The 57,671-nt window shown below is 43.2% G+C and carries 44 protein-coding genes (1 of these 44 running past the window's edge); 30 read left to right on the top strand and 14 right to left on the bottom strand.

Translation table 11 applies throughout. The features are described from left to right. A protein-coding gene (nirB, locus tag HUJ21_RS06800; RefSeq protein WP_291368192.1) for a nitrite reductase large subunit NirB crosses the window boundary here: on the bottom strand, positions 1-1,700 show its 5' portion. Its footprint begins 799 nt before the window's first position; only the first 1,700 of its 2,499 coding nucleotides appear in the window; its start codon is at positions 1,698-1,700; the stop codon falls past the left edge of the window. Between the two features lie 161 nt (positions 1,701-1,861). On the opposite strand from nirB, the gene cobA reads away from it, so the two are divergent. Then, on the top strand, positions 1,862-2,626 hold the full coding sequence (gene cobA, locus HUJ21_RS06795; protein ID WP_291368191.1) for a uroporphyrinogen-III C-methyltransferase: 765 nt from the start codon (positions 1,862-1,864) through the stop codon (positions 2,624-2,626). 22 nt (positions 2,627-2,648) lie between these two features. Here cobA and HUJ21_RS06790 read toward each other — a convergent pair whose 3' ends face one another. From HUJ21_RS06790 to HUJ21_RS06775, 4 genes are all read right to left on the bottom strand, one after another. Next, positions 2,649-3,041, bottom strand: a complete 393-nt coding sequence (locus HUJ21_RS06790) for a hypothetical protein (protein ID WP_291368190.1) — start codon at positions 3,039-3,041, stop codon at positions 2,649-2,651. A gap of 11 nt (positions 3,042-3,052) precedes the next feature. Next, a complete protein-coding gene (locus tag HUJ21_RS06785) occupies positions 3,053-4,483 on the bottom strand; it encodes a rubredoxin (protein WP_291368189.1) in 1,431 nt (476 codons plus the stop codon). Positions 4,484-4,638: 155 nt separating this feature from the next. Further along, positions 4,639-8,151 carry a nitrate reductase gene (locus HUJ21_RS06780; RefSeq protein ID WP_291368188.1) on the bottom strand — a complete coding sequence of 1,171 codons (3,513 nt, stop codon included), beginning with the start codon at positions 8,149-8,151 and terminating at the stop codon, positions 4,639-4,641. 26 nt (positions 8,152-8,177) lie between these two features. After that, a complete protein-coding gene (locus HUJ21_RS06775; protein ID WP_291368187.1) occupies positions 8,178-9,536 on the bottom strand; it encodes a NarK family nitrate/nitrite MFS transporter in 1,359 nt (452 codons plus the stop codon). 529 nt (positions 9,537-10,065) lie between these two features. Here HUJ21_RS06775 and HUJ21_RS06770 point away from each other — a divergent pair. The 16 genes from HUJ21_RS06770 (at position 10,066) to HUJ21_RS06695 (ending at position 29,372) form a co-directional block, all read left to right on the top strand. Next, positions 10,066-10,809: a DUF6503 family protein gene (locus HUJ21_RS06770; protein ID WP_291368186.1), complete on the top strand. Its 744-nt coding sequence runs from the start codon at positions 10,066-10,068 to the stop codon at positions 10,807-10,809. Between the two features lie 20 nt (positions 10,810-10,829). Next, positions 10,830-11,762 carry a patatin-like phospholipase family protein gene (locus tag HUJ21_RS06765; RefSeq protein ID WP_291368185.1) on the top strand — a complete coding sequence of 311 codons (933 nt, stop codon included), beginning with the start codon at positions 10,830-10,832 and terminating at the stop codon, positions 11,760-11,762. A gap of 3 nt (positions 11,763-11,765) precedes the next feature. Further along, the gene (locus tag HUJ21_RS06760; protein WP_291368184.1) at positions 11,766-12,458 is read left to right on the top strand and encodes an SGNH/GDSL hydrolase family protein; all 693 of its coding nucleotides are present in this window, start codon (positions 11,766-11,768) and stop codon (positions 12,456-12,458) included. 676 nt (positions 12,459-13,134) lie between these two features. Then, a complete protein-coding gene (locus HUJ21_RS06755) occupies positions 13,135-13,656 on the top strand; it encodes a plastocyanin/azurin family copper-binding protein (RefSeq protein ID WP_291368183.1) in 522 nt (173 codons plus the stop codon). A 189-nt stretch (positions 13,657-13,845) separates the two neighbouring features. Continuing rightward, positions 13,846-16,146: a DUF6797 domain-containing protein gene (locus tag HUJ21_RS06750; protein WP_291368182.1), complete on the top strand. Its 2,301-nt coding sequence runs from the start codon at positions 13,846-13,848 to the stop codon at positions 16,144-16,146. A 163-nt stretch (positions 16,147-16,309) separates the two neighbouring features. Further along, positions 16,310-18,283 (top strand): DUF5060 domain-containing protein, encoded by a 1,974-nt coding sequence (locus tag HUJ21_RS06745; protein WP_291368181.1) that lies wholly within the window; start codon positions 16,310-16,312, stop codon positions 18,281-18,283. Between the two features lie 98 nt (positions 18,284-18,381). Beyond that, positions 18,382-19,485, top strand: a complete 1,104-nt coding sequence (locus HUJ21_RS06740; protein WP_291368180.1) for a hypothetical protein — start codon at positions 18,382-18,384, stop codon at positions 19,483-19,485. Positions 19,486-19,638: 153 nt separating this feature from the next. Next, positions 19,639-20,697: an isocitrate/isopropylmalate family dehydrogenase gene (locus tag HUJ21_RS06735; protein WP_291368179.1), complete on the top strand. Its 1,059-nt coding sequence runs from the start codon at positions 19,639-19,641 to the stop codon at positions 20,695-20,697. Between the two features lie 2 nt (positions 20,698-20,699). Beyond that, complete coding sequence (locus HUJ21_RS06730; protein ID WP_291368178.1) at positions 20,700-21,344, top strand: cyclase family protein; 645 nt, start codon at positions 20,700-20,702, stop codon at positions 21,342-21,344. A 3-nt stretch (positions 21,345-21,347) separates the two neighbouring features. Continuing rightward, positions 21,348-22,736, top strand: a complete 1,389-nt coding sequence (locus HUJ21_RS06725; RefSeq protein WP_291368177.1) for a four-carbon acid sugar kinase family protein — start codon at positions 21,348-21,350, stop codon at positions 22,734-22,736. Beyond that, the gene (locus HUJ21_RS06720; RefSeq protein ID WP_291368176.1) at positions 22,736-23,773 is read left to right on the top strand and encodes a Gfo/Idh/MocA family oxidoreductase; all 1,038 of its coding nucleotides are present in this window, start codon (positions 22,736-22,738) and stop codon (positions 23,771-23,773) included. Before HUJ21_RS06725 ends, HUJ21_RS06720 begins: the two co-directional genes overlap by 1 nt. Before the next feature lie 73 nt (positions 23,774-23,846). Then, entirely contained in the window at positions 23,847-24,491 is a 645-nt protein-coding gene (locus HUJ21_RS06715; RefSeq protein WP_291368175.1) for a GntR family transcriptional regulator, read from the top strand. A gap of 84 nt (positions 24,492-24,575) precedes the next feature. Continuing rightward, the gene (locus tag HUJ21_RS06710) at positions 24,576-25,865 is read left to right on the top strand and encodes an MFS transporter (RefSeq protein ID WP_291368174.1); all 1,290 of its coding nucleotides are present in this window, start codon (positions 24,576-24,578) and stop codon (positions 25,863-25,865) included. Positions 25,866-26,353: 488 nt separating this feature from the next. After that, positions 26,354-27,898: a SulP family inorganic anion transporter gene (locus HUJ21_RS06705; RefSeq protein WP_291368173.1), complete on the top strand. Its 1,545-nt coding sequence runs from the start codon at positions 26,354-26,356 to the stop codon at positions 27,896-27,898. A 175-nt stretch (positions 27,899-28,073) separates the two neighbouring features. Further along, positions 28,074-28,307, top strand: coding sequence for an ATP-binding protein (locus HUJ21_RS06700; protein ID WP_291368172.1), 234 nt, complete (start codon positions 28,074-28,076; stop codon positions 28,305-28,307). Between the two features lie 72 nt (positions 28,308-28,379). Next, the gene (locus HUJ21_RS06695; RefSeq protein WP_291368171.1) at positions 28,380-29,372 is read left to right on the top strand and encodes an aldo/keto reductase; all 993 of its coding nucleotides are present in this window, start codon (positions 28,380-28,382) and stop codon (positions 29,370-29,372) included. Between the two features lie 29 nt (positions 29,373-29,401). Here the strand turns inward: HUJ21_RS06695 and HUJ21_RS06690 are convergent, their stop codons facing one another. Together HUJ21_RS06690 and HUJ21_RS06685 are read right to left on the bottom strand one after the other, a co-directional pair. Then, positions 29,402-29,761, bottom strand: a complete 360-nt coding sequence (locus HUJ21_RS06690) for a nucleotidyltransferase domain-containing protein (RefSeq protein WP_291368170.1) — start codon at positions 29,759-29,761, stop codon at positions 29,402-29,404. Beyond that, positions 29,758-30,192, bottom strand: coding sequence for a nucleotidyltransferase substrate binding protein (locus HUJ21_RS06685; protein WP_291368169.1), 435 nt, complete (start codon positions 30,190-30,192; stop codon positions 29,758-29,760). The genes HUJ21_RS06690 and HUJ21_RS06685 overlap by 4 nt, the downstream gene beginning before the upstream one ends. Before the next feature lie 266 nt (positions 30,193-30,458). On the opposite strand from HUJ21_RS06685, the gene HUJ21_RS06680 reads away from it, so the two are divergent. Next, positions 30,459-30,851 carry a hypothetical protein gene (locus HUJ21_RS06680; RefSeq protein WP_291368168.1) on the top strand — a complete coding sequence of 131 codons (393 nt, stop codon included), beginning with the start codon at positions 30,459-30,461 and terminating at the stop codon, positions 30,849-30,851. Between the two features lie 24 nt (positions 30,852-30,875). Here the strand turns inward: HUJ21_RS06680 and HUJ21_RS06675 are convergent, their stop codons facing one another. Then, on the bottom strand, positions 30,876-31,745 hold the full coding sequence (locus tag HUJ21_RS06675; RefSeq protein WP_291368167.1) for a ChaN family lipoprotein: 870 nt from the start codon (positions 31,743-31,745) through the stop codon (positions 30,876-30,878). A gap of 102 nt (positions 31,746-31,847) precedes the next feature. Here HUJ21_RS06675 and HUJ21_RS06670 point away from each other — a divergent pair, with 102 nt between their 5' ends. Beyond that, positions 31,848-32,732, top strand: coding sequence for an oxygenase MpaB family protein (locus tag HUJ21_RS06670; RefSeq protein ID WP_291368166.1), 885 nt, complete (start codon positions 31,848-31,850; stop codon positions 32,730-32,732). A gap of 6 nt (positions 32,733-32,738) precedes the next feature. On the opposite strand, the gene HUJ21_RS06665 is transcribed toward HUJ21_RS06670, so the two are convergent. Continuing rightward, positions 32,739-32,912: a DUF5522 domain-containing protein gene (locus tag HUJ21_RS06665; protein WP_291368165.1), complete on the bottom strand. Its 174-nt coding sequence runs from the start codon at positions 32,910-32,912 to the stop codon at positions 32,739-32,741. A gap of 2 nt (positions 32,913-32,914) precedes the next feature. Then, positions 32,915-33,646 carry an SIMPL domain-containing protein gene (locus tag HUJ21_RS06660; RefSeq protein ID WP_291368164.1) on the bottom strand — a complete coding sequence of 244 codons (732 nt, stop codon included), beginning with the start codon at positions 33,644-33,646 and terminating at the stop codon, positions 32,915-32,917. A gap of 191 nt (positions 33,647-33,837) precedes the next feature. Here HUJ21_RS06660 and HUJ21_RS06655 point away from each other — a divergent pair, with 191 nt between their 5' ends. The 9 genes from HUJ21_RS06655 to HUJ21_RS06615 all read left to right on the top strand — a co-directional run bounded on the left by HUJ21_RS06655 (position 33,838) and on the right by HUJ21_RS06615 (position 43,058). Continuing rightward, positions 33,838-34,467 (top strand): hypothetical protein, encoded by a 630-nt coding sequence (locus tag HUJ21_RS06655; RefSeq protein ID WP_291368163.1) that lies wholly within the window; start codon positions 33,838-33,840, stop codon positions 34,465-34,467. A 63-nt stretch (positions 34,468-34,530) separates the two neighbouring features. Further along, on the top strand, positions 34,531-36,984 hold the full coding sequence (locus HUJ21_RS06650) for a heavy metal translocating P-type ATPase metal-binding domain-containing protein (RefSeq protein WP_291368162.1): 2,454 nt from the start codon (positions 34,531-34,533) through the stop codon (positions 36,982-36,984). Beyond that, complete coding sequence (ccoS, locus tag HUJ21_RS06645; protein ID WP_166143744.1) at positions 36,975-37,157, top strand: cbb3-type cytochrome oxidase assembly protein CcoS; 183 nt, start codon at positions 36,975-36,977, stop codon at positions 37,155-37,157. Before HUJ21_RS06650 ends, ccoS begins: the two co-directional genes overlap by 10 nt. A gap of 1 nt (position 37,158) precedes the next feature. Beyond that, a complete protein-coding gene (gene ccoN / locus HUJ21_RS06640) occupies positions 37,159-39,288 on the top strand; it encodes a cytochrome-c oxidase, cbb3-type subunit I (RefSeq protein WP_291368161.1) in 2,130 nt (709 codons plus the stop codon). A 12-nt stretch (positions 39,289-39,300) separates the two neighbouring features. Continuing rightward, positions 39,301-39,492 (top strand): cbb3-type cytochrome c oxidase subunit 3, encoded by a 192-nt coding sequence (locus HUJ21_RS06635; RefSeq protein WP_291368160.1) that lies wholly within the window; start codon positions 39,301-39,303, stop codon positions 39,490-39,492. Then, positions 39,479-40,405 carry a cbb3-type cytochrome c oxidase N-terminal domain-containing protein gene (locus HUJ21_RS06630; protein ID WP_291368159.1) on the top strand — a complete coding sequence of 309 codons (927 nt, stop codon included), beginning with the start codon at positions 39,479-39,481 and terminating at the stop codon, positions 40,403-40,405. The genes HUJ21_RS06635 and HUJ21_RS06630 overlap by 14 nt, the downstream gene beginning before the upstream one ends. Before the next feature lie 75 nt (positions 40,406-40,480). Further along, positions 40,481-41,896, top strand: a complete 1,416-nt coding sequence (ccoG, locus tag HUJ21_RS06625) for a cytochrome c oxidase accessory protein CcoG (RefSeq protein WP_291368158.1) — start codon at positions 40,481-40,483, stop codon at positions 41,894-41,896. Between the two features lie 21 nt (positions 41,897-41,917). After that, the gene (locus HUJ21_RS06620; RefSeq protein ID WP_291368157.1) at positions 41,918-42,343 is read left to right on the top strand and encodes a FixH family protein; all 426 of its coding nucleotides are present in this window, start codon (positions 41,918-41,920) and stop codon (positions 42,341-42,343) included. Between the two features lies 1 nt (position 42,344). Then, positions 42,345-43,058, top strand: a complete 714-nt coding sequence (locus HUJ21_RS06615) for a sulfite exporter TauE/SafE family protein (RefSeq protein WP_291368156.1) — start codon at positions 42,345-42,347, stop codon at positions 43,056-43,058. Positions 43,059-43,069: 11 nt separating this feature from the next. Here HUJ21_RS06615 and HUJ21_RS06610 read toward each other — a convergent pair whose 3' ends face one another. The 4 genes from HUJ21_RS06610 to HUJ21_RS06595 all read right to left on the bottom strand — a co-directional run bounded on the left by HUJ21_RS06610 (position 43,070) and on the right by HUJ21_RS06595 (position 53,340). After that, entirely contained in the window at positions 43,070-44,041 is a 972-nt protein-coding gene (locus tag HUJ21_RS06610) for a type IX secretion system membrane protein PorP/SprF (RefSeq protein WP_291368155.1), read from the bottom strand. 11 nt (positions 44,042-44,052) lie between these two features. Further along, the gene (locus HUJ21_RS06605) at positions 44,053-50,421 is read right to left on the bottom strand and encodes an MBG domain-containing protein (protein ID WP_291368154.1); all 6,369 of its coding nucleotides are present in this window, start codon (positions 50,419-50,421) and stop codon (positions 44,053-44,055) included. Between the two features lie 71 nt (positions 50,422-50,492). Further along, positions 50,493-51,035, bottom strand: a complete 543-nt coding sequence (locus HUJ21_RS06600; protein ID WP_291368153.1) for a tail fiber protein — start codon at positions 51,033-51,035, stop codon at positions 50,493-50,495. 1,522 nt (positions 51,036-52,557) lie between these two features. After that, positions 52,558-53,340, bottom strand: coding sequence for a glucose 1-dehydrogenase (locus HUJ21_RS06595; protein ID WP_291368152.1), 783 nt, complete (start codon positions 53,338-53,340; stop codon positions 52,558-52,560). Between the two features lie 426 nt (positions 53,341-53,766). Here HUJ21_RS06595 and HUJ21_RS06590 point away from each other — a divergent pair, with 426 nt between their 5' ends. After that, positions 53,767-55,599 carry a DUF1080 domain-containing protein gene (locus tag HUJ21_RS06590; RefSeq protein WP_291368151.1) on the top strand — a complete coding sequence of 611 codons (1,833 nt, stop codon included), beginning with the start codon at positions 53,767-53,769 and terminating at the stop codon, positions 55,597-55,599. A gap of 41 nt (positions 55,600-55,640) precedes the next feature. Further along, positions 55,641-57,572, top strand: coding sequence for a c-type cytochrome (locus HUJ21_RS06585; RefSeq protein ID WP_291368241.1), 1,932 nt, complete (start codon positions 55,641-55,643; stop codon positions 57,570-57,572). The last annotated feature ends 99 nt before the right edge of the window (positions 57,573-57,671 follow it).

The following is a 57,671-nucleotide window of genomic DNA, read 5'->3' as shown; positions in this document are numbered from 1 at the left end:
CTGGGAACAACAGAATAGGTGCCGCCTTTTTGAATATTGGCCAGGAATCGGTCATTGGTGTCTTGTATGGTGTCCTGTTTGGTGACCAGTTCGTTCCAGGTGCTGGCAAGAATTGATGCCACTGCGGGTTTACAAATTTCACAGCCATCCCCTTTTCCAAATTGGTCCAGGAGTTCATCATAGCTTCGGATGCCTTTTATCTTTACCAAATCCAGAAGTTCCTGCCGGGAATAATCAAAATGTTCGCACAAACTGTTTTTCACCTGCTTTCCCATTGCCTTAAGTTGGCTCTTTAGCAGATCATGTAACATGGGAGCACAACCACCACAGCCCGTTCCGGCTTTGGTGCAGCCCTTGATTTCATCTATACTGTACACTCCCTCCTTTTCGATGAGCTGACAAATATCCCCTTTGGTCACATTTTCACAAGAGCATATTTGTGCCCCCGAAGGAAGGCTTTCCAGGCCTGCACTTTCAGCTGCTTTTCCACCTCTGTTTCCCAGTATCAGGTCTTCCGGATTGGGGGGCAGGGGCATCTTGTTTTGCGTCATCTGTAGCAGCATCCCATACGCTGAGGCATCCCCAACCAACACGCCGCCCAACAGACGTTTACCATCTTTTGAGACATTGATTCTTTTGTATACTCCGGAATTTTTGTTTTCGTAAACGATGTTTTCTGAAGGTTCCAATTCACCAAAAGGATCACCAAAACTGGCCACATCCACACCAATCAGTTTCAGCTTGGTAGACATGTCAAAGCCCAGAAATGGATTGGATGCTTTTCCACATAGTTGGTTTACTACCTGACTGGCCATTTCATAACCGGGGGCTACCAGTCCATAGATCATGCTTTGATAAGAAGCCACTTCTCCAATGGCGAAAATGTCTTTGTCCTCTTTGGTTTGAAGGAATTCATTGACAACCACTCCCCCTCGGTCAGCGGTGGAAATTCCACAAGTTTTGGCCAGCTCATCCCGGGGTTTGATTCCTGCTGATATGACCAGCATGTCTACGGATAATCCGGATCCGTCTGCAAAATCCAGCCCGGTTAGCTTTCCGTTGCCATTGATTTGCCGTGTGTTTTTGCTCAGGTGAATGGTTATGCCCAAATCTTCCAGTTTTGACTTCAGAATTCCGGCCCCGGCATCATCCAATTGCCTGGGCATTAATCTGGGGGCAAATTCTATCACATGGGTTTCCAAGCCCATGTCCATTACCGCTTTGGCTGCTTCCAAACCCAACAGACCCCCACCGATTACCGCCGCAGATTTGGCTTTTTTCCCAAAATCCATAATGGCATCCAGGTCCTCAATGGTCCTGTATACAAACACCCCTTTCTTTTCTACCCCATTGATGGCCGGGACAAATGCAGCCGAACCGGTGGCCAGTACCAGTTTGTCATAGTCCATAACTGTTCCTGTATGACTGATCACTCTTTTTTGTTCCCTATCGATTTCAATGATAAGTTCATTGGTACGCAGGTCAATATCCTTTTCCTGATACCAGGAACGGGGAGCCATACTCAGGTCATCCACTTTGGACCCGGAAAAATAGGCACTTAAATGAACCCTGTCATAGGCAGGCCATGGCTCTTCTCCAAACACGGTGATTTGGAAGTCTTCCTTTGAGGAGGCAGCTCTCAGTTTTTCACAAAACTTGTAACCTACCATTCCGTTTCCGATCACTATTATCCTTGTCATGCTAATTGTTTTATCGAATGAATGGGTTATTGCTTTTCTAAGTAAGACAACTGAATCTTTCTGTTTAATTCAAAGGCTAAGGTAAATATATTTTTAATAAATACGTAAAAATACGTAAAAAAATACTTAATTTTGTTTCAGTAAATAAGTAAATAGTCCGAATGAAAAATTCAGAAGCAAGATTATCACTGGTAGGGGCCGGGCCCGGGGATCCGGATTTGATCACTTTAAAGGCAGTAAAAGTCCTGGAGAATGCAGATGTCATTCTGTATGATGCATTGGCCAATGAGGCCTTATTGGGATATGCTCCAGAAACGGCACTGAAGATTTTTGTAGGTAAAAGTGCAGGTTTGCATTATAGGCAGCAAAAGGAAATTAACCGAATGATCGTAAATTATGCTGTCTCCTGTGGCCATGTAGTCAGGCTAAAAGGAGGAGATCCTTACGTCTTTGGTCGTGGTCATGAAGAGTTGGAGTATGCCGAAAAGCATGGGATACCTACTACGTATATTCCGGGTATCAGTAGTGCGATGGCTGTACCTGGCCTGCAGGGTATACCTTTAACCAAAAGAGGAGTGAATGAGAGTTTTTGGGTAGTGACCGGCACATTGAAAGACCACAGTACGGCCAGGGATTTGTATTTTGCAGCTCAGTCATCCGCTACGGTAGTGATCCTCATGGGAGTAAAAAAACTGCCTGAAATCGTAAGTTTATTCAAAGAGTACCGGGGGGAAGATGAACCCATTTGCATGATTCAAAATGGAAGTAAGTCCAATGAACGTTCTGTAACAGGAGCATTGCGCAATATCCTTTCCCTGCAGGAGGAGGCAAAGCTGGCTGCACCAGCCATTATTGTCATTGGCCAGGTAGTCAGGGAAAAATTACTGGCCGAAATACAACAAAAGGAACTGGTGTGGGTGACATAAAAGTGGAAATTGGAGTAATTTCCTATTCGTCTTTTTGATAGTCTTCCAGAGATTTGGGGTTTGGAAAATTGTCCCTTTCATCTTCATCAGGTCTTTGGTGAAGGCATTGAAAATCCTTTTCAATCAGCAGCATACATTCGAAATCCTTGCCTTCATTTTGGACATGTCTTATACTGATTTCATCTGTTTTTGCCCAGTCTTCTCCCAGTTTGGCAGGCAGGTAAACTTCCAATTTCTGGTTCAAAAAACGTGCTTCCGGCATTTTGCCAAAGTCTCCGGGAATCAAACTATAAATAAGGACCTGTTCTTTTCCAAGTTTTAATTCCTGATGTAAAGGCAGCCCCTGTCCAATGCTGCTTACCTCTGATTGACTTAACCTGAGCCGGATGGAATTATCATTGATTCTGAGTTTCATGCCAAAATAATTTAATGAACGATTAATTTAAAGGCCGATTTTGGACTTTCACATACAGGACAAGAATAGCTGTCCGGAAGTTTCATAAAGGAGGTGCCTGCAAGTATATTTGATTCTGGGTCACCGTATTTTTCATCATATACAGTCAGGCATTCGGAGCATTGGTATTTCTTGAGAGGTTTTTTGTTGGTACTGTCCTTACTGTCTTGAGAATCGGATGATTTTGGAATTTTTAATTGGTCATAATATTTATAGCTGAGTTCAATCAACAAAGGAGGCAATGTTTCAATGGGTACATTTTTAACGAAGTAAAAATACTCAGAAAGGTTGGGATTGAAGTCTTTTGAGTAGAGAATATTGAAGGTTTCGGGATCATTATCACTTGTTTTTTTCGCTTTCTCTATGGCCACTGAGGTAAATAAAACCATGTGTCTTGTCTTCACCGAAAAACTCAGGCCATAAGTGCTGATATCCTGCTTGTCAAGGGCCCGTACCAGGTAATTTTTAATGGCTAGTGCTTCATCATCCATTACAGGTAAATGCCAATTGAGTTCCAGGGAGCTATGTCGGATGTTGATGCCAAATTTCCCTAGTAGTTTTTCCCAACTTAACCGGTCCTTTTCTGCAATACCTTTGATAATGATAGATTTCCAGGGTGTCAGGCAAATCTTCCCAATATTGGTGGCCATGCAAAGCTGGCAAAGTGCCTTAAGGAAATTAATTGCGAACCGGTTGTTTCGCCAATAAAGCCCCAACCAATACTTACCGCCTACAATACGGTTCATGCCTTCATAGTAAGGGGAGTTAGATTCCGGATAGTCCAGTTCATGCGCTGCTTTTTGACTATTAGGTATTTGGGTTTCTATTACGCTTTGATATATTTCCTCGTATTTCAATCCGCTTTTTACCGGATTAATTTCTTCTATTGCTTTGGCAATTTTGGCCAGATCATATCCGTAAATCAGGTCTGGGGCAGCCCAGGGTTTTTGATCAATTTCTGAAAACCGCAGGTACAGGTACCAATAGTTGTCAACAGCGGAGGCTACAAAATTAATATTCCCTGTAAAAAGAGGCACCAGATTTTGGACCGGATCGGTGATATTGATTTTTAGTTTGGGCCTGTAGTCAAAGGTGTCCAGGATATAGTGATATGTATGGGATGCCAGCCAATGCGTTGTGGGCATGACATCAAGGGCAGGGTAGGAGGAAACGATATTTTGAAATTCTTCCCCGTCTGTATCGTAAGCTGTGTCGATAGCTTCGAAAGTTTGGGAAAGGGTATCCAGGTTTTTATTTTTCAAAGGGAAAAGCACATCCTGCCTGGAGCCAAGGTGAATGTAGGTAGCGCCCAATTCATTGGCTGTCTGGATCATTTTTAGAAAATCACCCGGAGAAATGATTCCTCCTTTGACAAATACCCTGACTAAATCTTCTTTTTGCATGTTGCTATATTTTGCTCCCTAAAAAGGAAGCCATTCTTTCGGTTTACCCGGGTAAGTAAATGTATTCGGTTTTATTTATATTTTCACCCATTCAGTGGGTCATATTCGGGCAAACTTTTCCAGGTAAAATGCTTTTCCCAACCAGAATTTTCACCCTAAGCGTCGATAAGTGAATGGAGCTCTTCATCCAAAATCCCCTTGACTTCCGGTTTACAACTTCCACATCCCATTCCTGCGCCCGTTTGTTGGCAAAGTTGTCGGAAATCCCTGTATCCCGATTGGATGGCTTGGCTAATATTTCCTTTGCCGACATTGCTGCAGGAACAAACCATTTCTCCGATCATTTCGGCTTTGGTAGATTTGCCTCGCAATAGTTCCTGGCGTTTCGTGGAAAGTTCTGTCTTTTCCTCAATAAGGTTTTTAAATTCTGCAAATTCAGACTTGTCACCCATCAGAATAGCACCTACCAGTTTATCCTGGTACACAATACATTTTTTATAATAGGTCTGTGAGCTATCGATCAGCAAAATTTCCTCATACCCTTCTGAATTGACAGGTATCTCCGGGGTGCCAATAGAACAAAGGTCCAGGTCCGCAAATTTAAGGATATTCATTGGGATACTACCTTTGTATAGACTCAGCAAATCTCCAGTAATAAAGCGGGCAGCAACATCTGCCTGCATTTCGGCAGCTGCAGTAATCCCATTGAGTTTTCCCTTGTGTTCAGCGATTTCACCCATGGCAAATATGTCCGGATCGCTGGTTTGCAGGTAGTCGTTGACCTGTATCCCCCGGCCACAAACCAAACCGGTCGATTTACCCAACTCTATATTAGGCCGGGTGCCTATGGCATACACCACTGCATTGCAGGAAACAGTTTGACCTCCTTTTAAGCTGGCTGAAATATTTTTGTTTTCACCGTGGGAATCCAGATGTGACAATTGGTTATTCATGAAAAGCTGTACACCCATCTCCTCAAGTCTTTCACGAAGCAGAGAGCTGGCCATGGGATCCAGTTGCCTTTCCATTAGCCGCGAACCCAATTGGACAATGGTTACCTTCATGTTGATTTCCCGAAGTGCGGCAGCCAATTCCAATCCAAGTAAGCCACCACCAACAATCAGCACATGTCCCTTAAAATCTAAATATTCTTTTAATTCGTCAGCATTTTCTCTGTTACGCATGGTAAATACACCGGGTAAATGCATGGGTGCATCAGCCGGGATAAAAGCCCTGCTTCCCGTGGCCAGGATAAGGATGCCATAATGGTGTACCCTTCCTTTTTCATCAGTTACCGTTTTACTGCTGCGATCAATGGATTCAATACCGTTTTCTACATACAGCTGGATGTTCAGTTTATCCATATCCGTTGAAGATTTGAATTTCAACAAATCTTCCCAGGCTTTGTGGCGGTTAACATAATCCGGAAGCAAAACCCTGTTGTAGAATGGATGCTTTTCTTTGGAGAACACATGTATTTCATCTTCCTGGTTGAATTCCCGGTAAGAATTGATGAAGCGGAAGGCAGCAGCTCCTGCCCCTATAATTACAATTTTCTGCTTTGATTTTTTATACAGGCTTACCTGCACTGCGGAATATTTAAAATCAGGTTGTTTGGAGACAGGGTCGATCGCATTTCCGGTCAGGTTGTTGGCCCTGGCAAAATCGTTCTGAAGGATTTTGCCCCAATGCATGGGAAGAAAAACCACTCCCTTTTTAATTTTATCCGTGATTTGGGCATGTAGCCTGACTTCCCCTCTTTTGCCTGAAACCAATACCGTGCTGCCTTGACCGATGCCCCTTTCGCTTGCATTTTCGGGGTGGATTTCCAGGAATGGTTTGGGCAGGTGTTTGTTGAGTTTGTTTACCTTTCCGGTACGGGTCATGGTATGCCACTGGTCTCTAATCCTGCCGGTGGTCAGAACAAGTGGAAATTCAGGAGATGGTTTTTCGAAGGCGTTCTTTGGACCGGATACCTGGATTTGTGCACGGCCATTGGGGGTAGGGAATTTTTTATTGGTGAAAAGGCGCCTGGTTTCTCCCTGAGTTTTGTTGGGAAAGGGCCACTGTACCGTGCCTTTCTTTTTCAGATGATCATAATCTAACCCTGAAATGTCTATATTGGTACCTTTGGTCATCGCGCAATATTCTGCGTAGACTTCGGCCATGTTGCTGAAGTCAAATCCATGAAATCCCATTTTTTTGGCAAAACGCAAGAGGATCTCCGCATCAGGTAGGGCTTCCCCGGGAGCTGAAGCAAATTGACTCAGGTGGCTGATCCTTCTTTCCGAATTGGTCATGGTGCCTTCTTTTTCCCCCCAACCCGCTGCGGGAAGGACCAGATCGGCATAGGGAATCGCCTCGTTTTTATTGGATATATCCTGAACCACTACAAACCTGGCTTTTTTCAACGCGGCTTCTATTTTTCTGGCATCTGGCATGCTTACCAGGGGATTGGTGCAAATGATCCATATGGCTTTGATAGATCCGTCTTCGGCACCCTCAAATATTTGGGTAGCGGTTTTCCCTGGTTTTTCAGAGATATTTTCTACCTCCCAGAATTTGGCTACCTCATTCCTGTGTTCGGGATTGCTGAGGGTTCGGTGGGAGGCCAGTAAGGTGGCCATTCCACCCACCTCCCGGCCCCCCATGGCATTGGGTTGCCCGGTAAGGCTGAATGGTCCGGACCCGGGTTTACCAATATGACCGGTGATCAGGTTTAGGTCTATCAGTGCGAGGTTTTTATTGACCCCATCTGCACTTTGATTGAGGCCCATGGTCCAAAGGGTAAGGAATCCCCTGGCGTTGCCGATAAAGGATGCGGCCATTTGAATGTCTTTAATGGAGACACCACAAATCTGTGCTGCATCTTCTAAGGTGGTTTGCAATACCTGCTCTTTATAAGCATCAAACCCATCGGTGTGCTTTGAGATGAATTCCAGGTCGATGTCTCCCTGCTCGATCAGACATCTTCCCAAAGCATGAAACAGGACTTCATCCGTTCCGGGATGGACCTGCAAATGAATATCGGCAATCGAACAACTTTGCGTGACACGAGGATCTACTACAATGATTTTGACATCGGGATGCTTTTCCTTTTGTTTTTCAATTCTTCTCCAAATAATGGGATGACACCAGGCTGGATTGGCTCCAGCTACAAGAAAACAGTCGGCTTGTTCAATATCCTCATAGGCGATGGGTACACTGTCTTCACCAAGTGTTTTGATATAGGCCATGACTGCGGAACTCATGCAAAGCCTTGAGTTGGTGTCCACATTATTGGTTTTCAGAAAACCTTTGGTCAGTTTATTGACCAGATAGTACTCTTCAGTAAGGCATTGGCCGGAGACATAAAATGCCACGGAATCCGGTCCATGGGTTTTAATGATGGATTTAAAAACCGCACTGGCCCTGTCCAGGGCAGTATTCCAATTTACCTGTTCCAATGGGTGGGATTTTCCCCAACGCATTTGGGGTTGTAGCAACCGGTCCGATTTGTCTTCCACTACATAATGAAGGTTCATGCCTTTGGAACACAACATTCCCTTGTTGACAGGGTGTTCAGGGTCTCCTTGTATGGAAATCTTTCCTTTTTTATCTTTTAAGACATTGATCCCACAGCCTACGCCACAGTAAGAACAGGTGCTTTTATAGTTGACCATTGACATACCTGGATTGAGTTAGCGTAATAAGATTAACTGTTGACCATTTCCGGTTGCAGGTCAGCCTTTTGGGCCAATGATTCCTCCAACTCTTCCTGGGCAATTTTTTCATCCGCCTTTGAAAACCTTATCAATAGCGAGCAGGTACTGATGGTGGCCACGACGATTCCCAGTATGGAAAGGGCCTCTCCATAGCTTAAACCTTCCATTTTTAGAAGAAAACCGGCCATTACTGCTCCTACATTGCCCCCGGCACCTACGATTCCGGAAATCATACCGATGGCTTTTTTATTGATAAAAGGTACCACGGAAAAGGTGGCCCCTTCCGCCATCTGAACGAAAAGACTAAATAGGATCATGGTACCTATGGCCAGCGGCAGCAAAGTCATTTGGGAAAATACCACAAGAGCAATGCCTTCTACCAGCAAAACAATTCCCAAAAACCCTACCCGGCCTTTGAGGCCCCATTTGATACCGGCCTTATCCCCAAAAAAACCACCCAGGGTTCTGGCAAAGAGGTTCATCAGTCCGAATAATCCGGCAATCAATCCTGCCGTTTTCAGGTCCAGGTTGAAAAAATCATGATAGTAGATGGCGGCAATATTGTTGATGGTGAGTTCTATACCGAAACAGGCACCGTAAATCAAAAACAATGCCCAAACCCGACGGTCCGACACAGCTGCTTTCAGGGCACCTTTACCATCCGCTTTTTTCTTTCTTTTGTATTCCAGGTCTTTTTTGCTGAGGTCCCTGATGTTTCCCTCCGGAAAATCGGTGGTCCACTTGTAATAGGCAAAAGCGGTAAGGATCATGGCAAAACCCGGCACCATCATGGCATATCTCCAGGCTTCCGCTTCCAGAAATCCCAAAGAAATAAAGAGCGCAAAAATAACAGGCATGATCATTTGGGTGACACCACCACCCATATTTCCCCATCCTGCAGAAGTGGCATTGGCTGTTCCGACCACATTGGGGGCAAACATCACCGATGTGTGGTACTGGGTGATCACAAAAGAGGCCCCGATAATCCCTATGGCCAATCTGAATAAGAGAAAACTTTCATAACTATCGCTTAGCCCGATCAGGATAACGGGGATCGCTCCCAACACCAGGAGATAGGTATAGGTGATCCTTGGGCCTATACGGTCTACCAACCAGCCGATAAACAACCTGCCCAGGACAGTTACTGCTACTGATGCAATGATGATATTGCCTATCTGGGCTTTGGTCAAATCCAGCTCTTCCCGGACAACGGCCATTAAAGGAGCTATGCCAAACCAGCCGAAGAAACAAAGAAAAAACGCAAACCAGGAAAGATGAAATGCCCGCATCTGCCGGGACTTGAAATCAAAAAGATTGATGGATGTAGCTTTTTTGTTTAGAGCTTGCATGTTGAATTGATTTTTGGTTGCAAATGTGGACGAAGGCAGGGTTTATTGCTTGTTTCAATTTTAGATGTAATTTGTGAGGGCTAAGATAAGGCAAGTTTTTATAAATAAGTAAAAATACGTAAAAAAATTACGTAATATTGAAAAAATACGTAGAATTAAAACAAGGTAACGAAACCTATTGGTCCAAAACCTCAAATATTCACTTAGATCCGCCGATCAGGAATATCCTGCCACTCCTCCAGTTAGTTTTAATGAAAATTAATGGATAGTAGGTGAAGAATATGTATTATTGTTCCTGACAGTCCGGGATCACGGTGAAAGTTCAACAGGGCTCATGATGGAGGGGATTTTACAGTGGTGAAAAAAGGCCAATTGTCAGTATTGATTTAATTTTAAGTCTTTGATGATGTACGCGGAATATTTCTGATTTCATGAAATCGACACGATTAAAATCTTCATTAAACACAGGACAGAGATGATTTTAAACATCAAAGAACCGAACTGACCACAAAAAAATGATAATAAATACATGAAAGAGGTTAAATACTTGTTACTGCTAGGGACCATTTTTTGTCTTTGCGCCTGTAGCTCAAATAATGAAGCCCAAAAAATCATTGACCAATCCATTGCCGCGCATGGAGGGGAATTGTTTCAAAATGCTAAAATCAGCTTTGATTTCAGGGACAGGCATTACGAGATATTCAAATCTCCGAATCGATTCAGGTATGTCAGGTCTTTTTCAGATGAATCTGGGAAGGTTGAGGATGTATTGGACAATGATGGTTTTGAAAGGAAGGTCAATGGCAATCCTGTAGTACTGACAGAAAAGGACGAAAACGCTTATTCCAACTCGGTGAATTCAGTGGCTTATTTCGCCTACCTGCCTTATGGGCTCAATGATGCAGCCGTGATGAAGCAATATTTGGGTGAAACCAAACTTGAGGGCAAAGATTACCACCTGATTAAAGTGACATTCAGACAAGAGGGTGGGGGAGAAGATCATGAGGATGAATTTTTGTATTGGATCAACAAGCAGGACTACAAAATGGATTATCTGGCTTACACCTACCACACAGATGGAGGTGGTATCAGGTTTAGAAAAGCGATCAATACCCATGATGTTTCGGGCATCCTGCTGCAGGATTATGAAAATTACAAACCCGAGGATGAGCGTTTGCCGGTGGAATCCATTCAGGAATTATTCGAATCCGGAGAGCTTGAACTCTTGTCTAAAATCCTCCTGGAGAATGTTGAAGTTGAATTGATTCAATAAAATATACCTAGCGATTAAAAATGCAACATAAGAGAGCGTTGGTTATTTCAGGAGGAGGGAGCAAAGGGGCCTTTGGGGGTGGAATTGCGGAATACCTTATTCGGGATTGCAATTATAAATATGACATTTTCGTGGGAACCTCTACCGGAAGTTTGTTGGTACCCTTACTTTCCATAGATGAAATTGAAAAAATAAAAGCCATTTATACCTCTGTGACCCAGGATTGTATATTCAGTACCAATCCCTTTATCATCTCCAAAAAAAACGGGGTATTCAAAACCAGGATCAACCACTTTAGTACCATAAAAATGTTTTTGAAGGGCAAAAAGACCTTTGGAGAAAGCAAAGCTCTTTTTAAGCTCATCAAAAAAATCATTACCCCTGGAGATTTTGAGAGAATGCAGCAAAATACGGCAGAAATTTATATCACTGTTTCCAACCTAAGTAACAATACTGTAGAGTACAAGCGCTTAAAAGATTGTGAATACCATGATTTTTGCGAATGGATTTGGGCTTCTTCCAACATGATACCATTTATGAGTTTGATGGAGAAAGATGGCTGTGAGTATGCGGATGGTGGTTTTGCCGATCTGGTACCTATATCAGAGGCCATTTATCGCGGCGCTACCGAAATAGATGTGATTGTATTAAAAGCCAGGGCGGGCAGGGAAATGAAACGTCCTGTAAGGAATGCCCTGGAATTGACCACGAGGGCATTCGATTTCATGTTGGATCAAATTTCAAGTGATGATATTAAAATCGGGGAATTACTGAGCAAAAGGAAAAGAGTAACCCTTAATTTTTATTATCCTCCTGCGGTATTGACAGAAAACAGCCTGATCTTTGATCCCTATCAAATGAAAAAATGGTGGAGGCAGGGAAAAAGATTTGCAAAGGAACAGAACCCGGTGTGTAAATGCATAGAAGTCGGGATGTTGGAAGAAAACAAATGATGTATGAGAAGCATAAAACTTTCCGGGTTTTTATTTATTGTTTTTTTGTTAACCGGTATGATTGATCCGGTATTACCAAAAGTATTTGTTATCGGGGATAGCATCTCCATGCAATACGGCCCCTACCTGGAGCAATACCTGAAAGGAAGCTGGGTTTATGACCGCAAGAGAGATGATGGAATTAATTCAACCAATCTGGACAATCCAGCCGGCGCCAACGGAGGAGATTCCGGAATGGTATTGAATTATCTCAGACAGAAATTAAAGGACCCTGCTTTCAGTCCGGATTTGATGCTGATCAATTGCGGACTACATGATATCAAAACCGGTGTCAATACAGGAGAACGGCAAGTCAATTTGGATCAATACCGGAAAAATCTGGAGGATATTCACGGCTTGCTGGAGGAAAGAGGCATTCCTATGGTTTGGATCCGCACTACTCCCGTGGATGATGAACAACACAATGCCAATCAAAGATCCTTTTACAGGTACGCAGCAGACCTTGCCATTTACAATGCAGTAGCTGATGAAGTTTTTTCTTCCAGAGATGTTCCGATGATTGACTTGCACCGTTTTACCCTGAACCTGGGTGAAAACCTGTACATAGACCATGTCCATTTCAATGAAGAAACCAGGGCCAGGCAGGCAGCTTTTATTGCGGGATTTTTAAACTTTTACTTTATTCAATTATTATAAATTTGCTTTTTTTAAATAAAAAGTTTTCGAATCAAACAATATATTTTTTATTATTTTAATAAATAATATATTGTTTTTTATTTAGGTATATATTTTTAACCTAATATTAATTGATTTGCACATCCATTACCCAACTAGGTCCTCCCTAGCCATTAAATTTATTCATTGTAAAATTACTTCTTCCCAAAATATTACATAGATTTACTTTTGAAAATGTATACAGTATTCAGAAAAATTTACGGTTTCCAGCATTCTTAATCAAAGGATAGGACTGGGATAATTCAGATGAAGGTAGTGACAATTACAGTTGATCAGATGGGATCAAAAAGAACCAAAGAATTAACTTAAGACGTTCATAGATCGGGAAATATCCCTCGACAAAGCACTGTAGTGGATTTTCTGGCTAACCAAAAGCTTAATTTTTGGTTGATCAATTTATCAGTAAAATTCAGGACAATAGAAATTGTGCCTGAAACAAGGAAGAACTGTTCTTGGCAGGTTTAATTCGGGATATGGAAACAATCCTATCCCAAATGGTAAATTACAAATATGGATATAGAATTTGTGCATTAAAAATTCCAGTTGGGGCAAGGTCTGATCTTTCAACATATAGGAATCTTAGCATCACAAAGGTTATGGAAACTCACAAAATTCATTTATTAACACATTTTATTCTATGAAAAGTATTGCTACAGCATGTCTGGTCCTATTCGTCGTTTCCTCTTTTTTAATTCCACCTAAAGGAGGTATCCCTGTTATGAGTAGTGTTTTTAGTTCAACAATGGAAAGCGAATCAACCAAGATCCAGGGATATTACAAGTCGAATGCTGATACCACGGTGGTAGAAATCAAAACTGAAGGGATTGACCTGAGTTATTCGGTGCCGGAGATCAAAGCTAAAGCCGGTGATATCTTACGCATTCAATATATCAATGAAAGTGATATGAACCACAATATTGTATTGGTCAAAGGGGAGGAGGACATCCGTCCGGTAGGGGTTGCCGCTTTGCAGGCTATTACGAATGACTGGATTCCGGAAAAAGAAATGGATCGCATTATCGCTTACAGTGCCTTGGCTCATGCAGGTGATACGGTATCGTTTTCTTTCAAGGTGCCGCCACCTGGTATCTATCCCTACATCTGTACCTATTCGGCCCATTGGACGCAAATGCAAGGCCGGTTGATTTCAACAGAATAAATAGCTGGTATAGGTATAGTTTATATCGAATAGATGAAGAATTAAAACTATTTTGATTGTTAGAAAAAGATCTCCACAGGCCAAATGAAAAATTCAATAGTTCAACTACGTTTAATCCCAGCCTTGTTTGTAATTACAGGCTTTTGCATAGCTATACCCCTTCAAGCCCAGTTTCAACCTTCAGACAATATGAATCCAATGGACCATGGGCCATTTGTAACCACTACAATTGCCCATGATCCACTCACGACAAGTAGCATTTTCGTGAACAAAGGAATCGCAGTCAAGGTGGGCACCGATCCTCAGGCAGTGATGACTTTTGATACGGATTTATTGCGGGTTGCCAGTGCCTGGACGGGTGGGTTTCTGCATTGGTATTTAGGACGTGATGGATTGGAGGATTGGCCCAGTCCTGATGGGATCACTCATTTCGAAACCAGCAAAACCCCGGGATGGTCACTTGATGGAGATTTTGATGACCCCAGGACCTGGCCTTATGGACCAATTCCAAAAAAGCAAGGGCATTACAAGGGGCTTTATATCAATGGCGATAAGGTTCTTTTTTCCTATTCCATTGATAATAGCGATGTACTGGAATTACCTGGTTTCGAGTTGGTTGATGGTCATCCTGTATTTACCAGGACCCTTAATTTGAGTCCTACTGAGGAAACGCTTTCCTTGCGGGTACTGCAGGTACCGGAAAATGCAGCAATGGAGATCGTTTCGGTTGCTGATTCAAAGGAACATATCAGCTTAAAGGTAGGCAACAATACCCGTGTCGTAGGTTTGCAAGGAGTTTTTGAGGTTAAACCAACATGGAGGGTAGCCAATCGTCACCTTATTTTGGATCTTCCAGTGTTACAACAAGCCGTAAAATTCAAGCTTGCAATCGGCCCGGTACTTTCCGGCCAGGGATCGACTTATATGGCCTCCTTTCTGGATCAGGTCGGTAATGTTCCCGATTTGTCCGATTTTCAATCCCCTGGGCCTGATCAGTGGGAACCCGTACAAACGGAAGCAATGATGGGAGAGGAGAAAGGACCATTTAGGGTAGATCAGCTCACCATTCCGTCAGATAATCCCTGGAAATCTTTTATCCGGTTGATGGACGTAGATTTTCTTTCGGATGGGCGTGCCGTAGTGGTTTCACTGAGTGGAGATGTATGGTTGGTTGACGGAATAAAAGAAGAGTTAGGCACATTAGCATGGCATCGGTTTGCGACTGGCTTGTTTCAGCCCAGCGGGGTAAAGGTTGTGGATGGGCAGATTTACGTGACCGGTCGTGATCAAATTACCAGGCTTCATGATGTAAATGATGATGGGTTTGCAGATTATTATGAGAATTTTAATAATGAGCTCATGGCTTCCACCAATTTTCATGCTTTTACCTTGAATTTGGAAACGGACGCTGAAGGAAATTTTTATTTTGCCAAATCAACTCCCTGGCCACCCTTCCTCAGGGGAGAAGGACCCGCTAAAAATGCAGAAATAACGCCCCATCACGGCGTGCTTTTTAAATTATCTCCGGATGGAGAGCAACTGGAAAATATTGCAAGAGGACTTCGTAATCCCAATGGAATGGATGTGGGCCCTGATGGTGAGCTGATTTACGCAGATAATGAAGGCAATTGGGTACCTACAAGCAAGGTGCACCGGATTAAACAAGGGGGCTTCCACGGATTTGTACCATCCGCCCATCAGACTGAAACTCCTGATTCCTTTGAGCCCCCTGTTGTTTGGACGCCCCATTATATGGACAATTCTCCAGCAAAACCCATGTTTATCACAAGCGACAAATGGCCGGAAGAACTCAGCGATGACCTCTTATTGGCTTCCTATGGTCGTGGAAACCTCTCCCTGATTCTAAAGGAAGAGGTGGATGGTGTGTGGCAGGGGGCCCATTTAAACCTACCGCTACTATTTAAGTCCGGCCTCGAACGTGGCCGCTTTCACGAAGATGGGCACCTGTATTTAGCTGGAATGACCAGCTGGCAGTCGATAGGAGAAGATTGGGGCTCTTTTCATCGGGTAAGGTATACAGGACAACCCTTGAATGTTCCTATAGCTGTTCATACTAAAGCAGGAGGGATTGAACTGCACTTTGCCCAAAGCCTGGATCCTCAGGAAGCAACAAATACCGGGAATTACCAATTGCAAAAATGGACCTATCCCTGGACAAGTCAATATGGTACGCGGGGAAAGCAATATTCTGTAGACAATCCCGGAGAAACCAAACCCGACCAGGTACAAGTTGAAGTTGTTCGCTTATCCGATGATGGGAAATCAGTATTTATTGAAATCCCCGCTTTGAAACCGGGGGCAGTAAATACCTCGCTAGGTACACTTGATGCCTTGCCCGATATGATTGAGGCTTCATTGGGATTGGTCATGTCTATAAGCTATCAGATTACTACTGCAAATGGGGAGGAGTTAAATCACATGATTCACAAAACCATTCACAAGGTACCTGCTGAGGGATTTGAAAAATAGGTTAAAGAGGCACTAATTCAACAATTTTGACCCTTTTATTCCTTGATTCATGAAACCTGGTAAGATAAAAGCCTCACAAAGGGGGATGATTATCATGGGGAGGTTCCGTCTGACCTTTGAAAATCGAAAATTAAACAGATGAAATAACATAAACCCAAAAACCATGAAGAAATTAACATTGGTAATAATTTTAATACTTACACTTTTGACCAGTACCAATGTACTATTTGCACAGTCAAATGTTGCTGTAGATGGAGAGTTAAAAAAATGGCACCCGGTCACACTCACTTTCGATGGACCGGAGGCCAGCGAAACCGATGAATACAATCCCTTCAGTGGCTACAGGTTAACTGTTACCTTCAGGCATGAAGATGGAAAGGATGCTTTGGTCGTACCGGGGTACTTTGCCGCAGACGGAAATGCCGCAGAAACAAGTGCTACTTCCGGAAACAAATGGAGAGTGCATTTTACCCCACCTAAAACCGGTCAATGGACTTACACGGCATCCTTCAGAATGGGAGAAAATATTGCAGTGAGTACCAGTTCCAGTGCGGGAGAACCCGTTTCTTTTAATGGAGCAAGTGGAACAATCTCTATTTCCGACACGGACAAAAGCGGGGCAGACCACAGGGCAAAAGGAATGCTTAGGTACGTTGGTGAGCATTATCTGAGGTTTGATAATGGGGAATGGTTTATGAAAGGCGGAGCCGATGCTCCGGAAACGTTATTGGGGTATGCGGATTTTGATGGCACTTATACCCATTCCGGGCTTACAAAAGACTATGGCAACAATTTGATTTGGGGAAGTACTCAGCATAAAGATGGCCGTGGAGCCACTCCATTGAAAAAGTATGAAGCACATATTCAGGATTGGAAAGCGGGAGATCCAACATGGAAAGACAACAAGGGGAAGGGGCTTATTGGTGCCCTGAATTACCTGCATGCCAAAGGGATGAATGCTTTTTCATTTTTGACTTTATCGGCAGGGGGAGATGGTAAAAATATTTGGCCCTGGATCAATCATCAGGAGGTGGACCGCTATGATGTCTCGAAGTTGGCCCAATGGGAAATGGTCTTTACCCATGGAGATCACTTGGGCATGTTCCTTCATTTTAAAACCCATGAAAATGAAAATGACCAGTTGCTAAATGGCGGGAAATTGGGACCTGAGAGAAAACTTTATTACCGGGAACTGATTGCCAGATTTTCCCACCATCATGCCCTAAACTGGAACCTGGGAGAGGAACACGATCTTTGGGAAGAATTGAATGACCCGGATCAGTTGAATGCCAAGTCAGATGCCCAGTATATTCATAGCCTGGACCCCTACGATCACCCTGTAGTTACACATACTTTCCCAGGCCAATATCAACAGGCCTATACTCCATTATTAGGATTTGAATATTTTGAAGGCCCCTCCATCCAGACCAATAGCATGCGTCCCTGGCATAATTTTGATGTGATTTCTTATTGGGTCAATGCCTCCCGTCGTGCAGGAAGAAAGTGGAATGTGTCTATGGATGAAGCCGGTACCGGAGGTCTTGGTGTGACTACAGATGACTATGATGATAACTATAATCAAGATGAGGCCAGAGCCACTTATTGGGCCACCATCGCTGCCGGAGGAGATGGGGTGGAATGGTATTTTGGTTATTCCGAAGAACAAAATGACCTGAATATGGAAGATTGGCGGAGCAGGGATGCCCTGTGGGACTATACCCGTCATGCCATGAATTTTTACAAAAACAACAATATTCCCTTTTGGGAGATGGAAAACGCCAACGGTCTGACCCGCAGTGAAAAAGATTTCGTGTTCACCGACAATGGTGAACTGTATGTCATTTATCTCCCCGCAGGAGGAGGGGCATCACTTAACCTGCAGGGCAGTGACGGTACCTATACGGTGGACTGGTACAATCCCAGAACAGGGGGTGAACTTCAAAAAGGAAAGGAAATGATAATCGAAGAAACCTATTCCCGTGAACCGGCTTCGGTGCTTTCAGCACTGCCTAATATCAAAAAGCCAAGGATACAGGGAGGCAATGTCAGGGAGGTCACCGGTCCCGGATGGGTAAACCTGGGCATGCCGCCAGAAGACGTGAAGGAAGATTGGGTGATTTTGGTACGAAAAAAGTAAAGAATTGGAATTGTAAAATTTCATAAAAATCCCTGATAGCAAAGGGAATACGTAAAAATAATGCTATTGAAGTTCCTTATCCCTTTAAATTAAATATTATGAAAACACCACATTATTTCACACTGACGCTAATTATCACCTGTTTGACTGGGTTTTTGGCCACACAATCCATCGCACAAAATACGGTTGTTACGATAAAGGGAGAGGCCTTTTACGTGAATGGAAAGCCTACCTACGAAGGCCGGACCTGGAAAGGCAACAAAATAGAGGGGCTACTGATGAATTCCCGCATGGTGCAGGGGATTTTTGATGACCTGAATCCGGAAACCAGAAAACTTTTTGGTTATCCGGATACAGGAGAATGGGACCCGGATAGAAATACGGCCGAGTTCGTTTCTGCCATGGACGAGTGGAAATCATATGGAATGAATGCATTTACCATCAATATGCAAGGGGGAAGTCCTACCGGTTATGGCAATAAGGAATGGTACAATTCACCTTTCCATCCGGACGGTGAATTGAGACCGGCCTATATGGACCGGTTAAAGCGCGTCCTGGACAAAGCCGATGACCTGGAAATGGTGGTCATGTTGGGTATTTACTATTTTGGGCAGGACCAAAATCTTGAAAATGAACAAGCAGTGATCAATGCGGTAAAAAATACGGTAAACTGGGTTTTAAAGGAGGGATACAGAAACGTGTTGATAGAGGTTAACAATGAGTGCAATGTCAAAGCATATGTGCACGAAATTCTCATGCCGGACAGGGTACATGAGCTCATTGAACTGGTAAAAACCATGGAGAGCAATGGGTATCGGCTTCTTGTAAGTACCAGTTATGGAGGAAATACTGTGCCTAAACCCAATGTTGTCAAGTCCTCAGACTATATTTTGATCCATGGGAATGGAGTTAATACCACGGAAAAAATGGAAACCCTTATAAAGAATACAAGGAACGTGGAAGGTTACCGGCCCATGCCTGTGGTGATCAATGAAGACGATCATTATGATTTTGACAAAGACAGGAATAATTTCACCGTTGCAGTGGAAAACTATGTTTCCTGGGGGTTTTTCGACTACCGAAGGGATGGGGAACCTTATGTAGAAGGATACCAAAGTGTGCCTGTGGACTGGGGCATCAATTCCGAGCGTAAACAAGGTTTTTTTGATCTGGTAAAAGAAATAACAGGTGTTAAATATTGATCCAGGTGGAGTTCCATCCCCATGCCAATGGAAAGTTGCCCGAGGGTGATGGCTTTGGTTTTGCACGGGGGAGGTGGAAAAACCATATAGGGTTTATAATCCAAAATGGTAATTAAAAAAAGAATTAAATCAGTAATACAATAAATTCATTTTATGAAAACGTATCGATTAGCAATAGTCCCGGGTGATGGCATTGGCCATGAGATTATTCCGGCAGCACTTAAGGTTTTGGAGGCTGCTGCCAAAAAATTTGATTTTAAACTGGATTACACATTTTATGACTGGGGCGCAGGAAGGCATCTCAAAGAAGGTGCATTTATGCCGGAGGATGGTCTGGACACCCTAAAAGCATTCGACGCTGTTTTTTTTGGGGCCGTCGGCCTTACAGAGGTGGATGATACTTTGCCGGCAAAGTTGTACACCTTTAAAGTGAGGACAGCATTTCAACAATATGTAAACTTCAGGCCGGTCAAACTTTTTAAAGGATTGGAGAGTCCGTTGAGAAACAAAACTTCCAAAGAGATTGATTTTGTCGTCATCAGGGAAAACAACGAGGGGGAATTTGTACAGTCAGGAGCCTTTTTTAGACCTGAAAGCCCCGAAGGGCTGGCTACGGATACCAGTATCTTTACCCGTAAGGGAATTGAGCGGGTAGCCCATTTTGCATTCAAACTGGCCCAAAAAAGAAGAAAAAAGGTCACCAATGTCACCAAATCAAATACATTGATACATAGCCTGAAATATTGGGATTCGGTGATCAGCGAGGTAGGAGAGCAATACCCGGATGTAAAATTGGAAAAAATGTATATCGATAACGCCAGTGCCAATTTTATCCTTCACCCTGAATATTTTGATGTCATCCTCACCACCAACCTGTTTGGAGACATACTGAGTGACCTGGGAGGCGGAATAATGGGAAGTCTCGGTTTGGGCGGCAGTGGCAATATCAATCCGGAAAAGGAATATCCCTCCATGTTTGAGCCCATTCATGGCTCTGCGCCGGATATTGCAGGAAAAGGGATTGCCAACCCGGTGGGTACCATTTGGTCAGGAGCCATCTTGCTGGAACACCTTGGTGAAACAGCGGCAGCAGGCCAAATAGTGGATGCTATTGAAACTGTATTTCAGCAGGGAGTTAAAACAATAGATCTTGGAGGTACTGCCAGGACGGAGGACTTTGCTGCTGGAGTGATTAAAGCACTGAATGCATAAACATGGATTGGATAGACCTTACACAGACCATTGATGCCTCCATGCCCGGGGTTCAGATCCGGGAAGCCAAAAATCTTGAGAAGGACGGTTGGAATGCGGTTAGTATTGACATGTATAGTCATTCCGGGACCCATATGGATGCTCCAATACATTTTGGGGTAGAAGGTCCAACCATTGACTTAATGCCTTTGAGCAGATTTATTTGTAAGGCCGCCATATTGGATTTGACAGGGATACAGCCTTCCTACCAAATTGATGTCCATGATTTGGGCAATTTAAAGGATGATTGGTTTAAGGGCGAGGGTTTAATCATTAAAACCGGTTGGAGTAAATTTTCAATTTCCGATCCCCAAAAATACAGGGATCAGTTGCCCCGGATCAGCGAAAACCTGGCCCGATGGCTGGTGGACAAGGGCCTTAACATATTGGCCGTAGAACCGCCCTCTGTAGCCAATGTCAATGATTTGGAGGAGGTGACCCTGATCCACCGCATCCTGTTTTCTGGCCAGGTCATTATAGTGGAAGGGATTTGCAATTTAGAAGAAATTAAAACAAAAAAAGTGGAATTAATGGCATTGCCGCTGAAAATTGGGGGTGGAGATGGTGCTCCAGCCAGGGTTTTGGCAAGACCATTGAAAAAAGCATAACGCATGACGGATAGCAAGAATCCCCTGGACAGACCTTATGAAAAGGAGATAAGGAAGCTGTTTTATGAGCAGCATTTAACATTGGTAATCGTGGATGACGACCCTACAGGTACACAAACGGCGCATGATGTGCCGGTGCTGGGTCATTGGACAGAAGTTGCTTTTATCGATGAATTTACCAATAAAACGCCATTGTTTTTTGTTCTGGCCAATACCAGGAGCCTTCCCAAAGCTAAGGCCACTGAAAGGGCCAGGGAAATCGGGCAAAACCTGCTGAACGCTGCTGAGAAAACGGGCCGTCGCTTTATGGTTATTAGCAGGAGTGATTCCACCCTCAGAGGTTATTACCCATCTGAAGTGGAGGCTTTGAGCCATGGCGCAGGATTGGGCAATTTACCCACCCTGCTGATCCCGGCTTTTTTTGAAGGGGGAAGGATCACCGAGGACAATGTCCACTACATCATGGAAGGGGGTAGAAAGATACCCGTTTCAGAAACAGTTTTCGCCAGGGATAAAAGTTTCGGTTATACCCATTCAGATCTGACCAAATGGGTGGAAGAAAAAACAGCTGGTAGCATTAAACGTGAAGCGGTAAAATCCCTGTCGATAAAAGACATAGCCTTGGGGGAAGAGGTGATTTTTGAAAGATTGAGTGCGCTAAGTGCGCAAGATGTGATGGTGGTCAATAATACTACCTATAAAGAATTGGAAAAAACGTGCCTGGTTCTTCACAGATTGATAAAAAAAGGCAAGGGGTTTAATTTTAGGACGGCCGCTTCATTTGTTTCCGCCTTTTCGGGCATGGGACCTTTGACCTGGATACCTCAAAATAAAGTTTCGTCTTCCCCTTTGGGCGGTTTGGTCATTGTTGGTTCCTATGTGAAAAAATCTACCTCTCAGCTTGAACAGCTCTTGGAAAAAGAAGGGATTAAAGCCATTCCCCTCTCGGTGCAGAAAATTATTGATGCTGAAATTTCAAATGATAGCTTTCTGATAGAAATGCTGGAAAATATTGAAAGTAGTATGGCTTCCGGAATACATGCCGTGGTGTACACTTCCCGGAATCTGATTTCGGGAGGTAGCCCGGAAGAAAGTCTGGCCATTGGGGAAAAGGTGACTGGATTTTTGGTCAGTTTGGTTAAAAAAATTAAAACCCAACCTGCATTCTTTATAGCCAAAGGAGGCATTACCTCCAACGATATTGCTGTGAAGGGATTGAAGATGAAAAAAGCCAGAGTCCTGGGGCAAATTATTCCGGGAGTGCCTGTGTGGGAGATGGGAGATGAAACCAGGTTTCCCGGAATGCCTTATGTGGTTTACCCCGGTAACGTAGGAGATGCCGATAGTCTTGCCACCGTCTTTGATTTGTTCACCGTTAACGCTTCAAACTAATGAAAAAATTGAAAGGGGTGATTGTTGGTGCTGGATATTTCAGTCAGTTTCATGGAGATGCCTGGTCCAGAATGGAGAAGGTTGAACTAATGGCAATATGTGACAAGGACATTCAAAAGGCCAGGTTATATGCAAAAAACTTCAAGATTCCGGGGGTTTATGCTGATTTGGAAACCATGCTGGACAAGGAAAAGCCAGATTTTATCGACATTGTAACCCCTCCGGTGACTCATAAAGCCATCATTGAAATTGCGTTATCCAAAGGAATTCACATCATATGCCAAAAACCCCTGGCAGATACCTACAAAGAAGCCAGGGAAATCAGGAATCTGGTAAAGAATGCAGAAGTCCGCTTTATGGTACATGAAAACTGGCGGTTTCAGCCCTGGTACCGGGAAATCAAATCTCTGATCGATGAAGGAAAAATTGGAAAAAAAATATTTCAGTATACCTTCAAAATGAGGCTTGGAGATGGCTGGGGGGAAAATGCCTATCTGGACAGGCAACCCTATTTCAGGACCATGCCCAGGTTACTGATTCATGAGACAGGGGTACATTTTGTGGATACCTTTCGTTTTCTTGAAGGAGAAGTGAGCGAGGTTTTCGCCAACCTGAAAACCCTCAATCCCATCATTCAGGGAGAAGATACCGGAATGGTTTTTTTCCGTTTTAAATCAGGTTGCACAGCCCTTTTTGATGCCAACCGATACAATGAGCCCTTACACGATAATGCCAGATTTACCTTTGGAGAAATGCTGGTGGAAGGGGATCAGGGAAGCATCATCCTGCACCCCAATGGTGAAATATCCATCAAACCTCTGGGACTGCAGGTGCATAAACTCTCTTTTAAGCCTACTGAGACTGGATTTTCCGGAGACAGTGTGTATTCCTGTCAGGAACATTTTATCAATGGAATTATTAACAATACACCCTTTGAAACGGGAATTGAGGATTATCTCAAAACCCTGAAGGTGGTTGAAGCCATCTACCAGTCAAACCGTACAAAAACTAATTTTCCGGTAAGCCAGATAAAATGAGCATAAATGCCTATTTTAGTATTTTGTATACTGTATACTAAAAACATTTATAGCTTATCAAAACCTTAAGAAAATGCTGAAAAACGATGAATTGGGCATTCAAGCCTACCGGGAGCTTCGAAAAATGATTATAAACGGGAAGCTGGCTCCCGGTCAGAAAATTATTCAGGAAAAACTGGCTGCGCAAATGGGCATCAGTAGGACACCGCTTCGCGTCGCCCTGCACATGCTTGAATCCGAAAACCTCATTGAACCCAAAAATAAGACTGGATTTAAAGTCAAAACCATAGACAACAAAGAAATACTCGAAATTTTTGATTGCAGGATCGCATTGGAATCCACGGCTGCCGGCATTCTGGCAAAAAACATTACCCCTGCCGATGCCCAAAAGCTCAGACATTTTTTTCAACCCTATGAAAACAGCAAAGAGGGAGAATATGAAAGTTACAAAAAGACCGATACCCAGTTTCATGATTTCATTGTCGAAAAGTGCCGGAACAGGTACTTGTACAAACTGTTCAAGCAAGGCAACCTCATTACCTATATTGAAAGGATAGGCCTGATACGCCCCCCTGAACATACCCTACAGGACCATTTGGATATTGTAGCTGCTATTTTGGATAGGAATCCCGAAGCAGCGGAAAAGGCCATGAAATCCCATCTGATAAAATCAAAAGAAGTCATTGAAAAAAAATTGAAGGAGGAGTTGCAAAAATGAGGGACTAACCATTAAAAATATCAGGATGCTACGTGCTGCTATTTAAACGCAGTACAGTCATTTAACAAAAAACCCAAAATCAAAGTGAGCAATCTAAAACAAAAACCAATCATCCCAAGCAGGTATTTTATGGTGGGGGGAACATTTCTGTTATCCATGTTGGTCTACGTTGACCGGATTGGCATCTCGGTGGCCAAAGAACCCATCACAGCTGATTTGCAATTAAGTGATAAACAATTTGGTTGGGTATTGTCCATGTTTGCAATGGGATACGCTCTTTTTCAAACCCCTTTGGGCATTTTATCCGACAGATTTGGTCCCAGGAGGGCATTGGCTGCTGTGGTTAGTTTATGGTCTCTTTTTACCGCATTGACGGGTGCAGTCACTAATTTTATCAGCTTGTTTTTTATCCGGTTTTTCTTTGGTGTAGGGGAGGCCGGAGCTTATCCCGGCATATCCAAGGCGGTTTATCATTGGATACCTATCAGCGAAAGGGGCATTGTCAATGGGATCAATTTTTCCGGGGGAAGGTTTGGTGCTGCATTTGCTCTGCCTTTGATAGCCATTGTTATTGATTCGCTCGGATGGAGGAACACTTTTTTTACGCTGGGGCTTCTGGGCATAGTATGGGCACTTGCCTGGTATTTTCTGTTCAGGGACAATCCCGAAGACCATCCCATGGTATCTGAATATGAAAAGGAGGAAATTGTACTGGAGGGGTCCAGGCAGCAAAAGGAAGAAATTTCCGCATTCTCAGTCCTATCCCTGGTCAGGTCCAGGAATTTGCGGCTGGCCATGGGACAATATTTTGCCAGTAATTTCACGTTTTTCTTTTGCCTTACCTGGTTGTTTCCTCATGTCAAGAATCAATTTATGCTGGACAATATCGAGGCCGGCCTCTATTCTTCTTTGCCCCTGGTGGCAGGAGCTTTTGGCAACATGTTTTCCGGATGGCTGGTAGACAGCATTTACAAAAGTGGCCGGTTTAAATGGTCCAGAACCATCCCGGCAGTTATAGGATTCGGTCTGGCTGCATTTGGGCTGTTGGCCAGCTTGTATTCCGGCAACATCATGTCTTCTATCTTCTTTTTGTCCGTTGCTATTTTTGGAGCAGACATGACCATCAGTCCATCCTGGACCTTATGCAATGATATTGGAAAATCACATTCCGGGGCCGTTTCTGGCACCATGAACATGGCTGGTAATATTGGTTCTTTTATCACCGCATTGGCCTTTCCCTATCTTAGGGATTGGACCGGATCCGTAACTCCATTTTTTATCATTGGAGCCCTGTTAAACATCATGGCCATTTTCATGTGGTTGAAGATTAATCCTGATAAAACCATAGTTTTTAAGCCTTTAAGAAGCAATTGACACCAAGGTTTTAAAGGAAATTACTGCTAAAGCAGGCATTTTCATGGCGAGGCTTGTCTGGCGGGTTCCAATGTAGAACAGATGGATTGTTTACAAACATTTAAGCCGGATAGCATTTAATTCGATTTTTGAGTTAATTCAATGATGATTAAATGTTAATTTCAATTTAATAAAAATATATCCTGGCATCTAATTCTAAATAGTTCTACTAAAAATAAGCGTACTTTGCTAAAAATCAGATAAATAGTGGTTTATTTAGAATAAAGTTTTGTTTATAGGTTAATTTTTGTTTTAGGTAAAATTTTGTATCGCTATAAATTGTTTTTACTTTTGCAGAGCAAAATGAAAGGTTACAGTTTAGAAAAATACAGACCCACTCCGCCTTAACCAAAGGTAATTTGCTGCGTTTTTTATTTTATCGCCCGAGATATCCTTTTACGATCTTTCCCCTTATTTACGATTTATTCACCAAAAAATCAGCGTAGCTTATGACGCAAATGTTTTACCGTTTATTTCGGCCCAAGCAATACAATTTAAAAGATGAAGTATTATCCGGATTGACCGTTGCACTGGCCTTGGTGCCAGAAGCGGTTGCGTTTTCAATCATTGCGGGCGTTAGTCCTCTGGTAGGCTTGTATACTGCTTTTATAATTGGTCTTGTTACATCAATTTTAGGGGGCAGGCCGGGCATGATTTCAGGCGCTACTGGTGCAGTTGCAGTGATTGTTGTGGCTTTGGTAATTAATCATGGGGTAGAGTATCTTTTTGCGGCTGCCGTTTTGATGGGTTTGATCCAGATAGTGGTGGGTTTGCTCAAACTGGGCAAGCTCATTCGCCTGGTGCCTCACCCTGTGATATTTGGATTTGTTAATGGTCTTGCCATTATCATATTCATGTCCCAATTCAGTCAGTTTAAGGAAATCAATGCATCGGGAACACTGGTATGGATCAGTGGAAGCAAGTTGTATGTAATGCTTGGACTGGTATTGCTGACCATGTTCATCATCAAGTTTTTGCCAAAGCTGACCAAAGCTGTACCATCATCCCTTACGGCAATTTTGGTAATCTCGGTCATTGTTATTTTTGGCGGAGTAGATACAAAGACCGTAGGCGATATTGCCTCCATCAAAGGAAGCTTGCCGCAGTTCCATATCCCAATGATTCCTTTTACCTGGGAGACTTTACTGATTATATTTCCCTACTCTGCCATCATGGCCGGAGTAGGGTTGATTGAATCCCTGCTTTCCCTCACTTTAATTGATGAGATAACAGAGACCCGGGGCCATGGCAACAAAGAATGTATAGCCCAGGGCATCGGTAATGTTGCGACCGGATTCTTTGGCGGTATGGGAGGCTGTGCCATGCTGGGACAAAGTCTGATCAATGTAAACGCCGGGGGGAGAAGCAGGATTTCGAGCGGGTTGGCCGCAGTAACCTTATTGTTGTTTATCCTCTTTTTTTCCGAATACATAGAGATGGTACCCATGGCCGCTTTGGTGGGATTGATGTTTATGGTGGCCATCAGTACATTTGAATGGGCCTCTTTGAAAGTATTTGGGAAAGTACCAAGACCCGATATGCTCGTTATGGTGCTGGTCACCCTGATCACGGTAATATTGCATAATCTTGCGCTCGCAGTGCTGGTTGGGGTCATCGTTTCTGCTTTGGTTTATTCCTGGGAAAATTCAAAAAGGATTCGGGCAAGGAAAAGGATTGATGAAAACGGGGTAAAACATTATGAGATGTATGGTCCTTTGTTTTTTGCTTCAGCTACCACCTTCAGCGAAAAATTTGACCCCATCAATGATCCGGATGAGATTATTATTGACTTCAGAGAAAGCAGGGTAGTAGACCATTCCGGAATAGAGGCTATTAACAAGGTTACAGAGCGTTATGATAAACTTGGGAAGACCGTGTATATCCGACACCTGACCAATAGCAGCAAAATTTTGCTTGAAAACGCAAAAAAAATCATCAATGTCAATTATGCGGATGACGATCCAAGTTATAAGGTTGTACTGGAGAAGAATTGATTTTGGTATTGGTATAAGTACTTCCCTAAGAATACATTTAATTTATTCATCACTCCTTGCAAAAGGGAAATTTTTGGGTTTCCTTATTTAACGAATACAAGGTTTAATTATTCATCCATTTTTGGATATGGTGATATTTCGGATTACTTTTCCAGAAAAATAAACAGCTATTTTTATGGAAATCCCCATCCCTGAGGATGAATTCGACAGGCTATTGCAGTTGGCCGATTACGACCTGGATAACAGTGAGTTGGAGAACAGCCTGAAAGACCTGACCAAATTGGCAGGGAAAGTGGCCGGTACAAATATTTCACTGGTCAAACACCTGGTTGATAATATGGGTGGTTCTCTGAAAATTGATTCTAAATTAGGGGAATATGCCAGGTTTGAAGTGCGGTTGCCGGTTTGATTTTTTGGCTTTTTGGTTTGATTTTGGCAGCAAAATTCTTTTTTTTGACTGATAAAATAACCTGATATAACCATGGAAAAGTATGTATTGCCCCACAGTTCGTTGGAAATTTCCCGATTGATTTTTGGCTGCTGGGCCGTCGTTGGGGGCTTCAACTGGGGCCCCCAGGATAAAAGAGATTCCCTCGCTGCTTTAAAAGAAGCTTTTGACCAGGGAATCACTACCTTTGATACGGCCGAAGCGTATGGTGCCGGGGCATCTGAAAACCTGCTGGCAGAAGCCTTGGGTGCCGAAAGAAAGCAGATAGAAATCGCTTCCAAAGTGGGTCCCGGAGATTTTTTGCCGCAAGACCTTATCCGGGCCTGCGAAAGAGGATTGAAAAATCTCCAAACGGATTATATAGACCTGTATCAGTTGCACTGGCCCAATCCGGAGGTTCCCCTTGAGGACACGTTGGGGGCACTGCAGCAACTCCGGGAACAGGGTAAAATCAGGGCCTATGGGGTATCTAACTTTGGTGTGAAAAGCCTGGAAACCTGTAAACAATCGATATATCCTATCAGTAGTAATCAGATGGCCTATAACCTGCTTTTCAGGGCTATAGAGTATAGTATTTTACCCAAATGCATTGAAGATGAGGTGCCGGTACTTTGCTATTCCCCCATCATGCAGGGACTTCTTACCGGAAAATTTTCCTCTGAAAATGAAGTGCCTGATGACAGGGCCAGGACCAGGCATTTTTCCAAAGAAAGATCCCAATCCAGACATCAGGACAAGGGTTGCGAGGCATTAACTTTTGAAGTTATCGGACAAATCAAGGCTTTTGCTGAGGAGCTGAATGTCCCTATGGGCAACCTCAGCCTGGCCTGGTTACTAGAGCAGCAGGGTGTGGCAGCTACCATTGTGGGTGGCAGAAATGCGGACCAGGTAAAGAAAAATATGGGTACTATGAAGGTCAGGCTTACTCCGGATATGGTCAGCAGACTCAATAAAATCACCGATCCGCTTAAGAAAGAACTCGGGCCCAATGCAGATCTTTGGCAGACGGAGAGCAGGGTGTTATGAGGGGTCCTTTAATTGTGCTGAGGTTTTTCCTATTTATTGTTGTAATGTTTTGAGATTGAAGGGGGAGATGATTCCGAGTTCGGTATTTTCTTGGTGTAAACAACCTTTCCCACCCTATTAATGTGGTCTTTAAGTGCTGTATTGGTGATTTGAAGAAAGTTGACCAAATCAAAATTGTAAAGCAATTGCAAGTCCTCCAGGGCAGCTTCGATATCCAATAAATCATTTAGGGCTAAATTTTCCCCTTTTACTGCCAGATCAATATCCGAACCTTCCCTAAAATTTCCCATTGCTCGTGACCCAAATAGGATTACCTGAGTTATTTTAGAAAAATTTTCGAAAACGTCAGAGATTTCATTCCATACTTCTCCTGGTATTCCTGTTTTCATGAGAATAAATTTCCTGTCTTTCCGCTTTTAAGCTTGTCTAGTTTCTCCCAAAGAAACGTAAACAGACCATAATATTCTTTGATGATAGCATCTGCAATGATTTTGGCAGTTTTACTGTCGTAAGTATGAGATGTCAGCTCCCTGCTTTTTTTCAATCTTCTCCAGCTTTGTGGATTGTTAATCAGACCCATTTCAAACGCTTGATTTAAAACCTGACCAGGACCGTTTATTTCCGTATAGCCTTGCTGCTTGATAAAATCCTGAAGCGTTTTCCAAGCTAACTCATAAGTGTATTCAAATCGTTGGATCAATCCTTCAACCTCCAATTCTGAAAGTCCCTTATCCCCTGCCTGAGTCACAGCTTGGGACGGTTTGTTTAATGCCTTATCATAATTTGAAAATCTTTGCTCCCAACGAATACCTTCAGTCATTAGTTAGTTTTTAATAAATATAAGGAGTTACAAGCATCAAAGTAAATTTTTTCAAACTTTTATTATCGTTGGAAAATTTCCTTCAAAAAAAGATAGAAATCCTTGAGTTTTCCATTCGTCTGCAAATCGATCGCTTGGATCATGTCTAATTTCAGTAGAAATTATAAGTTTCATTAAAGTACCGATGCAAGTAAATACTGGCATCATTTATGGTAGAAATTGGAGGAATTGATTCCATTTTTTAAATTTCTAAACTTATAAAAATCATGTTTGAATTGGGAAAAAACGAAATCAAATTTCTTTACAACAGCAATAAATTGGAAGACAGGGAAGCCTATGCCTACGTTTTGACGCTTCACAAGCATGTGATCAATGAATTGGATATTTCCAAAAATGACATGACCCCAACTCAGGTTTTAGAGTTGGCAAAGAAACTAAACAAAAACATCATTGATCTCTTTGATAAGGGTTCTCAATATTTCAAGGAAAACATCCAGGGAAAAGAAATAGAGGAAACAGATCTGTTGACATTACTTGTCAAAGAAAAATCCGCTTTAAAAACGCCTATTTTGGTTTCAAAAGAGAAGTCATTGGTTTTGGAATACCCAAGGGATACCATTAAAATAGACATGGTGTTCAATGAAATAATAGGAAAATGATAAGCAATTTCATGTTTTATTTTGTTATTTTTTCTGTGGCTTTGTCAGGATTATGTAATCTGCCAGGGATTGAATCGCTTTGAAATCCGGGTTCTGGAAATCTGGCGAAGGGAAGGAAGATATGGTTATAATTCTCAGATTTTTTTTTCTTCGTTTTAATTCATTGACCGTTCCTAACCCCTCATCACTATGGAATCTGCCGGTAAGGTGCAGGATTTTAATTCTTCGGTTTTTGCGCCAGGATTGAAGGATGCTTGTCGCCATGGTAGCATCCCTGAGCAGTTGGGCATGAAAATATTGGGGTCCCATATGCTGACCATGGCTACCCATGGCATCATTGAATTTCTTTAAATAGGGATCATCTTCTTTGGGAAGACTAAAAGCCGAGTAATAATCTGCTGCTTTTCGGCTCAATAGTTCCAGGGTGCCCAATCCTTTCCTGCTAACCATATTGGCATACCTTCCTGGCACATTGGAAGCCACGACTGCCTGCCCTTCCTCCTTAGCAAGGTACAGCAGGGGGGCATAATCTGAATAATTGCTCCATGCCCGGCCCTCTTCAATCAGCTTGTCTTCTGATATCAGCCCGGAAAGGTATTCATCCATGATGAGCTGTACATCTCTTTCAAACATTTCCAGACTAAGGGTTGCATTTCCGTATTTTTCGATCATTCCCCTGTAAAGCCTTTCCTGCACCACATGGGCAATGCTGTCATCGTGTTCCTCTCCAAAAACCACAAGCTGAACCTCATTTATCGCTTTCAGGATTGCTGGAATATCAGTAGTTTCTCCGGAAGATGTTTCAATTATTTTCCAGGGATAATTGTTGTTTTCCTGTGCAAAATTGAGAGAAGGGAAGACAAAAGTGAGCAGGATAATAATTGATTTTTTCATCTCATGTACCCCTGTTAATGTTTGAAAATTAAGCATTTTGTTATGTAAAATGACAAAGCCCGGACCTTTTTAAAGGAATAAAGTTTTAAATCATAAACCCACTTGACTAAATTAGCAGCCATATGGATATATCTTATGAGCAACAAACCTTTTAGCAGGCAAATAAAGCAACTGCATCCTGAAAGGGACCATGAAAAAATAGCCTTTTTGCTATCTTTTCACTGTTTTCCCTGGGATATGGAAAAAGCCCTGGAATTTGCCCTCTTCAGGACTTTTGCTGTGCCTTCTGTTTCAAGGCTACTGGTTGCAACCGGTGAATTTACAAAAAGGACCCGTAAACGCTATGATGATACCGAATTGATCTTGTACGAGATTTTGGAAAATGGAAAGGACAGCGATAGGGGCAAAGCTGCCATTGGGCGCATGAATGCCATGCATGGCCGTTTTCATATTCCCAATCAGGACTACCTCTATGTATTGTCTACTTTTATTTTTGAACCCATACGGTGGATGGATAATTGGGGTTGGAGACCATTTACCTCGAAGGAAAAAGAGGCAATTTTTGTCAACTACAGGGAGTTGGCCAGGCATATGGGGATAACGGACGTTCCTGAGACCCTTTCCGAATTTGAATCTTTTAACTTGTCTTACGAAAAGGAACATTTTATATTTCACGCGGATAATAGGCTGCTGGGGCAAAAAACACTGGATTTGTTATTGGGCTTTTACCTTCCGCAGTGGTTATTTGGGGCAGGAAGGCATGTCGCATTCTGTCTCATGGATGCGCCGCTCAGGAAAGCCATGGGCTTCCCTGATCCACCAAGAGCATTACAACTCCTGGTAAGGACAGGATTGAAAATCAGGGCTTTTGGTTTAAGCATAATGCCGGAAAGGAAAGTACCGCGCTTAGGAACCCAAAGAAAACGGGACACCTATCCGAAAGGATACCAAATACCAGATTTAGGAACTTTTAATTCCTCCAAATAATTCCTATTATTCTTTTTCTTTCTTTATTTCCCGGTATGGACAGTGCCTGCAGGCATTGTTGCAGCAATAGCCCCTGAGCAAGTGGTAATCCCTTGTAAAAACCATAAAAGGACCCTCATAATAATAGTGAATACCTTCCTGTAGTAAATGAGCTGGTGGAATACGGTTTTTGCTGCCCATCGCTATTTGATACGGTAGTCCAGTTTCATGGTAATGGAGGCAGTTTTAGCTTTTGAAGAAGTATTAAAAGTGCCTCCCCAGGAATAATCTTCTCCAGAATTTTGTCCCGTAATCTGAAAAATTCCCATATTGGCAGTGATAAGACCTCCCAGTGTGGTGCCGGAATTTTCAGCGATTTTTTCAGCCCTTAACCGGGCATCTTCAGTCGCCTTTGAAATCAATTCAATTTTCAGGTCCGCCAATTGGGTAAAATAATACCGGGGGGCCTGGGAATAAAATTGTATCTCCTTATTGAGCAATTCGGTGATTTCACGGGCCATTTTCTCCACCTTTTCTACCTCTTTGGATTCTATGCTAATATTTTGGCTTAATATATACCCCAGAAATGTTTCCCCCATATACCTTCCCTCATTGTTGTACTCTGCCCGAGTATTTTGCCGGGTCTGTACGGCACTGAATACGATTTCTTCAGATGCGATCCCTTTGGAATTGAGGTATTCCGTAACGGCTTTTCTGTCCTGTTCCAAACCCGAATAGGCTTCTCCTAAAGAATTAGCTTGCTTTTCGAAAAGGCCCTCCCATACAATGAGGTCAGAAATAAAATCCGTCTCACCCAGTCCGGTGACGGAAATTTTGGTCTCTTCAAGGCTTCTTTTCCAGTAAGCATTGCCCAAAACAATTGCAGATCCCAGAATGGCCAGGGCAAAGATGATAGCGGTAAGGTGTTCTTTCATTTGTAAAAGTAGTTTTTTGTAAATTTCGATAAAAACTAACGTATTTGGAATTTTTCCACGGAATTAAATCTCTCTGAGGGAGTTGGGAACTTCCTTTTGAATATAACATGACATTTATCATGTTTGAGCCTAACCATATATCACTATTCTCTTTCTTCCCGTGATATAGATTTGTAAAAAAAAACGGGCTCATGCAAACAAAGCTGGACACACAATTTTCTTTCCCCGGTGAAATCATTACCCCACATACTCACCTCCCTTTGGGTCAGAACTTTGAAGCGGATATCGTAAAGGAACTTGTGGGGAAAAAATTAATACCCAGTAGTTCTATTCAATTGTATACGGCTCATTTACCCAAAATATTGGATTGGCTACATGGTTTGGATCATCCCAAAGCTCTGGAAAATGAACCCTGTGATGTTCCTGTGCTCCTTTATGACCGGGAATTGTCTTTTGAACGCTTGCTTTTTCATTATGACGGAAGTCCGGCCTCGGCAAAGATCATCAGGCATTTTTTGACGCTTTTTGAAAATAATATCAAAAAAAGCAAGGCTACAATTATCTCACCGGCTTTTATCCCCAAATCCAAACAAAAAGAGGAGCAGGAAATCATACAGGAAGTAAATACCCATACTTCAGAAACCTCCTTTATCAAGTTTAACTTCAATAGAATAGGAGATTTTTGGTCTTACGCCGTCAAGCACCAATGCACTATTTTGGTCACCTCAAAAAATAATCAGGCGGATCTGGCCAAAGTACTGTTCCATTTTTACAAGGGAGGCATGTGGTATGACAGGCTTTCATTTTATTTGGCCATTTAAATCACTATATTAAATGATCTTTGTCATGTTTTTAGCTTTGAAGGTGAACTAAATTGCCGCCAAATGGAGAATACCTCTACCGAAAAGGAAAAAAAGCAACAAACAACCTGCTATCATTGTGGAGAACCCTGCGATAATGATGGACTTCACCATGATGGGAAGGATTTCTGTTGTTCCGGATGCAGGACGGTCTATGATGTACTGTCAGAAAACGATCTTTGTGATTACTACAATCTGGCAGATACTCCGGGCAACAATCAAAAAAACCGGGCAACAAGAGATAACCGCTTTGATTATCTGGATGATAAGGAGATTTCAGAGAAATTGATTGATTTCCGGGACGAGGACCAAACCCATGTCACTTTTTATGTACCCATGGTCCATTGTGCCTCCTGCATATGGCTGCTTGAAAATCTGAACCGCCTGGATCAGGGAATCATTTCCTCAAGAGTGGATTTTATCAAAAAAAAGGTGCAGGTCAAATTTCAGCAGGAATATATTGGACTGAAGGATATTGTGGCCCTAATGGCACACATAGGTTATGAGCCAGCCATAAATCTCTCTGACCTGAATGTAGGAAAAAGACCAAAAATGGACCGGAAGCTGATTTATAAATTGGCTGTAGCTGGCTTCTGTTTTGGCAACATGATGTTTTTCAGTCTTCCGGAATATTTTTCGGAGGCAGAACTATTGGGGCCTGGTTTCAAGAATCTATTTCGTTACCTGAATGTATTGCTAAGCTTACCGGTCTTTTTTTACGCGGCTACCGATTATTACCAATCTGCCTGGTTGGCCCTTAAAAACCGAACAGTAAATATGGATGTGCCCATAGCCATGGGAATCATTACCCTATTTGTATACAGTCTGTTTGGAATTTTCCTATTGGGCCAGGAAGGTTATTTGGATACCCTGGGAGGCTTACTTTTTTTTCTGTTGCTTGGAAAATGGTACCAGCAGAAGACTTTTGATACCCTTTCATTTGACAGGGATTATACTGCTTATTTTCCCATAGCGGTGAGCAGACTGAAAAAGGATCAGGAGGAAGTGATTCCCCTTACCAAAGTTCAGGTGGGGGATATCATCAGGGTCAGAAATGAGGAGCTGGTGCCGGCTGATAGTATTTTATTAAACGAAGAGGCATCAATAGATTATAGTTTTGTAACAGGTGAGGAGGTGCCTGTCGGCCTGAAAAAAGGCTCACTGATTTATGCTGGTGGAAGGCAAAAGGGCCCTGCGATCAACCTTGCGGTGCAAAAATCCCCTTCTCAGGGTTATTTGACAGATTTGTGGAACCACGAAGCTTTTTCCAAGAGGGAGCAAAAGGATTCCCTTGCCTCTTTGGCCAACCGAATCAGTGGTAAATTTACCTTTACCGTATTGCTGATTGCCTTCAGCACTTTGCTGTATTGGAGCATGTATGACTTTTCCATGGGGATCAGGGCTTTTACAGCTGTTTTAATCATTACCTGCCCCTGCGCATTGGCCATGTCAACGCCATTCACATTGGGAAATATCATGCGTATTTTTGGAAAAAGCAGCTTTTACCTGAAAAATTCACAGGTAATCGAAAAACTTGCTGCGGTGGATACACTGGTTTTTGATAAAACAGGAACCCTCACTTCACCTGCCAATGCCAAAATAAGGTATGAAGGGGAAAAGCTTTCAGATGAAACCCGAGGGGTTTTGAAAGCTTTGGTGAGTTATTCGGTTCACCCTTTAAGCAACCGGATAAACCGTTACCTGGGGCAGGTAAGCCCTGCTGACTTGGAGAAGGTGGAGGAAATTCCCGGTAAAGGACTGACTGCCACCTATAAAACTCAAACCATAGCACTGGGAGCGGCATCCTTAATGGACCTAAAGACCGGCGAAGCTGAAAAGTCCACGGGCAATAAAGTTTACTTTTTTGTTGAAGGCGTTCATTTGGGCACCTTCTTTATAGACAGCGGTATCAGGAATGGTATGGGTAAAATGGTGAAGGAGTTAAAGAACAGATTCGACCTGCACCTGCTTTCAGGAGATCTGGACCATGAAAGACAAATCTTAGAAAGGGAGTTGGGCAATGAAATCCATATGCATTTTCAACAAAGCCCTGCTGATAAGCTGAGCCATATTGAGCGTCTTCAACATTCCGGTAAGCAGGTGTTGATGGTAGGAGATGGGTTAAATGATGCCGGAGCACTAAGGGTAAGCCAGGTGGGTATTGCCGTCTCCGATAATATTTCCCATTTCAGTCCGGCCAGCGATGCCATTCTGGATGGAAAAAAGCTCAGCCTTTTGTCTCAATTTCTGGATTTTGCGAATACCGGCAGGAAAGTTATAAAAATTAGTTTTGCGCTTAGTTTTGCTTACAATGCAATAGGCATTTACTATGCTGTTCAGGGTTTGGTAAGTCCTGTATTATGTGCTATTTTAATGCCTGCAAGCAGTATATCAGTGGTGTTGTTTACCACGATGGCGACCAACCTGCTGGCATTCAGGAGAGGTATGAACCAAAAAGCCACTGAAAAATGGAAGTGATTTTTATATTGATAGGGATAAGTTTAGTAATGGCCGGATGTTTTTTATGGCTGTTTTTTAAAGCAATGAAAGGAGGTCAGTTTGACGACCAGCATACCCCGGCCATAAGGATATTGTTTGAGAACAAAACAAAAAATAAAACAAATAAAAAAACACCTAATAAATCGGAGTGATATGTCAGGAACACTTGAACAATTTAGTTACGATAACAAGATCGTAAAGTACTTTGGTGCAGCTACCATAATATGGGGATTAGCAGGAATGCTGATCGGTGTGCTTGCTGCCACGCAGCTATTTTTGCCGGAGGCTAACCTGGGGAATCCCTACACAACTTTTGGCAGGCTCAGGCCATTGCACACAAATGCTGTGATTTTTGCATTTGTAGGGAATGCCATTTTTGCCGGTGTTTATTATTCCATGCCCCGGCTTCTGAAGGCTCCCATGTGGAACAAAACCCTGAGTTGGTTTCATTTTTGGGGCTGGCAGGCTATTATTCTTTCAGCGGTGATCACCCTTCCTTTGGGATTGACTTCTTCTAAGGAGTATGCAGAACTTGAATGGCCCATTGATATTGCCATTACCGTTGTCTGGGTGGCTTTTGGTGCCAATATGATTGGTACATTGATCAAGCGCAGGGAAAAGCACATGTATGTGGCCATTTGGTTTTACCTGGCTTCCTTCGTAACGGTGGCAGTGCTGCATATTTTCAATTCACTTGCCTTACCTGTCTCGCTATTTAAAAGTTATTCTGCCTATGCAGGTGTACAGGATGCTTTGGTACAATGGTGGTATGGACACAATGCCGTTGCGTTTTTCCTGACTACTCCCTTTCTGGGGCTGATGTATTATTATCTCCCAAAGGCAGCAAACAGGCCCGTTTATTCTTATAAGCTTTCCATCATACATTTTTGGTCCCTGATTTTTATTTACATCTGGGCAGGTCCTCATCATTTGCTTTACACGGCATTGCCGGAATGGGCGCAGGTGTTGGGTGTGGCCTTTTCAATCATGTTGATAGCTCCTTCCTGGGGAGGTATGGTGAATGGACTTTTGACCCTTAGAGGGGCTTGGGACAAGGTCAGGGTAGATCCGGTTTTGAAATTTATGGTAGTAGCCGTTACGGCTTATGGTATGGCTACCTTTGAAGGACCCTTGCTTTCCCTTAAAAATGTCAATGCCATTGCCCACTATACCGATTGGATAGTAGCCCATGTGCACATTGGTGGATTGGGGTGGAATGGTTTCCTGACTTTTTCCATGCTGTATTGGCTATGGCCTAAAATGTGGAAAACCAATTTATATTCTGTCAAATTGGCCAATACCCATTTCTGGTTAGGTACCATGGGCATCCTTTTTTATGCGCTGCCCATGTATGTGGCTGCATTAACTCAAAGTTTGATGTGGAAAGAGTTCGGAGATGCGGGTCGGTTGGCTTATCCCAATTTCCTGGAAACAGTCATTCAGATCGTTCCGATGTATATGCTACGTGCTTTTGGGGGACTTCTTTATTTATCAGGTGCCATTTTGATGGTTTACAATTTGGTCAAAACGGCCGCATCCGGTTCCTTCCAGGAAGAAGAGGCCGATGAAGCGCCTGCCCTGGCCAGGCACGTTTCTACTAAGGGTGAGTTCTGGCACAGGGCCTGGGAAAGAAAGCCTGTGTTTTTTACCATTCTGGCAACCGTTGCGATTCTTATTGGCGGAGTAGTGGAAATCATTCCAACGATTCTGATCAAATCCAATGTGCCTACCATTAGTAGTGTTACCCCTTATACACCATTAGAACTGCAGGGGAGGGATTTGTATATATCCAATGGTTGTGTGGGCTGTCATTCTCAAATGATCCGGCCATTCCGATCTGAAACGGAGCGTTATGGAGAATACTCCAAAGCGGGTGAATATATATATGACAGGCCGTTTCTATGGGGTTCAAAACGTACGGGTCCTGATTTACACCGGGTAGGAGGTAAATATCCGGACAGCTGGCATTACCACCACATGGTGAACCCAAGGACCATGTCACCGGGATCCCTAATGCCTCCCTATCCATGGATGACCACCAATATCATGGATCACAGTAATATCGGAGCAAAGATCAGGACCATGCAAAAATTAGGTGTGCCTTACCCTGAAGGTTATGATGAAACTGCCATCAATGATCTTCAGCAGCAGGCCGGTGAGATTGTAGCAGGCCTTCAGGAATCAGGAGTGGAAGTATTGCCTGATTCCGAAATTGTAGCCCTTATTGCTTATTTACAGCGGCTGGGTACAGATATCAGTAAAAGCACAGCCACAAATCCTTAAACCTTAATTATCATGCAAAAAGAAATTTTAAGATCCATAGAAAACATTGAAATCTATCCGATCATCTCCCTGCTGATATTCGTGATTTTCTTTGTCGGTATGTTTTGGTGGGTAATTCGCGCCGACAAGGGATACATTGACAAAATGAAAGAGATGCCTTTAAAAGATGAACCTCAAAAAGATAAAAGCTATGAAAACGTTTAAATGGATTGGAGCTACTTTGACAGGCATGCTTTTGTCTTTTCCCGGTTTGGCTCAGGAAGCAGAAGGAAGTTGGACCGCACAAATGCAGCAAATGGATAGTAGCCAAATGACATTGTTACTGATTATCGGCGTGGTGCTGCTGTTGATTGTCATCATCATGGGAGTCATGCTGTACTTACTTTCTTTTTTAATGACTGTTATCAGGCAGGACAATCCTGCACTGGCTGCACAACCTTCCTGGTGGGATAATTTTAAGGAAAAATTTGTCACCGGCAAAATGAAGCCCATTGAGCAGGAAGCAGATATACAGCTGGATCACAGTTATGATGGAATTGTAGAACTCGATAATTTTATGCCTCCATGGCTGGCCTATGTATTCTATTTAAGCATTGGTTTTGCCATAATTTATTTTGTCAACTACTCCGTCCTGGGAATAGGTAAAACACAAATGGAAGAATATGAGGAAGAGTTGGCCATTGCTGCCATGGAAGAAGAGGCCAGAGGAGAATCCATGTTGGCTTCCATTGATGAAAATACCGTAGAATTTGATGCCACTACCTCCAGTATTGAAGCCGGAGCAGAATTGTATGCCGGTAATTGTTCCGCCTGTCATGCCATGGATGGAGGAGGAGGAGTAGGCCCAAATCTGACAGATGAGTACTGGATTCATGGAGGAGACATCAAGGATATATTTTCAGTGGTAAAATACGGCGTGGTGGAAAAAGGCATGATCCCCTGGCAGGACCAGCTGAGCCCGGAGCAAATGCAACAGGTATCCAGTTATATACTTACCCTTAAAGGCACCACCCCGGCCAATCCAAAAGAGCCGCAGGGAGAAAAATATGAACCTGCCATAGAGGAGCCGCTGGACGCGCTTGGAGAAGATGAACTGGGTGCAGAACCTGCAGAATAATGATTAAACCGCTGGATCAGCGTTTAAAAACCTGATTCAGCGGTTACCTTCAATGTAGAAATTGCGTTAAATAAAATGGCAAATAAGAACGAAAATCTCCAACCGGAAAAATTCAGAGATTCCCTGGGTACTGTCAATAAAGAAGGCGGTCGAAACTGGGTATATCCCAAGAAGGTTTCAGGTAAATTTTACCAATGGAGAACGTATTTTTCCTGGTTGTTGCTGGGTATTTTGTTTGCAGGGCCATTTATTCAGGTAAATGGTCGACCCTGGTTATTGTTCAATATATTTGAGCGTAAGTTTATTATTTTTGGTGCCGTCTTCTGGCCTCAGGATACCTATCTGTTGATTTTTTTACTGCTGATCTTTGTGGTCTTTATCATTTTATTTACCGTGGTATTTGGTCGGGTGTTTTGTGGCTGGGCCTGCCCGCAAACCCTGTTTATGGAGATGGTGTTCCGCAAAATCGAATATTGGATAGAAGGAGATGCCAACCAACAGCGGAAACTTAATGCCATGCCCTGGAATGGTGAAAAAGTCAGGAAGAAAACCCTGAAAATGTCCATTTTCATTTTGATTTCCCTGCTCATTTCCCATACTGTGATGGCCTATCTGATCGGTATAGATCAGGTGAAGGAAATTGTCATGCAGCCTCCCACAGAAAACCTGGCGGGTTTTTTAGGTCTGATAGCTTTTACAGGGATATTTCTTTTTGTCTTCTCCTGGTTTCGGGAGCAGGCCTGCATCGTGGTATGTCCCTATGGCAGGCTGCAGGGGGTCATGCTGGACAACCAATCCATCAATGTAAGCTATGATTATGTAAGGGGTGAACCAAGAGGTCCAATAAGGAAAAACAAACAAGAAGATCAGGCTTTGGGAGATTGCATAGACTGTACCCTATGTGTTCAGGTTTGCCCCACAGGTATAGATATAAGGAATGGTGTACAAATGGAATGTGTTAACTGTACCGCATGTATGGATGCCTGTGATGAGGTAATGGAAAAGGTGGAGCGACCAAAGGGTTTGATCCGCTATGCTTCAGAAAACAGCATACAAAAAGGAACTTCTAAATTGATAACGGGAAGGGTAAAGGCTTATTCAGCCATATTGCTCTTATTGATCTCCGGATTTGTTGGATTGCTAAGTACCAGGACCGATCTTGGTGCCACAGTGACCCGATTCAGAGGGATGACCTATCAGGAGCGGGAAGGGGATAAAATCAGTAATCTCTATGAACTGACGCTGATCAATAAAACCTTTGAGCAACAAGAGGTGGACCTGGTACCAGAAGATCCAACCATTACCCTGGAGAGAGTAGGGGATACCGACTGGAATCTGGAAGGACAGACAAAATTTGAAGGACGGTTTTTTCTGGTCAAAGCTCAGGCTGACATGCAGGTGCCCCAGGAAAGTATCGTGCTTTTACTACAGCAAAATGGAGAAACCATAGATGAAATTGAAACCAATTTTATGGGGCCCGTAAAAAAATAGTTTAACTAAAAACCAAACAAAATGAATTGGGGAAATGGAATAGTATTGGTCTTTGTAGTATTTGTGGCGATCATGGCAACCATGGTGACCATCTGCATGAAGCAAGATGACCTGCACCTGGTCACAGAGAATTATTACGAAGAAGAAATAAAATACCAGGAACATATAGATAAACTCAGTAATTCTCTGGCGTCCTCCAAGGCGGCCATGAGCTTTGATGCCCGGGCAAAAATGCTGGATTTAAACCTTCCGGTAGGAGCAAAAGGAGAACTTCACTTGTTCAGGCCTTCCGATGCCAGAATGGATAAGAAGATTGATGTCAATATTAAGGATACCGAGGTCAATACCGTGGATTTAAACAGCCTTTCTCCGGGTTACTGGAGGGTTAAATTAAGTTGGGAAAGCGATGGAGTTGGTTTTTTTGAAGAAAAGAAAATAGACCTGTAGCATGCTTTGGACAGCCTTTTTATGGGGTTTTTTGGGGTCTTTTCACTGCATAGGTATGTGTGGTCCCATCGCTTTGGCATTGGCTGGCAAAGACAGGAACAAATACCTGCTCAACAAACTCCTTTACAACTCAGGCAGGGCCCTTACTTATTCATTATTAGGAGGAGTGGTAGGTTTGCTTGGTTTTTCCCTTGCCCTGGCAGGAATCCAACAATGGCTCTCTATTCTTATGGGGGCGGTGATTATTGGAATGGCTTTTTTTTACAGAAAATCTGAAAATTGGGTCTCAGGTTCATGGCTAGCCGCTGGCATGATTCGGTTGAAATCCAAGCTAGGAAGCTCCATTAAAAGAGGCGGTCCCAAAGCATTTTTTATTTCCGGTATTCTGAATGGTTTTTTGCCCTGTGGTATGGTTTATATGGCTTTACTCGCCTCCCTGGCCATGCAGGGTCCGGTTTCAGGTATGGTTTACATGTTGTTTTTTGGATTGGGCACTATTCCTGTAATGGTGCTTTTGATGTTGTCCAAAAACATATTTTCTTTTGGATTCAGACTGAAAATGAATCGGCTTCTACCTTATTTTGCGCTGTTTATTGGTGTTCTATTTGTCATCAGAGGTATGGGTTGGGGCATTCCTTTTTTAAGCCCTGCTTTGGGTTTTCCCGATACGGAAGTTACAGAAATGCTTGATGGCAATATCACACATTGCGACTGATATTTGATTTATTACCAAATATTAACCTTGTCATCGGGTCCCTTCTCATTTTTTCTAAACAGGTGATAGACCAAAGCAAATTCATGGGTTTGTCCGGGTAGCAGGTAACTCCGGTTTGCCGGGAATTCAAAAATATATCCCAGCCGGATTCTATCAAATAACACTCCAAATTGAAGGTTACTGGCATAATCAAACCGATGTCCTCCTCCAATCCAGATTTTATCCATGAGTAAGGTCTTGACGTTAAATTCAAGGTTATCCGGTAATCCTTCCTGGCTGCGATAAAATCCATTTACAATTAAGGATGCCTGTGGGGATAAAGCTTCCCTAAACCCAGCCTGAATGATATAAACCACGGGTTTTCCATCCATGAACTCTTCACCCCCTGAAATGCGACCCTTATTCACATTGTGCATCGCATAGGAGAGATAATAGGATTTATGGGTCAATGCCAAACCCAAATTAAAATCGAAAATCTGCATGTCCGAAAACCCACCCAGATACTGACCAATCAAAGGGTCCCCGGCTTGTTCACTGGTTAGCGCATTGCCATCCAGTCGGATGGTTTGATAATTCAAACCCGCACCTAATCTCAATTGATGACTGGATGTCAGTCTTACCCTGCTGGCATAGGCTGCTAAAAATTCAGTTTCTTTGAATGCCCCATAAGTATCGTGAAGTAAATTGATACTGTAAGCATTCTTACCCATTAGGGCGGGATCCTCTAATCCTTTCCCTTCAGAAAAATCCATTTCAGCACTGATGAAATAGGTCTTAGGCGCTCCTTCCATACCCGACCACTGGTTTCGGACATAACTCCTGATGGTACTTCCTTCATAGCCAGTCAATCCGGGGTTGAAATAGCTTTGAAAATGACTGAACTGACTGATGTATTTTCTCGATTGTGCCTGAAGTTGTAATGTTTGTGATAACAGGAAAACAAATGTCAGGTAAGCTATGGATTTCATTTGAATCTTACTCATAATTGACTTGGTTAATCTCTAAAAATAGTTAATACACCCCTACGTACTTCCCCGGATTCTCCGGTACTGATTACCCAGAAATAAGTACCTGTCGGCAATGCATTGCCGAAAAATGTACCATCCCACAATTCATCCGGATTTTCAGTATAAAAGACCCTTTTACCACTTCTTTCATAAACGGCTACTTTCCCGCCCTGAAAGTATCTCAAACCTTTTATTCCCCATGAATCGTTGATACCATCTCCGTTTGGAGTAAATGTGTTGGGCACGTTGATTTCCCTGAGGGCAACCCGAAGTCGGTTCAAAGTGAAGGTTTCGTAAATAGTATTTCCAGCGCGGTCCGTACTGCTTACTTCCACGGTAAATGTGGTTTTACCCGGTAAGGCATCCTGACTGTTCCAATAAAGCTCACTACCTGAAATACCGAAGTACCTGTTATCGGCTGCTGAGCCCGACAGCCCATACACGTGCACATTGTCCTGAGGATCCTGGGTGCTTAAAGTGCCAACTGTTGTGCCCGGTTCAATATTGGCTGGAAAATCTTCCGCCGAAATATTAATCCCCAACGGAAACGCTTTGGCTTCCACCAGAATGCTAAGAGTGGGCTCCAATTGATTGGGGTTTTGAATATTGCCCAGTTCAAGGCTGCCTTTGTACTGGAACAATCCTGCTTCCCTGGTATCCAATACAGGAATGATCCATTCAACCGGAATAGTTACTTCCTGCCCGTTACTTAGGTGGGCGGCAATTTCTTCCGGTAATGCCAGGCTTTCCAGCGGGCTGTTCCAGGGGATGGATATCAGGTCAGGATTATCGATCGCCAATAGATTCAAATCTATAAGGTTGATTTCAAATCCGGTACTACTTTCATTGCCTTCGGCATCTGTTGCCAGCAATTGCACCTGTATTTTTTCCGCCTGATCAAACCTTGTTCCGGCTGCCGGAGATTGAATAAACCGGACCAAACTACAATTATCCTGAGCGGTTGCCACCTGGGTAAAATCCGGCAATTGGTAGGAGCCGTTCAAATACACGGTTTCGTCTTCAGGAACACCTTCAATATTGGGGGATGTCGTGTCTTTGATGATTACTTCCTGTGTCTGGGTGGTAAGGTTTCCACTCAAATCCACAAAGGTCCAGGTAACCAGGGTATTTTCCCGGATGGGGAGATTTCTGTCTGGTGTTCCAATAATTATTCCTTCACAATTATCTACAGCTGTTGGGGTTTCCCAGGTTTCCAATTGACATTCAGAATGCAACACCGGAAGAGTAGGCTGCATGGGTAAAGGTGGAGTTTGGTCCTTCACAGTCAAAATGGCATTGGAAGTAAATTCGTTTCCGTTCACATCCACAACACTTACCTCAATTTCCTGTTCTCCCAAATCGGTACAGTTGAAATTTACCTTGTCAAGATATACTATTTGTCCTGCTGTCAGAGTTTGATCAAGCAAGTTCGCAGGATCTACCATCGCATTTCCTGTTTCATCAAGTATCAAAGTATTTGGTTTGACACGTGGAAGAATTTGGAAAGGCTCTCCGGAAAACAGTACTTGATAATTGTCCCCGGCACTGAGGTCGCCTTCCGTAATGGCATAGCTTCCCACGTCCTCACCGGGCTGCCTGCTCAATGAACCGGTAAGCAGTGTCTCCTCATCCCCGGCTACAAAACCGCTGCTGGCAAAACTGAAAACCGGATCGGCCTGTCCATAAACTTTTGTCTGACCGGCATTGGCTGTGATAGACAAGGTCTGTGGGCTAATGGCAAAATCTGCTGCAGTAAAGGCTATGGTATAATTGCCACCGGCACTCAGGTCGCCTTCCGTAATGGCATAGTTTCCCACGTCCTCACCGGGCTGCCTGCTCAATGAACCGGTAAGCAGTGTCTCGTCATCCCCGGCTACAAAACCACTGCTGGCAAAACTGAAAACCGGATCAGCCTGTCCATATATTTTTGTCTGACCGGCATTGGCCGTGATAGACAAGGTTTGAGGGCTAATGGCAAAATCCGCGGTAGTAAAGGCTATGGTATAATTGCCACCGGCACTCAGGTTTCCTTCCGTAATGGCATAGCTTCCCACCTCCTCACCAGGCTGCCTGCTCAATGAACCGGTAAGCAGTGTCTCGTCATCGCCAGCTACAAAACCGCTGCTGGTAAAGTTGAATGCTGGATCCGATTGCCCATAGGTTTTCGAAATACCTTCCGAAGCAGAAATAGAGAGGGCTTTGGGAGAAATTGTGGCCAATGCCCTGGGAGCTCCGGTTAAACTTAAACTGTAATTTTCTGCTGCTGTACCGCTTAAATCGGCCGAAACGATGGTAACTACCTTGTCATTTCCCCTTTGAGGATCTGAAAATTCAATTACCAAATTGCTCAAAACAACATCATCTCCGGACTGGGGACTGGTAAGAACCAGCTCATTACCAAGAAATAGGGCATTGCTGGTTCCGTCATATACTTTGTTTTCTGCAGTGAATGATCCTCCTATAGTCAGCTCTTGTTTTTCCGTAGTAAAGCTTTCTTCCTGGCCAAATGAAGTTCCGGCAGTATTGCTTGCATATGCCCTGACATAATAAGTAGCATTTGGATTCAGGCTGGATACCAGACTGGAGAATATTCCTGTGCCGCTACCCAAGGGTATTTTGGTGTCTGAAAGATCCGGATTACCGGAAGTGTTGTATACAAGTCCTCTTTCTGTTACAGGACTGAATTGATCGCTACTCACTTCCCCTCCTAAACTGGCAACATTCGCTTCTATTCCAGCAGGTGTTGCAGTGCTTACCAGCGGAAGCGTATAAACAGGTCCCTGGTAATCAGATTTTACCGGATTACCCGTGTTGATGCCATCTCCGGGGGTAATTTCAAAACTGATAAAACGGCCAAGAAAAGCCGGAATAATGGTCAGGTTTGTTCCGTTTTCCCCGGCTATAACTTCCTCGTTTGTCCCAGTCGCATCATCTGCCAACCACCATTGGATAATGCTGCCTGATTCAGTGTCATTTTCAGCATCGGAATACGAGTATAGCCCCAATAGATTACCCCCTTGGATAAGGGAACCGGTAAAACTTACATTGGAGGCAAGGGGTGGTGCATTGGGAGCAATTACCTGAATGGTCAAAGTGTTGCTTGCTGTCAGGGACCCTCCACTTCCGGTATTACCCTGGTCATCAATTTCGATAGAAAGAATAGCTTCACCGACAAAATCTGTGGTACCCGTGAATACCATCCCTTCCAATGCATTGTTAATGGAGGCCAGGTTTCCGGAGAATTGCATGTTGGAATTATCCGTACCTGAACCCAGTATAAAGGTCAATCCTGAAATATCAGCCAGATTCAAAGTGCCATTGGTGACCGTTAAATCCACCATTAATGAATTGTTGCCGACATCCGCATCGCTTGCTGAAAGGGCGTTTCCATTTGCGGCATTAAAAGTCAATGACTGATTGGAAATGACTTCCTCGTTTGATGGGAGAACCAATTCCGGAGCATCATTGACAGCTTCAATGGGTAACTGCAGGTTGTTTATCCCGTTGGCAGGTACAGAAAATCCTCCATTTTCATCTTCTACTATGATGGAAATGATCCTTTCATTTTCCGTCCCTCCTAAAGTAGGGTCTTCAGAATCAGAGCTAAAGGAAAGGGTCCTTAAAATGGACGTATAGGTACTGGCATCTGCTGTACCAATTAACTCAAAGGTATTGGCATCGACCTCCTGCAGGCTAAGGGGAGAGGGGTCTCCCAAGCTGAGGTTGTCTCCGGCAATCACACCTGCTCCTCTTATCTGAATAACGGCGCGAACCAATTGGTCTCCGTCCACATCAGAAACGGCTATCGTTTCTGCAATCAAAAGGCTGGACGCATTTTCCTGATAAGGGGGTGAAATCAATACATCCGGGCTGACTTCGGGGATGGTATTGATAAATTTTGTACTTTGGGCTGTTGCCTCCGCACCCTCATTTCCCGAAATATCAGTTAAGGTCACACTCAAAGTAACCGTTCCATTCGACAGGCCTGTTAAATCAATCCCGTTTACCATTTCTTCAGCACCAGAAATGGTTCCAGAACCGGTTACTGCTGTACCCCCTCCAGAGCTTGTAAATGAATAATTATAGGTACTTCCCAATTCAGCCCCGGAAAAAGTAAAACTAACCTGATCCTGATTGGTCTCTCCGATAGCATCCTGATCTATTTGCACTGTATACCCTGCTGGAGCAGTATTATCCGTACAAAAATCAAAGTTGTCCAGTGCGAGATAGGTAAAAGCTGCTCCTGGTTCGAGTATTAATTCATCAATCAGTACATCTGAGAAATCTGAAGCACCTGCCGTTGCAAAATCAAGTATGAAATAGCCGCCAGTAGATCCGAAATCATCAGGAAACCCGGTGGTCTTCTGGAACGTGTATAATGTATTGCCATTCAGTTTTCCTGTTACTGTCAGGGTACCGTCGTTGGTAGGGCTTACTCCGGATGGGAATGAAGATAGGTAAAGACCTATTCTATTCACTGTTACCGGTGTTTCAGTCGACAGTATTCCATACGGTCCGGTTCCGGAGTTTTCCAAATATTTGGAGGAAGCATTTGCTCCAAAACCTATTCGGTTTTTCACTGCCCAATTTCCTGTTAGACTGAAATTAAGACCATTTCCGGAAAAGGTTAGGGCGCCGTCGCTTTCATCCTCAAAGGACTCCGAAAAGCAAGCTCCAACCAAATGAATTTGCCCGTTCAGGTATTCAAGCGGACCTGAGTTGTTTAGGGCATCAGCGATATCTGTTCCACCATTTAATTGCAACTGCAAGGATCCCTCTCCTGAAATCCCCGTTACCTCTACCTGATAAGTACTTCCCGATCCATTGATTTGATTCAAAGTCCCGGCAACTGTTCCCATGCGCACCAAAGAGAAATCATCCAGACTTACATTCAAGGCATTTTCATCAAATTGAACTATATAAGTTATCGAGGTTGCTGTACTTCCCGGATTTCCATCCAGAAGTATCCGCTGTACTGCGGGAGCTGCCGTATCGGTATCTGGTACCTCCTGACAAAAGTTAAAATTATCTATCAGCAACTCCACAAACCCATCTGCAATGGTAAATTCAACTTCATCTACATTGGTGTTTCTGTAATTTTGATCCCCATCTGTGGAAAAGTCAAGGGTAAAAAAACCACCATTTTGAGTGGTATTTACAGGAAATCCGCTTGTTTTCAATATTGTAAAGACCGTATTGCCATTGTTTTTTCCTGTTATTGTCAATGTTCCGGAAGCTGTTGGATTATCACCATTGGACAAATCGGACAAAAACAGATCTACAGAATTCATGGTGAAAAGGCTGGAAGAACTGATGGAAAAAGTCCCTGCCGTATTGTTGTTTTTGATAAAATCATTTGAGTTTCCTGCACCAAAGCCCAGGCGGCTTTCACTCTCCAAACCTGTACTTAATGAGAATGACAGCCCATTGCTGGAGAAATTGCTGCTTGCATCAGGGAGGCTTTCCATATTTTCTACAAAACAAGCACTTACAGTATGGGTATTGCCGGATGAAAATGCAGGTACACCGCTGGTGTCGTCCTCATTGGCTATATCAGTCCCTGATTTCAGATCCAACCGTAGAAATCCCTCTCCGCTGATGGCATTGACGGTTACCTGGTAACTGTTGCCGCTACCACTGATAGCTGCCAGGCTTCCCGTAGTTCCCGAAGTGAACAGGGAAAAGTCATCCAGGCTAACATTAAGTGCGGTTTTAGAAAAATTGACTGTGAAAGTGACGGATTCCGAAGTGGTGGGAGGTACCCCGTTCAGCGTTATGCCTGTAACAAGTGGTGGATCTTCATCCAAAGGTGAAAAAGGAGGACCTGTAGTTACATGGTCCAGAAAGTTGTAGATGTCATCTGCATTGATCCGGATTTCATCTACTTCATAAAAATCCGGGTCGTTATCGAATGTTTTCAGCCCATTTGTTGCTGAATTGAAAGCAATGGGTTTGGGGGAACCTATTATACTTCCATTTTTAAAGGCACTAATGGTACCTGTCGTAGAAGCTCCCACCGCACCTTCCTGCAAGAAAATACTGATAAACTGAAATAGAGAACCATCGGCTTTTTTTATGGACCATTGTTGGATCCCTCCTGGTTGTAAGTTAGAATCATTTAAGGCTACACTGCCTTGGTATCCATCTGTTGCAGTAGCTTTTATACCGGAATTGGGCGTAGCATTGGATTCTTTGGTTACCGAAAACCTCAAACCGCCATTGTCATACGTTTCTCCGAATGTTACAATGTAACTTGTGATCTCATTGAAGGTAACTGTTGTACTTTGGGCCCTGATTTGTTGGCAACTAAAAAATAACAGTATAAGAAGAAGTAAATTCTTTAAAAGTAGCTTCATGGCAGTAAAAGTTTTGGCTCAAAAGAAAAGAAGTCCCCGAAAAAATGAACGGGGAATTCTTTTCAGGTTAATTAGCTTCGGGAAGGAAAGATACCCTGTATGCAGATAATAAAATTTACTCCGGAATAAGGAGGGGTATGATCAAATGCCTGGCTTTGACCCGCAATACCAACCGCTTGTGCATTCATGGTGGTGTTGGCGGAATTATCATAGGCATTTACAGCCACTGGAGGATTCGACCGGTCTATTTGTACCTGACTCAAAGCAGGAAAAGTATTCTGTGGTGTGTTTGTGTTTCCTGCGCCTGAATTGGCTGAGAGGGTATGGTTATGAGCAGGCAAATTTGCTACTGTTAGGGTAGTGGTTTCCCTGCCCCCTTTTTCTCCCAATTGCCTGGTGGATAGCCCCGGTCCCTGACCAGGTCCTATAGGAACTCTTCCCCTAAGATCCGGCAAAGCAAAAGTGGTTCTCCCATCTCCACCGTAAGTTGTTCCTAAGATGGAAAATAAAGCCTGGTTTTGATTGATGGGTAAAAGTTGTCCATTACAGAAAGCATAGCCTCTGGGAGCGAAGTTTCCGGCGAACATTTTAATAACGCCAATTAGTTCTTCCATGGTAATATTTTGAATTTTGGTTAATGATTATTATGAAACTAAAGGTAAATTAAAAAATTAGAATTTTTATATATTTAATTCGCTAAATTTCAGACATTTAATTTTGTATGCAATAAAAGGTTTTTCAAAACACTTAAAATGTTAAATATATTTAAAAAAATTTTTTAAACTAATTTTTATATTTATTATATCCTGTATAATGTAGTATTTATTTTGAGTATAAATAGTTAATCAAAATTATAAATGGTTGTTTTTTTAGCTGTGTTTGCCTGGTCACGATAGAAAAATAATCTACTGGAGACCTATCATCTAACTAAACCTCTATCTTCATGAAAATCTGACATTTGTTATCAAAATAGATAATAGGAGCTCCGCTCATTGATGAAATGAGTTTGAATTAAGATCGTTGATAAAAACCAATGGAATCGTCACTGCGAACCCTTTGTCGTGGGTATAGGCGCTGGGAAAGGGTGTGACAGTCTCGTTTGGCCAGAGATTCCCACGGCTTTCACCGCTCATAACCGGCTTTAAGCCTACCAATGACGGAAGGTGTCGTCACGGCGAGGGTGCAGACCTGGATTCGATCGAATAGACCAATATGCCCTGGCACCCGTGGTCGTCTGAAGGGGTACGTGGACGACCTTTCGATCCTATTCCCATTTCCCGATGGATTAATGCCGCCGCTCCGATTCAGATCGCTTCGCTGTGCTCGCGATGACGGTAGGTGTACCGATGACGTATTATATAATATGTTGAATTTTCAATAGCTATAAATAAATACCGTCATCCCGATTTCTGCCTTTTATAAAATGTTAAGTCTACCGATGACCTAATTTAAACTGTTACTTTAATATTTAACCCCTGAAGAAATTTGAAAAAAGAAGAGCTATATTATAAATACGAAAAGAGCGCAGGCCCGACAAAATACTGGCCTATCCTGACCGTAGTCAGTGGCCTGTCCTGATATTTCTCAGGAGGTGCGCAGGAGGCTTGTGGGGGAAGGATTTTTTTGTCTTGATTTCCTGCCCTCCGGGAGGCGGGTTTGGTACTTTTTCATCAAAGCCTGTCCCGAACAGCGCAGCGAATCGGGAGAAAAAGTAAAATAGAGACAAGTTAAAATACCATAAATAGCCTTTAACTCACCATTACCCATTAAACAATGAAAAGTTTATATTCCTATATAATTCAAAAAACCTACATCGTCACCCTGATTTCTGCGTTTTTAAAAAATTAGGTCTCGAAATTACGGTTTATTAACGAAATTCAGTCGAATTCAGGTTAGAGAGTTGGTCTTTTTTTTATTGGGAATGTTTCTGTTTTGAAAAAGGCCCGTAACCTGAGATTCGATTCTGGTTGCCATTTATTTTGCCAGGCAATACCTTACTTACATCCGAAAATTAAACCTCAAAAATTCATTAAATTTTCTTCGATGTACTTAAACCCCTTTATAATCAACCACATTTCTTCCCTATTCGGGTTTATGGTAGAGAATGCTGTGCCTCACTTTCCAAAGTGATTTTCCTTATTTGGCTGTCCAGCCTCCATCCACCGTAAGCATTGATCCGGTCATGTAGCTGGCGGCTTTACTTGCCAGAAAAATGGCGGCTCCCTGAATTTCGTGTAATTCTCCCCACCTGCCAAATGCTGTTGCGCCAATGATAAACTCTTTGGTCGCAGGATCATCCGCAACTGGAATATTCATTTCAGTCAGGAAAGGACCGGGGCAAATGGCATTTACATTGATGTCAAAGGGTGCCAATTCCAGTCCCAGTGCCCGGGTCATTTGGACCACCGCACCCTTACTTGAGGTATATGGCGTCCTATTGGCCAACCCAACCAGGCCAAGTGTGCTGGCTAAATTGATGATTTTACCAGATTTGGCCTCCTTCATGTGAGGGACCACTGATTTGATGCACAGCCAAGTTCCCGTCACATTAACGGCCATCACCCGATTAAAATCTGCTAAACTAACATCATTTATTCCTCCCCGGATATTGATCCCTGCACTGTTGATCAATATATCAATTTTGCCAAAGGATTTTAAGGCAAAATCAGTCATGGCTTCTACCTGTTCTTTATCTGTGATATCCGCAGCAAATGAAAGCGCTTCTACACCAAATGCCTCTTTTAGGGCATCAGCACTTACCTGCCCATCTTTTTCCTTGCGGTTGACGATGAGCAAATCTGCCCCTGCAGAAGCCAATGCGGCAGCCATTGCCAAACCAAGCCCCTTGGAGCCACCGGTGATTATGGCTTTCTTACCGCTCAAATCAAACAATTTTATTCCCGGAAGATTCTCTTTCATAATGGTGATTATTTATCTAAAAGCAATTAAAATAAACAGGCTTGTTACATTTGCCTTCGTTTAATTAAATAGTGTATTGGCCTTGTTTTGACAAATGATCGAACAAGTACCCTGTATGCTGATTAAATTTACAAGGCGTAAAAGTTAAGCATTTTATCCCCAAATCCATAAAACAAGTCCATAGTCAGCTGATTTTAAGGTTGAGTAACATTACCAAATAATTTCATTAACAAGCTGTTTATCAGAAAAAAAAGATTCGTTTCGGGCGATCGGGAGAGCATCAGACCCATTGACAGGCCAGTTAAATTTGACTAGAGGAAAAAGTATTAAAGCTTCAAAAAACATAAACTTTCCTTAATTGTTGTTTAAAAAAACTATTTTTGCCAGTCTAATGGTGTAGTAATTGTATTTATCAGTCTTAAACTTATGATCAAATTTATTTCCTTTAAACAAATAGGCAGGTGGCTATCAGCAGGTTTTTTTATTTTTAGCCTGCAAGTTCAGGCGCAGGAGCTTTTCAGTTTTGACAGCTTTGATAGGTTCGAAAAACCTGGAAAATCCTGGGCAATAGTTGGGGATGTTCAGGCAGATATACATCAAACAGGCCAATTAGCAGTAGAAAAAGGGCAGGGTATTCTGGCAAATATCCCCACACAGAAGAACAAGGGAGAAGACTTGTTTACAAAGGCCTCTTTTGGAGATATGGACCTGGAGGTGGACTATCTGGTGGCGAAGGGGTCCAATTCCGGCATTTACCTGCAGGGCATGTATGAGATTCAAATTCTGGACAGCTGGGGAAAAGCCATTCCCAGTTCGGGTGATAATGGGGGGATTTATGAACGTTGGGACGATTCAAAGCCAGATGGTCAGCAAGGCTACCAGGGCTATGCTCCCAGGCAAAATGCCAGTAAGGCCCCTGGTCTTTGGCAAAACCTCAAGGTGTCTTTTCAGGCAGCCCGGTTTGATGCTCAAAACAATAAAATAGAAAATGCCAAAATACTTTCGGTGGTGCTTAACGGGGTTAAGATTCATGAGGATGTGGAACTTTTTGGACCCACCAGGGGTGCTATGGCAGCAAAAGAAATGGCAAGGGGACCAATCAGGATCCAGGGAGATCACGGCGCAGTCGCCTTTCGGAATTTAAAGATTACTGCATATGACAAGGCATTACCTGGTATTAAAGATATTACCTATGATCTTTATAAAGGAAGGTTTGAGGAAGTTCCTGATTTTTCCAAATTTACCCCTGAAAGAAGTGGGCAAATGGAAAAACTGACAGCAAATATAAGGGGGGCGGATGAACAGTTTCTGATCAGGTACAAGGCCTTTTTGGAGTTGGAAAATGATGGCATGTTGAAATTCAACCTTTCGGCTCCCGGAGGAGCAGGTGCTTTGTCGGTGGGGGATGAGCAAGTAATCGCAGCTTCCATGGGAAATCTTTCAGGAGAACTGCAACTTACAGCCGGTAAGCATCCGGTAGAAATACTGTATGCCAAAGTACAGGATTGGGTGCAGCCCGGAATTGGTTTGGAAGTTTCTGGTCCGGGCATCCGGCCTGTTCAGCTTTCGGATAAAACTTTTACCAGTTCGTCCGGACCCGACCCCATACTGGTTGACCCAAAGGAAAGACCAGTATTAAGAAGCTTTATGGATATACCCGATGGTCACAGGGTCACCCATGCGGTGTCTGTGGGATCTCCCTACAAAGTTCATTACACCTATGACATGGATCAGGGGAATCTGGTACAAGTTTGGAAAGGAGGTTTTTTGAATGCAACTCCCATGTGGAATAGCAGAGGAGACGGCTCCTCCAGGCCGATGGGGGCGATTACACGTTTTGGGACTCCTGCTTTGCCCATTGCCCGACTTCAGTCTTTGGAACAATCCTGGCCGGTCGATACCCTTGGAACCGGTTATAAAGTCCATGGGTATAAGATCCTTTCCAACGATCACCATCTTCAATTTATGTTTGAAGGGTTTGGGGCCGAGGTTGCCGATGAGCTGGAAATTCTCGCTGATGGGAAGGGTTTAAAAAGGATCCTGACTATAAAAAATGCCAGGGAAAGTACCTATGTGCGATTGGCAAAAGGAGAACAGATTGTGGATTTGGGTGAAGGACTGTTTGTGATCGGAGATAAATCCTACTACTTGCAACTGGAGGATCCTGATCAGTTCAAACCTGAGATCAGATCAATCGATGGAATGATGGAATTATTGATTCCTGCCCGTGAAAACATGGCGTATTTTTTATTGTTTTAATAGCTAGAAACAGAAGTCAAATGAAATTATACAGAAAACAAATGCCTCTTTTATTGCTCTTTCTGATGGGGATCATGGTATTGCAGCCTTCCATGGCTCAGGAATCCCCTATGGAGGAAGATTATTTTAAAATTTTAAAGGTTAAGGCTCCTGAGGGGACCTTACTGGAAGTAGGAGGCCTGACCGTATTGCCTAATGGAAACCTGGGGGTAGCCACCAGAAGAGGAGAAATATATGTGGTGGAAAATCCTACGGGACCCGACCCCTATTTCAGAAAATTTGCTTCCGGATTGCATGAGGTACTTGGGTTGTTGTATAAGGATGGTGCTTTTTATTGTTCTCAAAGAGGCGAGCTAACCAAATTGGAGGACATTAATCAGGATGGAGTTGCAGATCATTACGAAACCGTTTATAATTGGCCGGTGTCGGGGCATTATCACGAGTACAGCTATGGTCCGGTAATGGATGAAGCAGGAAATTTTTATGTTTCCGGAAACGTGGCCTTTGGCAATGAGGAATGGTGGAGAGGTGAAAGCCGCGTCCCTTTCAGGGGCTGGATCATGAAAATCAGTCCTGATGGAAAGATGGAGCCATGGGCCACGGGCATGCGATCACCGGCAGGATTGGGATACATAGATGGCAAGCTTTTTTACACCGAAAATCAGGGTGATTATATGGGATCAGGTGGCATCTGGCACATTGAAAAGGGATCCTTTGCCGGTCATCCAGCCGGATTAAGGTGGACCGGGTTGGAAAACTCTCCCTTAGACTTGAGCACAGAAGAATTTGAAGCGGTAGTAGATCCCAGAAAGGTGAAAAATGAGCAAGGCAGGTATATCAAACCTGAAAATGTGATCAATGAGGACTACCTGACCCTTTACCAGGCAAAGGAACAATTGCCTGAAATTACCTTGCCTGCAGTCTGGTTCCCCTATGGCATTCATGGTATTTCTACATCCGAACCGATAAAAATTCCGGAAGAAAATTTTGGCCCATTTGGAGGTCAGTTGCTGGTGGGTGACCAGGGTCAAAGCAAAATCATGCGGGTAATGATGGAGGAGGTTAAAGGCGTGCTTCAAGGTGCGGCTATTGATTTCAGAAGTAATTTTCGATCGGGAGTTCTTCGGATGGCCTGGGGGAATGATGGCTCCCTGTTTGTAGGTGAGACCAACCGGGGTTGGGGTTCAGCCGGTGAGGCAAATGAAGGATTGGAGCGATTGGTATGGAATGGGGAAATTCCTTTTGAAATGAGAGATATCAAAGCCCTGCCGGACGGTTTTGAAGTGGAATTCACCCAACCGGTGGATAAGCAATCGGCTGAGGACCTGGCCTCGTACAGTGTGCAAACTTTTATTTACAAATACCACCCTGTCTATGGTAGCCCACCCGTGGCCAATAAAATGGCGGAAGTAAAAGGTGTACAGGTATCAGCCGATTTGATGCGGGTAAGAATAAAAATTGATGGGCTTACCCAATACCATATCCACCACATCCGGTTAGATGGGATTCGGGAAAGGGATAACTTTTATTCATTGGTACATCCTTCCGCCTACTATACTTTAAATGAAATTCCGGAAGGAGAAAAGTTGGCAGAAAATAACATGAGTACCTATAACTCTGCTGCACAAAAGGAGCAAGCCAAGCCCGACAATGTAAGTCCCAAGGCAGTATCGATGAGCGAAAAGGAAGAAGTTAAACCTGATGTTTCTGCGGACAAAATTGATGACGCCCTGGTAACTGCTTTACTTTCAAAGCATACCTGCATTGCCTGTCACAATAAGGACACCAAACAAGTGGGCCCTGCTTACAAGGATGTGGCCAAAAGAAATTACACAGCACAGGAGATCGTTGCTTTGATCCATACACCAAAACCTGAGAATTGGCCGGAATATGCTACACCAATGCCTCCTATGCCCCATGTTCCTGAAGCAGATGCGTTGAAAATAGCCCAGTGGATCAATTCCCTGAAATGAGATCATGAAATAACAGCCTATTCCCTGGCTGTTATTTCATTTTAATTATTATTAGATTTTTAGATTACAGGAGAATAATATTTTCCATAATTAATTAAA

Source organism: Cyclobacterium sp. (assembly GCF_014762705.1).
Taxonomy (GTDB): Bacteria; Bacteroidota; Bacteroidia; order Cytophagales; family Cyclobacteriaceae; genus Cyclobacterium.
This window is presented reverse-complemented; position numbering and strand designations above follow the sequence as displayed.

Coding starts and splice junctions, on each gene's coding strand:
- HUJ21_RS06775 (WP_291368187.1), bottom strand. CDS start 9,536: ATGCAAGCTCTAAACAAAAAAGCTACATCCATCAATCTTTTTGATTTC.
- HUJ21_RS06620 (WP_291368157.1), top strand. CDS start 41,918: ATGAATTGGGGAAATGGAATAGTATTGGTCTTTGTAGTATTTGTGGCG.
- HUJ21_RS06655 (WP_291368163.1), top strand. CDS start 33,838: ATGCAAACAAAGCTGGACACACAATTTTCTTTCCCCGGTGAAATCATT.
- ccoG (WP_291368158.1), top strand. CDS start 40,481: ATGGCAAATAAGAACGAAAATCTCCAACCGGAAAAATTCAGAGATTCC.
- HUJ21_RS06760 (WP_291368184.1), top strand. CDS start 11,766: ATGAGAAGCATAAAACTTTCCGGGTTTTTATTTATTGTTTTTTTGTTA.
- HUJ21_RS06605 (WP_291368154.1), bottom strand. CDS start 50,421: ATGAAGCTACTTTTAAAGAATTTACTTCTTCTTATACTGTTATTTTTT.
- ccoN (WP_291368161.1), top strand. CDS start 37,159: ATGTCAGGAACACTTGAACAATTTAGTTACGATAACAAGATCGTAAAG.
- HUJ21_RS06585 (WP_291368241.1), top strand. CDS start 55,641: ATGCCTCTTTTATTGCTCTTTCTGATGGGGATCATGGTATTGCAGCCT.
- HUJ21_RS06665 (WP_291368165.1), bottom strand. CDS start 32,912: ATGGGCAGCAAAAACCGTATTCCACCAGCTCATTTACTACAGGAAGGT.
- HUJ21_RS06785 (WP_291368189.1), bottom strand. CDS start 4,483: ATGCAAAAAGAAGATTTAGTCAGGGTATTTGTCAAAGGAGGAATCATT.
- ccoS (WP_166143744.1), top strand. CDS start 36,975: ATGGAAGTGATTTTTATATTGATAGGGATAAGTTTAGTAATGGCCGGA.
- cobA (WP_291368191.1), top strand. CDS start 1,862: ATGAAAAATTCAGAAGCAAGATTATCACTGGTAGGGGCCGGGCCCGGG.
- HUJ21_RS06730 (WP_291368178.1), top strand. CDS start 20,700: ATGGATTGGATAGACCTTACACAGACCATTGATGCCTCCATGCCCGGG.
- HUJ21_RS06610 (WP_291368155.1), bottom strand. CDS start 44,041: ATGAGTAAGATTCAAATGAAATCCATAGCTTACCTGACATTTGTTTTC.
- HUJ21_RS06635 (WP_291368160.1), top strand. CDS start 39,301: ATGCAAAAAGAAATTTTAAGATCCATAGAAAACATTGAAATCTATCCG.
- HUJ21_RS06755 (WP_291368183.1), top strand. CDS start 13,135: ATGAAAAGTATTGCTACAGCATGTCTGGTCCTATTCGTCGTTTCCTCT.
- HUJ21_RS06745 (WP_291368181.1), top strand. CDS start 16,310: ATGAAGAAATTAACATTGGTAATAATTTTAATACTTACACTTTTGACC.
- HUJ21_RS06615 (WP_291368156.1), top strand. CDS start 42,345: ATGCTTTGGACAGCCTTTTTATGGGGTTTTTTGGGGTCTTTTCACTGC.
- HUJ21_RS06790 (WP_291368190.1), bottom strand. CDS start 3,041: ATGAAACTCAGAATCAATGATAATTCCATCCGGCTCAGGTTAAGTCAA.
- HUJ21_RS06630 (WP_291368159.1), top strand. CDS start 39,479: ATGAAAACGTTTAAATGGATTGGAGCTACTTTGACAGGCATGCTTTTG.
- HUJ21_RS06735 (WP_291368179.1), top strand. CDS start 19,639: ATGAAAACGTATCGATTAGCAATAGTCCCGGGTGATGGCATTGGCCAT.
- HUJ21_RS06685 (WP_291368169.1), bottom strand. CDS start 30,192: ATGACTGAAGGTATTCGTTGGGAGCAAAGATTTTCAAATTATGATAAG.
- HUJ21_RS06590 (WP_291368151.1), top strand. CDS start 53,767: ATGATCAAATTTATTTCCTTTAAACAAATAGGCAGGTGGCTATCAGCA.
- HUJ21_RS06780 (WP_291368188.1), bottom strand. CDS start 8,151: ATGTCAATGGTCAACTATAAAAGCACCTGTTCTTACTGTGGCGTAGGC.
- HUJ21_RS06725 (WP_291368177.1), top strand. CDS start 21,348: ATGACGGATAGCAAGAATCCCCTGGACAGACCTTATGAAAAGGAGATA.
- HUJ21_RS06720 (WP_291368176.1), top strand. CDS start 22,736: ATGAAAAAATTGAAAGGGGTGATTGTTGGTGCTGGATATTTCAGTCAG.
- HUJ21_RS06715 (WP_291368175.1), top strand. CDS start 23,847: ATGCTGAAAAACGATGAATTGGGCATTCAAGCCTACCGGGAGCTTCGA.
- HUJ21_RS06750 (WP_291368182.1), top strand. CDS start 13,846: ATGAATCCAATGGACCATGGGCCATTTGTAACCACTACAATTGCCCAT.
- HUJ21_RS06690 (WP_291368170.1), bottom strand. CDS start 29,761: ATGAAAACAGGAATACCAGGAGAAGTATGGAATGAAATCTCTGACGTT.
- HUJ21_RS06770 (WP_291368186.1), top strand. CDS start 10,066: ATGAAAGAGGTTAAATACTTGTTACTGCTAGGGACCATTTTTTGTCTT.
- HUJ21_RS06700 (WP_291368172.1), top strand. CDS start 28,074: ATGGAAATCCCCATCCCTGAGGATGAATTCGACAGGCTATTGCAGTTG.
- HUJ21_RS06650 (WP_291368162.1), top strand. CDS start 34,531: ATGGAGAATACCTCTACCGAAAAGGAAAAAAAGCAACAAACAACCTGC.
- HUJ21_RS06705 (WP_291368173.1), top strand. CDS start 26,354: ATGACGCAAATGTTTTACCGTTTATTTCGGCCCAAGCAATACAATTTA.
- HUJ21_RS06660 (WP_291368164.1), bottom strand. CDS start 33,646: ATGAAAGAACACCTTACCGCTATCATCTTTGCCCTGGCCATTCTGGGA.
- HUJ21_RS06675 (WP_291368167.1), bottom strand. CDS start 31,745: ATGAAAAAATCAATTATTATCCTGCTCACTTTTGTCTTCCCTTCTCTC.
- HUJ21_RS06600 (WP_291368153.1), bottom strand. CDS start 51,035: ATGGAAGAACTAATTGGCGTTATTAAAATGTTCGCCGGAAACTTCGCT.
- HUJ21_RS06740 (WP_291368180.1), top strand. CDS start 18,382: ATGAAAACACCACATTATTTCACACTGACGCTAATTATCACCTGTTTG.
- HUJ21_RS06680 (WP_291368168.1), top strand. CDS start 30,459: ATGTTTGAATTGGGAAAAAACGAAATCAAATTTCTTTACAACAGCAAT.
- HUJ21_RS06765 (WP_291368185.1), top strand. CDS start 10,830: ATGCAACATAAGAGAGCGTTGGTTATTTCAGGAGGAGGGAGCAAAGGG.
- HUJ21_RS06695 (WP_291368171.1), top strand. CDS start 28,380: ATGGAAAAGTATGTATTGCCCCACAGTTCGTTGGAAATTTCCCGATTG.
- HUJ21_RS06595 (WP_291368152.1), bottom strand. CDS start 53,340: ATGAAAGAGAATCTTCCGGGAATAAAATTGTTTGATTTGAGCGGTAAG.